Origin of the sequence: Saccharothrix sp. ST-888 (assembly GCF_000955975.1) — a bacterium.
GTDB lineage: Bacteria > Actinomycetota > Actinomycetes > Streptomycetales > Streptomycetaceae > Kitasatospora.
The window spans coordinates 1-46,168 of sequence record NZ_JYJF01000052.1 but is presented as its reverse complement, the minus strand read 5'-3'; the positions used below and the strand labels follow the sequence as shown (position 1 = coordinate 46,168).

The window sequence follows — 46,168 nt, the reverse complement described above, 5'->3', positions numbered from 1 at the left end:
AAGGCCAACCGGACCCTCGGCGGCGGCCGGGCCCGGCAGGCGCTGGAGAAGGACTACCGCGCCTTCGTCACCTCCGCCTCCGCCCGCGCCGCCTACAAGCAGCTGGTGACCGCGCTGGCCCGGCGCGAGGGCGGCCCACTGCTCTTCCACTGCACGGCCGGCAAGGACCGTACCGGGTGGGGTGTCAGCCTGATCCTGCTGCTGCTCGGCGCCGACGAGCCGACCGTCCGGGACGAGTACCTGGCGGTCGGTCCGGCGGTGCGCGCGGCCTTCGCCCCGCAGGTCGCGGCCTTCACCAGTGCGGGCGGCGACCCGGAGATCGCGGACGCCGTGCTGGGCGTCCACCCGTCCTATCTGGCGGCGGCGATCGAGACCATGACCGAGATGTGGGGCGACGCCGAGAGCTACGCTCGCGCCGGCCTCGGCCTCAAGGACGAGACCGTGGACGCGCTGCGCGCCCGGCTCACGGTCTGACCGGCCCGCCGACCGCCGTAGCCCACAGCCCGCTTCCCGTGGCCCGATCCCCCGCTGCGCCCCCGGCCGAGGGGCGGTTCGGGTGGCCCGTTTGGCCGTACTGTCGCTCGGCTTTCGAACTCCCTTGCGGTCAGGGCGGTTTGACCGGCTCGGAATCCCGGGGATACCTGTCCATGACAAACAAATGCGAGGTTCCTGACGGTCCGTCCACCCCACTGGAGGTCCCGTGTCCCTCGGCCCGTACGCGCCCGAATTCCTGCCCCACCAGCGGCACTCGGCGACGTCCGCGCATGCCAGATTCGGCGACCGGCTGCGGCACTGGCGACGCCTGCGCGGGCTGAGCCAGGCAGAACTCGGCCGCCGCCTCGGCTACCACGACTCGCACATCAGCCGGGTCGAGACCACCCGCCGCTGGCCGCCCGTCGGGATGGCCGAGCGTACCGACCGACTCCTCGACACCGGCGGGGAGTTGAGCTTCCTCTGGCCCGCCGTGGACCGTGAGCGACGGGCCCTGCGCAGGCGCCGGAGCACCGACCGGGTCGCGCCGGAGGCGTTGCAGCAACTGCTCGGCGCCGCACGGCTGGCAGGCTGGTCGCCACTCGGCACCAACGAGGCCGCATACGATCAAGTGATCAGCACCGTCATGGAGTTGCTCAATGACGGCGGCCGACCGGGATCACCCGCGTAGCAGCCGCGCCGGGCGAGGGCGAGAGCCGGCCCTGCCGCTCCGGCCCGACGACCGTGCCCCCGGTGCCTCCCGCGATCAGTGGGAGGCACCGGGGGCACAGCAGCGGTACTCAGAGTCGGTGCTCGGAGTTGGTGCTCGGAGTTGGTGCTCGGAGTTGGTGCGCGGAGTCGGTGCGCGGAGTCGGTGCGCGGAGTCGGTGCTCAGAGTCGGGCCGCTGCCGCCGCGATGGCCGAGGCGTACGTGCTCACCTGGGTGTACACGCCGGGGTAGCCCGCTTCGGCGCAGCCCTGACCCCAGCTGGTGATGCCGACCTGGATCCAGGCCCCGGCCGCATCGCGGCGGAACATCGGCCCGCCGGAGTCGCCCTGGCAGGTGTCCACTCCGCCCGTGGCCTGGTACCCGGCGCAGATCGAGGCACCGGCGACCAGGCCGGGGTACGCCGAGCTGCAGGCGGTGTCGTCGACGAACGGTACGGACGCCTTCTGCAGGTACCGCTGCTGGCCCCCGCCCTCCGAAGTGGCACCCCACCCCGCGATGGTGAAGGTCCCGCTGTCGTACGCCGTGCTGCCCGCGATCGGCAGGGTGGTGACCGCGCTACCGGTGACGGGCGAGGCCAGCTTGATCAGCGCCCAGTCGTTGCCGTTCTCCGCCCCCGTGAAGGAGGGCGCCTGGTAGACGTACGACGACCGCACCTTGATCGCGCCGCTGCTCTGCAGATCCACCGCGCCGGCGGTGGCGGTGATGCCGCTGTTGCTGCCGGTGCCGTCGACGCAGTGTGCGGCGGTCAGCACGATCTGCCGGGTGTAGAGCGCGCCGCCGCAGCCCATCGAAAGCCGCACCATGAACGGGAATTCGCCCTGACTCGCCCGCGTGCCACCGACCACGCCCGGCGACGGCGAGGGCGAGGACGCGTGCGCCGGGAGCACCAGCGCACCGACGGCGAACACCGCACTCGCCGCCACCGTGAACCATCGAGCAAGCTGACGTCTCATCTTCTCCTCCACCACAGACCGGGGCCCATCGTCCGGAGGCCCAGCATCGAGTCCGGGCCCGGCCGCCCGACAGGGCCGGGACCCTGCCACCCGCGACTGGCAGAAGTCGAAAGAAAGGTCCGGCCCAGGGGGTGCGTTCGCCCCGGCACAGGCGGAGGATCGGGACGTGACCATGGATGACACCGCCGGCGCCCTGCGCCTGGGCACCGCACAGGGCCGCTGGGTACTGCTCGCGACGGCCCTCGGATCCGGTATGGCGATGCTCGACGGCACGGTGGTGAACGTCGCCCTCCCCCGCATCGGCGCCGACCTCGGCGCCCCGATGGCCGCGCTCCAGTGGACGGTCAACGCCTATCTGCTCACCCTGGCCGGCCTGATCCTGCTCGGCGGCTCGCTCGGCGACCGCTACGGCAGGCGCAAGGTCTTCCTGATCGGGGTCTGCTGGTTCGCCACCGCCTCGGCGGCCTGCGCCATCGCGCCCGGGATCGAGGTCCTGATCATCGCCCGCGCCCTGCAGGGCATCGGCGGCGCCCTGCTGACCCCCGGCTCGCTCGCGATGCTCCAGGCCTCCTTCCGGCCGGACGACCGGTCGGGGGCGGTCGGCGTCTGGTCGGGCCTGGGCGGGGTGTCGGCAGCCGTCGGGCCCTTCCTCGGCGGCTGGCTGGTGGACGGTCCCGGCTGGCGCTGGATCTTCCTGCTGAACGTGCCGCTCGCCGTGGTCGTCAGCTGGGTGGCGATCCGTCATGTCCCGGAGAGCCGCGACGAGCGCGCCGCCGGCCGCTTCGACGTCCAGGGGGCGGTGCTCGCCGCGTTCGCCCTCGGCGGGGTCACCTACGCGCTGACCGAGGGCGGGCGGGGGCTGTCCGCCGTGGCCGGGGTGCTCGGCCTGGTGTTCGCCGTGCTCTTCGTGCTGGTGGAGCGGCGCAGCCCCAACCCGATGCTGCCGCTGGAGCTGTTCTCCTCCCGCCTGTTCACGGCGGTCAACCTGGTGACGCTCTGCGTGTACGGGGCGTTCAGCGGGATCTTCCTGCTGCTGATGGTCCAGTTGCAGACGGTGGCCGGGTTCGCACCGCTGGAGGCGGGCATCTCACTGCTGCCGACCACCCTGCTGATGCTGGCGTTCTCCGGCCAGGCCGGGAAGCTGAGCCGCCGGATCGGCCCCCGGCTACCGCTCTTCGTCGGCCCGCTGCTGTGTGCGGGCGGCGTGCTGCTGATGCTGCGGATCGGCGTCGGCGCCTCGTACTGGCGCGACGTCCTGCCGGGCGTGGTGGTGCTGGGCGCCGGGATGACCACGCTGGTGGCGCCGCTGACGGCGACGGTGCTGGCCGCCGTCGAGGTACGCCGCGCGGGCATCGCCAGCGGCGTCAACAACGCGGCCGCCCGAGCGGCCGGACTGTTCGCGGTCGCCGCCCTGCCCGCGCTCTCCGGCCTGACCGGCGAGGCGTACCGGGTACCGAGCGAGGTCGACAGCGCTTTCCGTACCGCGATGCTGATCTGCGCCGGGCTGCTCACCGCAGGCGGTCTGCTCGCCCTGGCCACCGTACGCGGCGACGCCCTCGCGCCGGACCACCCGACCGCCGAGCCCGACTGCGAGTGGTACTGCGGGCCGACCACTCCCCCGCTCGATCCCGGTCACCAGGCCCGCCCCGAGTGAGGACGGCCGGGCGCACGGGGCGCGGGCGGTCAGCCCTGCTTCTCGCCGGCGATCGCCTTCAGCTGCACCATGCCGAGGCGGGCGAAGAGCACCGACACCGGCACCTCCTTGGCGCCGCTCGGAACGTTCAGGTGCTGGAGCACCACGTGGTAGCCGTCCTGCGTACCGAACGTGGCGGAGCTGCCCGGCGGCAGCAGCACACCCACCGGCGGGACGGTACCGCCGTTGCCGGGCGCCTTGAGCACCGAGCCGCCCATCACGCTGGAGGAGATCATCACCAGGTGCTCGGGAATGGAGCTGTCGTTGTGCACCACCATCGCCAGCTCGCCCTCACCGTCGGCACCCGGCCGGACGGTGGCGCCGGTGATCGTGACGGCGGGCATGTCCTCGGTGCTGCCGACCTTGACGGTCAGCTGCCCGGGAGCGGAGGACTCGCTCACCGCACGGGTCGGCACCGGCGCGGCCTTGTCGCCGTCCGAGCAGCCAGTGGTGACCAGCGCGCCGACCGCCAGCAGGGCAGCCACCCGTACCGTCCTCGCCGACCCGGTCCTTCGTCCCCCCGACTGCTGCCACCAACGTGTGAGCTGCGCCCGCATGAATGCTCTCCCCTTGTGTTCGGTCCAGTGCATCGTAGGTGCCCTTATGCGGCGGCGACTCACCGGAACCACGCGCGAGGGCCCCGCCGGAACGGGGCCCTCGTCACCTCGGATCCGTCGCCGGAGGCGTCAGAGAATGTCGCCCGGCGCGTACTTCGCGGCTGCGGGGTAGGCGGCCGCGACGGCCTCGATCCGACGCGCGATCTCGGCGACCTGCGCACCGGCCGCGCCGGTGAAGGAGAGCCGGTCGGCGAGCAGCGCGTCCAGCTCGGCCCGGTCCAGCGGGATCCGGCCGTCGGTGGCGAGCCGGTCCAGCAGCGCGTTCTCGCGGGCACCCTCGCGCATCGCCAGCGCGGAGGCGACGGCGTGCTCCTTGATGACCTCGTGCGCGGTCTCGCGGCCGACACCGGCCCGCACCGCGCCCATCAGCACCTTGGTGGTGGCCAGGAACGGCAGGTAGCGGTCCAGCTCGGCCTCGACCACGGCCGGGAAGGCGCCGAACTCGTCGAGGACGGTCAGGAAGGTCTCCAGCAGACCGTCGAAGGCGAAGAAGGCGTCCGGCAGCGCGACCCGGCGGACCACCGAGCAGGAGACGTCGCCCTCGTTCCACTGGTCGCCGCCCAGCTCGGCGGTCATCGACGCGTAGCCGCGCAGGATGACGGCCAAGCCGTTGACGCGCTCGCAGGAGCGGGTGTTCATCTTGTGCGGCATGGCCGAGGAGCCGACCTGGCCGGCCTTGAAGCCCTCGGTGACCAGCTCGTGACCGGCCATCAGCCGGATCGTCTTGGCCAGGCTGGACGGCGCGGCGGCGAGCTGGACCAGGGCGGTGACCACCTCGAAGTCCAGCGAGCGCGGGTAGACCTGGCCGACGCTGGTGAGCACGTTGTCGAAGCCGAGGTGGCCCGCCACCCGGCGCTCCAGCTCGGCGAGCTTGTCGGCGTCGCCGCCGAGCAGGTCCAGCATGTCCTGGGCGGTGCCGACCGGGCCCTTGATCCCGCGCAGCGGGTAGCGGGCGATCAGCTCCTCCAGGCGGTGGAAGGCGACCAGCAGCTCGTCCGCGACGGTCGCGAACCGCTTGCCGAGGGTGGTGGCCTGGGCGGCCACGTTGTGCGAACGGCCGGCCATCACGAGCTCGGCGTGCTGGGCGGAGAGGCTGCCGAGGCGGACCAGGACGGCCACCGTACGGTCGCGGACGTGCTCCAGGGACTGCCGGATCTGCAGCTGCTCGACGTTCTCGGTGAGGTCCCGAGAGGTCATGCCCTTGTGGATCTGCTCATGCCCGGCGAGCTCGCTGAACTCCTCGATCCGGGCCTTGACGTCGTGCCGGGTGACCCGCTCACGGGCGGCGATGGAGTCGAGGTCGACCTGGTCGACCACGCGCTCGTAGTCGGCGACGGCGGTGGCCGGCACCTCGATGCCCAGGTCCTGCTGGGCCTTCAGAACGGCGAGCCAGAGGTGGCGCTCAAGAACCACCTTGTGCTCGGGGGACCACAGCTGGGCCAGGGTCGCCGAGGCGTACCGAGAGGCCAGGACATTGGGAATCTGGGGCTTCGCGCTCACGCTTCGCAAGCCTAACAGTCGAGGTCAGCCGGATCGTCGGCGCACTCGGGCCTGCCGGACCGGGCGCGCCTCGGACTACCGGAGCACCTCCACGACGACCCGGCCGGCCAGCTCCGCCCTGCCGTCGGCCACCGCAGCGGGGTCGGTCTCCGCCGGCCGACCGGGGTGAAAGGAGAGCAACCCCGATCTACTCGCGCCGCAAGGCAGTTGACGGGTGCCTCGGCCCGGGGATCCACGCTGCCGGCGGTCCGGGACGCGGGCACCTCCATCGCTGGTGGTGCCCGCGTCCCGGTCCCCGGCCGTATCCGCTACTCCGCAGCCGCCGGGCCGCCCGTGCCCCGACCCCGGCGGCCGAGCACGACACCCGCCAGGCCACCGGCGATGCCGACCACGATGCCCGCGACACCGAGGCCGCGGGCGGTCGCGTCACTGCCGCTCCTCGCCGCCGGGCTCTGCCCGGCCGGGTCGGCCTGGCCGACCGTCCCGCTCACGGCGGCGGTGAGGTGGAGGACCGGTGCCGGGTGCTCCGGCTCCGCCTGTCCGGCCTTGGGCTCTTCGATCCAGCGGACGATGCTGCCGTCGCTGTAGGTCTGCAGGGCCTTGAAGACCACCGCGTCGGTGCCCCCGGGGAGCGCGCCGAAGTCGACGGTGAAGTCCTGGAAGTGGCCGGGGGCGATCCGGCCGCCGGTCCAGACGATCTGGGAGACGACGTCGGTGATGTCACCGTCGTCGGTGTGGATCGGGGTGGCGAGCTTGGTCGTCCGGATCTGGTCGGTCCAGCCGGGCACCGGTGCGACCAGGGCGGAGGGGATCGGGTGGTCGGTGGGGAAGTCAATCTCGACCGTCACCGTGTCGGCCTTCTGCTGTTCATTGGGCACGCGGAACGCGAACGTCTGGTCGGTGGCGTCCTTCGCCACGCTGGACGGCTGCACGGTGACGTGGGCCGACGCGGGCACGGCGGCCAGCAGTACGGTCACGGCGCCCAGGGCGGTCGCGGCGGCCGCCCGGCGGGTACGGGTCTTCAGGGGGATTCGCATGACTGTGTGGACTCCGAACGGGAGTGGGCACGCAGGCACCGGCGCACGGGCGGGCAGCCGGGCGGAACCGGCGGCGGCGCCCGTGGCAGGCGATACGTGCGGATGTGGTCAGGGCCGACGGCGGCTGTCGACGGGCTCGGGTTTCGGGCCGGTCAGACAGCCGGCACGACCGGCGGCCCGCGCCTGACCACGAAGTGCCGCAGCAGGGCCGACGACGGAAGCCGCCATCGGCTGTCGGCGGCCGCCCGGCGCACGGCGGGCAGCCCCCGTCGGCCGCCGGGGCCGTTGTCCAGGGCGGCGATCAGCGCGAGGACCGCACGCAGCGGCACGGCACAGGCGTACGCGGTGGCCGAGGCGGCCCGAGCGGTGCTGCGGACGATCCGCCAGACGGCCCGCTCACCCCGGCGCAGCCACCAGCCCGCCGCGAGGGTCGCGGCGAGGTGGCCGACGAGCATGGCGGGACTCAGTCCGAGGAAGGCCGCGTGACACCAGACGGCAGCGTGCGCGGTGGCCGCGAGCGGGGCGTGCGGACCGAGTACGGCCGGTGCGACCGGTGCGCCGATCCGGGTCGCCGCCGGACCGGCCCGGCCGCCGACGGCTCCCGCCATGCCCGGCATGGCGGCCATCCCCGGCATGGCGGCCATCCCCGGCAGCTGCGCCGTGGCGGGTGTGCCGGGCAGCTGCTGGGACCGTTGCAGCGACTGCGCGGTGTGGAACAGGACATGCAGGCCCAGCTGGCCCACGGCAAGCCCACCGGTGATCGCGGACAGCGAGCGTTCCCGCCGGGCCGCAGCGGTGGCGGCCAGGCAGGTGAGGAGCCAGCCGAGCAGCACCACACCCGGCGGCGGCGCACTGCCGGACGCCACGGTGTGCCCTGCTGCGGCCAGCACGACGCAGACCGTCGCGAAGGGCAGGGCCCGCAGTACGCGAAGGTCGAAAGCGGCGGCACGCACCGACGCGGGCGCGGCCTCGGGTCCGGCAGCAGACATGGCCGGGCCATCATGGCATCCCTGTCCGTGGCACCGGACGCGGTCCCCCGAACCGTGCCCGTCCCGAGACCGGCCGGGGCCGACCGCACGCCGTCCCTACCTCGGACCCACCCGCGGGCCGGTGCCGCTGCCGACCGGACCGCGTACCCGAACTGCCCGGCGGCTACTGGCCGGAGAGCAGCGGAAGCACCTGGCGGCAGAGCGACTCCAGCGCGGCCCGCTGCTCGTCGTCCAGGCTGGCGAAGGCGGCACGGGCGCGGCTCATGTCCTCGCGGATCCGGCCCAGCACCGCACGGCCCTGCTCGGTGATCGCGACGATCTTCACCCGCCGGTCCGCGGCCGCCGCCTCGCGCTGCGCCAGCCCCAGCGCCTCCAGCCGGTCCACGATTCCGGTGACGTTGGAGGCGTCACAGCCGAGCCGTCCGGCCAGCGCGCGCATCGGCACCGGCTCCTGGACCGACTTGAGCGCCTTCGCCTGCGAGGAGTTGAGACCGTGCTTGGCAGCGGCAGCCGCGAAGTCCTGGAAGTACGCGGCGCCGACGGCGGCCACCACCTCCATCAGATCGGCGGTGGTCGGTGCGCTACTGGTCGCTGTGGAGCCCATGGTGGTCAGGTTACGCACACATGCTTCAGTTACTCCAGCTTTGATCACCACAAGCGACTCTCCGCAACCAGATCGTTCCCTTACGCGGTCGGCGGCCCCCGAGGTACGAGGGGCTGCGCAACCGACCGCAGCGCGTCCGCAGGCAGGCTCGCGCAGGGCCCCGAGCCCGCTGTCAGAGCACCAACTGCTCGAACAGCCTCCGCAGTTCCCCCTCCGGGTCGCCGGTCAGCCCGGTGTGCACCGGCCCCGGCTGGATGATCGCGCTGCGCGGCGCGGTCAACCACCGGAACCGCTGCCCGGGACTGTCCGCCGCAGCCGGACCGGCCTCGGGCCCGCCCTCGCAGACCGCCTCGATCCCGCGCAGCGCCCGCCGCACGCCCGCCACGTCCGCCACCGGGTCCAGCGCGAGCAGCCGCCCCTGGTCGAGGTGGGTGCGGGCCGCCAGGTGCGCGGCGCGGCGGCAGTAGAGCAGCACGCCGATGTTGACGCACTCGCCCCGCTCGACCCGGGGGACGGCGCGGATCACCGCGTACTCGTAGTCATGCAACTCGACGCCCTCGTCCCCGCTCGTCGTCCGGTTCACGCTCCGGCCCAGCCCCTCGTTCGTGTTCATCCGGCCGTCTCCGGCAGCCAGTCGCGCGGTCCCGCCAACCGGGCGGTCAGCCGTTCCAGGTACGCCTCCCGGACCGCCAGGGCGTCGTCGAAGCCCGGTTCGTCGGTCAGCCACTCCTCCGGGATCGCCTCGACGGCCGGCGGCAGCGCCGTCTCGGCCAGTGCCGCCAGCTCCTCGTCGACCGCCTTGAGGTCACCGGCGGAGCGCAGCAGCGCGTGGTCCGAGGCGTCGTACGGCTTGCGCGGCCAGTTCGCCGAACCCGCCCAGTGGTGGTGGAAGATCAGGCTGGCACCGTGGTCGATCAGCCGCAGGCCGCCGGTGGCCATCAGCAGGTTGGGGTTGCGCCAGGACCGGTCCACGTTGCCGATCAGGGCGTCGAACCAGAGCACCCGACCGGCCAGCTCAGGGTCGACCTCGAAGCAGAGCGGGTCGAAGTTGAGCGCACCGCTGACGAAGGCCATCCCGAGGTTGACGCCGCCGCTGGCGCGGATCTGCTCCTGGATCTGCTGCTCGGGCTCGCTGCGGGCCAGCACCGGGTCGAGGTCCAGCCGTACCAGCTCGGGCACCGGCAGCCCGAGCCGCCGGCCCAGTTCACCCGCCAGCACCTCGGCGACCAGCGCCTTGCGCCCCTGGGCCGCGCCGGACCACTTGAGCACGTAGAGCCGACGGTCGTCGGCCTCGACCAGGCCCGGCATCGAGCCGCCTTCTCGCAGTGGCGTCACGTAGCGGACCGCCGTCACCTCGGTGAGCATCCCGCCAGCCTACCGACCCGTCAGCCGTACCCCGCCCAGCCCGCTGCGGTGGCAGGGCCCGAACGGTCGTGGGACCGTGGCGAGCAGTTGTCACAGTTGTCCTGGTATCGCACGGACCGGCACGCAAGGGATGGACGATGGAGCGACCTCGGATCCTGATAGTCGGCGGCGGCTTCGCCGGGCTTGAGTGCGCGCGCCGCCTGGAACACAGACTCGCGGCCTCGGAGGCGGAGATCTCCCTGGTCACACCGTTCAGCTACCAGCTCTACCTGCCCCTGCTGCCGCACGTGGCGGCCGGGGTGCTCACCCCGCAGTCGGTGGCGGTCTCGCTGCGCCGCACCCTGCACCGCACCCACATCGTCCCGGGCGGGGCGATCGGGGTGGACCCGGTCGCCAAGGTCTGCGTGGTCCGCAAGGTCACCGACGAGGTGACGGCGCTCAGGTACGACCACCTGGTCCTGGCGCCCGGCAGCATCACCCGGTCCTTCGACATCCCGGGCCTGACCGACTACGCGCGCGGCATGAAGTCGCTGGCCGAGGCGGCCTACGTGCGCGACCACGTGATCGCCCAGCTCGACCTCGCCTCGACCACCCTGGACCAGCGCGAACGGGAGTCCCGGCTGCAGTTCGTGGTGGTCGGCGGCGGCTACGCGGGCACCGAGACGGCCGCCTGCCTCCAGCGGCTGACCACCGCCGCGACCAGGCGCTACCCCCGGCTGGACCCCGGCATGATCAAGTGGCATCTGATCGACATCGCCCCGAAGCTGATGCCCGAGCTGGGCGACAAGCTGGGGACCACCGCGCTCCAGGTGCTGCGGGCCCGGGGCATCGAGGTCTCGCTCGGTGTCTCGGTGGCCGAAGTCGGCGCGGAGACGGTGAAGTTCACCGACGGCCGGGTCCTGCCGTGCCGCACCCTGATCTGGACCGCCGGGGTCACCGCCAGCCCGCTGATCGGGACGCTGGATGCCGAGACGGTCCGCGGCCGGGTCGCGGTCACCGCCGAGATGCGGGTGCCCCAGTTCGAGTCCGTCTTCGCGCTGGGCGACGCCGCCGCCGTGCCCGACCTCGCCAAGGGCGACGGCGCGGTCTGCCCGCCGACCGCCCAGCACGCCGCCCGCCAGGGACGGCTGGTGGCCGACAACCTGGTCGCGGCACTGCACAACGAGCCGTTGCAGCCGTACTTCCACCGGGACCTCGGCCTGGTGGTGGACCTCGGCGGCAAGGACGCGGTCTCCAAGCCACTGGGCGTCGAACTCAAGGGCGTCGCAGCCCAGTTGGTTGCTCGCGGATACCACATCATGGCGATGCGGACCAATGCCGCCAAGTTCCGGGTCGGCGCCAACTGGCTGCTCAACGCGACCGCCGGCGACGACTTCGTCCGGATCGGCTTCCTGGCCCGCCAACCCGCCCGGCTGCGCGACTTCGAGTACACGGACTCGTACCTGACCAGGGACCAGGTCCGCGAGCACGCCCAGTCCCTGCTGGCCAGGGGCTGACCGCGGGCGGCCGGCCCGAGCCGGGCCCGGCCCGAGCCGCCACCCGTACGAGTGAAACCGGCGCGCCACCCTGACACCGGCGCTCCCGTCCTGACCTGCGCGGGAGCGCCGACACGCGGGCCGAGTGCCTGGACGGCCGCAGGCCGCCGGGCCACTAGCGTCCTGCGGCATGCGATCTGCCCCGTTGCCCCGCCGCCGTACCGTTCTCGGTGCCGCCGCCCTGGCCACCGCGACCGCCGCCCTCCCCCGCTCCGCCGGAGCGGCCGGACTGCCGTCCGACGCCGAGGTCGCCAAGGAGGTCCGCACCGAGTACCTGCACAGCTGGGAGGGGTATAAGCGGGCGGCCTGGGGCTACGACGAGGTGCGGCCGGTCTCGGGCGGCCGGAACGACTTCTTCGCCAGGGGGCACAGCTTCGGCCTGTCCATCGTCGAGGCGCTGGACACCCTGTGGCTGATGGAGCAGGACCAGGAGGTGGCACTGGCCGCCGACTGGATCGAGGCGCACTTCGACCCGGCCGTCGACGCCGAGGTCCAGGTCTTCGAGGCGGTGATCCGCCTGGTCGGCGGCCTGCTCGCGGGCTACCTGTGCACCGGGCGGCCCAAACTTCTCGCCCGCTGCCGGGAGTTGGCCGACCGGCTGCTGCCCGCCTTCACCCGCTCCCCCAGCCGGCTCCCCTACCGCTACGTCAACCTGCGCACCGGAGCGGTCTCCGGCTCCACCAGCCCGCTGGCCGAAGTCGGCACCAACCTGCTGGAGTTCGGCCTGCTCAGCCGGCTCACCGACGACGACCGGTACTGGAGCGCGGCGAAGACGGCCGCCCGCGCGGTGGTCGCCAAGCGCTCCTCGCTCGATCTCCTCGGCACCTCGCTGGACATCGAGTCGGGGCGCTGGACGGACGGCACCTCCGAGCTGCCCAACCCGCCGGTGGACTCCTTCTACGAGTACCTCTGGGCCGGCGGCGAGCTCTTCGGCGACGCCGACCTGCGCGGCTGGTACCGGCTGCTGACCGATGCCGCGCTCAAGTACCAGGCCGAGCAGCAGGGCGGCCACCTCTGGTTCCGCCAGGTGGACTTCAGTACCGGGAAGGTCACCGGGCGCGAGCAGTCCGAGCTCGGCTCGTTCTACGCCGGGCTGCTCGGCAAGGGCGGCGACCTGGAGAGCGGCCGCGCCTACTACCGCTCCTGGACCACCCTGCTGGACCGCTACCAGCTGCTGCCCGAGCTGGTGGACTACGCGACCGGCCATGTCCGCAGCCCCCGCAACGACCTGCGGCCGGAGTACGCCAACTCCGCCTTCGACCTGTGGCGGCTGACCGGCGCGGACGAGTACCGGCAGACCGCGTACCGCTACTTCCAGGCGGTGCAGTCCAGGCAGCGCGTCTCGGGCGGGTACACGGTCACCGAGGACGTCACCGCCTCGCCGGTCCGGCTCGGGGATCTGACGCCCGGGTACTGGTTCGCGGAGAACCTCAAGTACCTCTATCTGATCTTCGCGGCGGCGCCGCGCTTCGACTACCGCACCGGCCTGCTGTCGACCGAGGGGAAGCTGCTGCGCGGCGCCGTCCGCTCCTGACGGCGCCGGCTACTCGGCCGTCAGGTACATCCCGGAGGCGTCCCGGCCCGCGGTGTTGCCACAGGCGTAGTTGCCGCCGGACTTGGCGTAGAGCAGGGCGAGGCAGCGGCCCAGGGCGAGCTGGCCGTAGTAGTTCGGGTGCATCGACTCCTGGGTGGTGCCCTGCGAGGCGCTCAGTCCGGCGTCCACGAAGCGGGCCCACTCGCTGGTGGTCGCGGAGGGCTTGACGGACGGCGAGGCGAGGCTGGTCGAGGTGGAGCAGACCTCGCGGCCCTGCAGGGTGTCGCGCAGGTCGAGGAACTGCACGCCCTTGTCCGCCGCGACCTGGGCGAGCGCACTCGACACCTGGGGGGTCATCGAGTCCCTGGCCCAGTCGGCGTCGGTGTCCCAGAACGGGCAGCCGCCGGTGTTCGCGCGGGTCCAGCCGCTCTCCGGGTAGCGCATCTCGCTGCTGCGCGGGATCGGCGACGGATAGGACTGGAGCACCAGCCGGTAGTCCCCCGAGCCGTAGCCCGCCGCCGACATCACCGCGCGGATCTCGTCGATCGACTTCGCCACGCCCGCCATCGCGTCCGGCATCGCCGAGTCGATCGCGGACTGCTCGTCGTCACGGCAGGAGGAGCCCCAGATCAGGTAGTCCTCCGCGCAGCTCTTGATCACGTCGGCGAAGCCCAGGTCGTTGCCGCCGATCGAGAGCGTGATCAGCTTGACGTTGTTCTGCGCGGCGACGGTGGCGAGCTGATCGGCCTGCGGCGCCTCGCCCTTGAGGGACTGGCCGCCGTTGGCGGCGCGGAAGATGTTCGCGGTGGTGGCACCGGAGCAGGCGAGGTTGATCTGGGCCTGGGCGATCTTCGCGGTGCGGATCTCGGCGCTGTCGGAACGGTCGCAGCCGCTCGCGAACGTGCTGCCGTAGACCCGGGTGGCGTCGTAGCCACTGCCGGTCCAGGCCCGGTCGGTGCCGTCCCGGCTGCCGCCGGTGGTGTCGCTGCTGCCCTGCCAGCGACCGGCTTCGCCGGAGATGTAGCTGTCGCCCAGCGAGACGCTCGCGGTGGGGCCGGTGGCGGCCTCGGCCGGCGTGGCCAGGGTCAGCAGCGGCACGGCGAGAGCCGCTGCTGACAGCAGGGTGGCCAGTCGTCTGGCGGTGCGGGAACCTTCGGTCGTACAGAACCTATCGAGCACGGCGAAACTCCTGCGGACGGCCTCGCGTACGTGGGGACGGGAGGCGCGGGTGAGGGTGTGTGCCGCCGGCCGGGGGCGCCCAAAATGTGGCATGCCCACGGTTGTTACCGCTAGGTATCGGAAGTGACTTTCTTCCGACTGTCAGACGTGCACGGCCTTCGGAGGGCGGGTTCCGATTTCTGACGTACCGTCAGATCAGCCGTGAGCGACCGCCCGAGGAGCGCAGGATGCCCGCCAGATCGGCCGCCAGGCGGGGTGCCTCGGCCGGGTCGAGACCTGCGGTGGTGATCCGGATCCCGGGCGGCGACTGCATGCGGTAGCGCGCGCCGGGCGCCACCACCCAGCCCGACTGCACCAGGGCCGCGACCACCCCGGGCTCGTCCGGCACCGGCACCCAGACGTTGAGCCCGCTGGCACCGTGCGCCTCGATCCCGTACGCCGCCAGGGCGGCCAGCAGGGCGTCGCGGCGCGCCCGGTACACGGCGGCCACCCGGGAGGCGGGCGCGGCGTCGGTGCGCCACAGCTCGGCGACGGTGCGCTGGAGCAGCAAGCTGACCCAGCCGGTGTCCAGCCGCTGGCGCCCCAGCACCAGGCCGATCGTCTCCTGGTCGCCGATGGCCAGCGAGACCCGCAGGTCCGGGCCGTACGCCTTGGCGGCCGAGCGCACCACGGCCCAGCGCGTCGCGGCGGGCCCGACGAGCGGCAGATAGGGCTGGTCGACCATGCCGTGGCCGTGGTCGTCCTCGATCAGCAGCGCCCCGGGATGCTCGGCGAGCACGGCCCGCAGCGCGGCGGCGCGGGCGGGGGTGAGCGCGGCGCCCGTCGGGTTCTGCGCCCGGACCGTGACGATCACCGCGCGGGCCCCGGCGGCCAGCGCCTCGGCGAGCGAGTCGGGCAGCGGCCCCTCGTCGTCCAGGCGCACGGGCACCGGGCGCAACCCGAGCGCGGGCAGCAGGTCGAGCAGGCTGCCCCAGCCCGGATCCTCGGCGGCGACCGGGTCGCCGGGGCGCAGCTGGGTGGTGAGGATGCGCTCGATCGCGTCCAACGAGCCGGAGCAGACGGCGAGTCGGCCGTCGGGGACACCGTCGGCGAGGAAGGCGGCGCGGGCCAGGTCGAGCAGTCCCTGGTCGGCAGCGGGGTGCCCGTAGAGGACGGGGTCGCGGTCGGCCCGGGCGGCGGCGACGGCGAGGGCCGGGCCGAGGGCGGGGAGCAGCGCGGGGTCCGGGTTCCCGGCGGAGAGGTCGCTGGCGCCGGGCGGGACGGGGATGCGGATCTGGTCGCGCGGGGTGGTGACGGGCCGGGGCCGGATCCGGCTGCCCTTGCGGCCGGCGGTCTCGATCACGCCCCGGTCGCGCAGCAGCCGGTAGGCGGCGGCGACGGTGTTGGGGTTGACGCCCAGCTCCCCGGCCAGGTCGCGCAGCGGCGGGAGGGCGGCACCCGGCGCCAGTTCGCCGGTGTCGACCGCGTGTTCGATGTCGGCCGCGATGTCATTGGCACGGCGTCCCTTGATCCGATAGTCTCCTAGCACAAACCCGATTATGCACTAGTACATAGGGAGATGTCATGTCCGGCAGCTCTTCCGGCGCCACGTACACCCGCAACGAGCGCACCACGCCGACCCGCTACCGCGACCGGGCCACCTGGGAGCGCGAGGCCATCCACGCGATCCTGGACAGCTCGTACATCTGCCACCTGGGCTTCGTCGCCGACGGCGCGCCGGTGGTGCTGCCGACCATCTACGCCCGGGTCGGCGACCGCCTCTATGTGCACGGCTCGACGGGCAGCCGCCCGATCCGCGGCGCCGGTCCCGACCAGGGGCTGCCGGTCTGCGTCACGGTGACCCTGGTGGACGGCCTGGTGCTGACCAAGTCGGCCTTCAACCACTCCGTCAACTTCCGCTCGGTGGTGGCCCACGGCGTCGCCCACCAGGTGACCGACCCGGACGAGCTGGCGATCGCCCTGGACGCCCTGGTCGACCACGCGGTGCCGGGCCGCTCGGGCGACGTCCGCCGGCCGAACGCCAAGGAGCTGGCCGCGACCGCGGTGGTGCGCCTGGTGCTCGACGAGGTCTCGGCGAAGACCCGCGACGACGGCGCGAACGACGACGAGGAGGACCTCGACCTGCCGTACTGGTCCGGTGTCGTCCCGGTCCGCACGGTGCACGACGCCCCCGAGCCGCACTCCTCGACCGCCGTGCCGCTGCCGGACTACCTGCGCGACTTCCGCTGACGGGAGGGGAATCCGATGCTGATCAGACCCTGGGACCGGGGCACCGAGGCCGAGTGGCGCGCCTGGCTCGCGGCCGGCCGCGACTTCGGCACCCTGGCGGCCAACGGCCCGGCGGGCAGCGGCCCGGTCCTGGTGCCCACCCACTTCCTGCTGGACGCCGACCGGGGCGAGATCGTGCTGCACCTCGCCGCGCCCAACCCGCTGTGGGCCGCCGTCCGCGCCGATCCGCAGGTGACCCTCACGGTCACCGACGACTACGCCTTCGCCCCGGGCCACTGGCGCACCGGCGTGCCGACCAGCTTCTACGCCTCGGTCCAGTTCGCCTGCACGGCGGAGATCGTCGAGGACCCGGCGGGCAAGGCGGAGATCCTGAACCGCCAACTCGCGCACTTCCAGCCGGAGTCCCCCGAGGTCCGGGTGACGCCCGGCCAGGAGCCGTACGGCCCGCAGCTCTCCGGGCTGCGCGGCCTGCGCCTCACCGTGCGCGAGGTCAGGGCGAAGTTCAAGTACGACGACAAGAAGCCGGTCGAGGCGCAGGCCGCCCTCGCCGACCGCCTGGCCGAGCGCGCGCAGGGCCTGGACGCCGCCGTACGGGCGCAGGTGCTGCGGCGCAACGCCCTGCGCACCGGCTGCCCGGTCGAGAGCTGACCCGGGCGGTCTTGGGCGGTTCACCCTGAAAGCCGCACAACGCGCAATCGGTGGGCCCGGCTGATGGAATGAGCGGTGGATCTCTTCCATCCGGCCGAGCGGGCGGGCCGTCGACCCCCGGGAGCCCGTCCTGTCCAGCACCTCTCCCACCCAGCAGGCCGACCAGGCCCATCTCGGGCACGTCATCTTCATCTCGGCGGCCGCCGCGATGGGCGGCTTCCTGTTCGGCTACGACAGCGCCGTCATCAACGGCGCGGTGACGGGCATCCAGAAGCACTTCGGGGTCGGAAACGCCGAGACCGCCTTCGTGGTCGCGATCGCCCTGCTCGGCTCGGCCGTCGGCGCGGTGATCGCCGGACGGCTGGCCGACCACCTCGGCCGGGTCAGGACCATGCTGCTGGCCGCCGTGCTCTTCGCGGTCAGCGGCGTCGGTTCGATGTTCCCGCCCTCGATCGAACTGCTGGCCTTCTGGCGGGTGGTCGGCGGCATCGCGATCGGCATCGCCTCGGTGATCGCCCCCACCTACATCGCCGAGGTCGCCCCGACCGCCTACCGGGGGCGCCTGGCCTCCTTCCAGCAGCTGGCCATCGTGCTCGGCATCACCATCTCCCAGCTGGCCAACTGGGCCCTGAACCAGGCCGCCGGCGGCGAGTCCACCGGCCACCTGGGCGGGATCCAGGCCTGGCAGTGGATGCTCGGGGTGGAGGCCATCCCGGCGATCGTCTACGGGCTGATGGCGCTCGCCATCCCCGAGTCCCCGCGCTACCTGATCGCCGACCAGCGGGAGGACCGGGCCCGCGAGGTACTGGCCGAGGTGGAGGGCCCGAACGTCGACCTGGACACCCGGGTGGCGGAGATCCGCGCGGTGCTCGCCTCCGCCCACAAGCCCCGGGCCAAGGACCTGACGGGCGGCCGGTTCGGCCTGCTGCCGATCGTCTGGGTCGGTATCGGCGCCTCGGTGTTCCAGCAGTTCGTCGGCATCAACGTGATCTTCTACTACTCGTCGTTCCTGTGGCAGTCGGTCGGCATCAACGAGAGCAACTCCCTGCTGATCAGCCTCTCCACCTCGATCATCAACGTGATCGGCACGCTGATCGCGATGGTCCTGGTGGACCGGATCGGCCGCAAGCCGCTGGCGCTGGCCGGTTCGACGGGCATGGCGCTCGCGCTCGGCACCGCAGCCTGGGCCTTCTCGCACCGGGTCGGCACGGGCTCCACCGCGACCTTGGCGAACGCCTACGCGACGACGGCGCTGATCGCCGCACACGTCTTCGTGCTCTGCTTCGCCTTCTCCTGGGGCGTGGTGGTCTGGGTCCTGCTGGGCGAGATGTTCCCCAACCGGATCCGGGCGCTGGCCCTGTCGGTCGCCGCCTCGGCCCAGTGGATCGCCAACTGGGCCATCACCGTGAGCTTCCCGAGCCTCTCCGACTGGAACCTGTCGGCGACGTACGTGATCTACGCCTGCTTCGCGCTGCTCTCCATCCCCTTCGTGGCCTACTGCATCAGGGAGACCAAGGGCCGTCCGCTGGAGGAGATGGGCTGACCCGGCCCCCGGTTCCTTCGGACACCGGGCCGCCGACGGCGCAGGACCCGCCGTGCCGCTCACCCGATCGGCCCGGCGCCGGTACCTGGCCAAGCCGTACCCCTGCAATGCATCATGCTGCCCTCGGGCCCGACCCGAGCGCGCTGCCCGCCGCTCACGCGGCCCACCCGACGGAGAGAGGCCATGGGCGGTTCCCGCCAGAACGTCACCTTCCCCAGCAACGGGCGGACGGCACACGGGTACCTCGCCCTGCCGCCCCAGGGGCTCGGCCCGGGGCTGGTGGTCGTCCAGGAGTGGTGGGGCATCACCTCCCAACTGGCCGACACCGTGGACAGGTTCGCCGCCGAGGGGTTCGTCGCCCTCGCCCCGGACCTGTACGGCGGCGAGACCACCCACGACAAGGACGAGGCCGCCCGGCTGCTGCGGCAGCTGCCGGTCGAGCAGGCCGCCCGGGACCTCCGGGGCGCAGTGGACTTCCTGTTCGGCCACCCGCAGGTGGTCGGCGACGCACTGGGCGCGGTCGGCTTCTGCATGGGCGGCGGCTTCGCACTGCTCCTGGCCGCCCAGGAGGGCGACCGGATCGCGGCCGTGGTGCCGTTCTACGGGCTGCCGGGAGATCCGGACTACGACTACCGGGGCCTGACGGCCCATGTGCTCGGCCACTACGGCGAGCGGGACCGCTCGATCCCGGTGGCCGCCGTGGACGAGGCCGCGATCCGGATCGGCGAGGCCACCGACCGCCGCCCCGAAATCCACTTCTACCCGGCCGGCCACGCCTTCATGAACGAGGAGAACCTGCTGGGCACCTACGACGCGCTCCAGGCCCGGGTCGCCTGGCGGCGCACACTCAGCTTCCTCTGGGGCCACCTCGGGTGACCCGGCCGGCCGGGCCCTGCCCGCACCGGCCCGGCCACCGGTAATCGGATGGACACTGCCGGACCGCGGCCACCATAGTCTCGAAGGTGAGCAGCCAGCAGGAGCAGGAACCCCGCGGCCCGTTCGGCTGGGCCGACCGCAACTACCGGATCCAGACCGCCGCGACGGTGGTCAGCGGCCTCGGCAACGCGGGCGCCCCGATCGCCACCGCCTTCGCGGTCCTGGAGAGCGGCGGGAACACCACCAACGTCGGGTACGTCACAGCCGCCCGGCTGGTCCCGCTGGTGCTCCTGCTGCTGGTCGGCGGCACCCTCGCCGACCGGCTGCCGCGGCACCGGGTCATGGTCGCCGCCAACCTGTTCAACGCGCTCTCCCAACTGACGCTGGCCACGCTGGTGCTGACCGGCGGTGTCCGGCTCTGGCAGCTGGCCCTGCTCGCGGCCGCCGGCGGCGCGGGCCAGGCGTTCTACGGCCCCGCCGCCGAGGGGCTGCTGATGCAGACCGTACCCAAGGAGAGCGCCGCCACGGCCTTCTCGGTCTTCCGGATGGCGCAGAACGGCGCCCAGATCGGCGGTGCCGCCCTCGGCGGGGCCCTGGTCGCCGCGGTCGGACCGGGCTGGGTACTGGGCATCGACGCGCTCGCCTACGCGGCCGCCGCCGGACTGCGGTTCCTCCTGCGGGTCCCGGCGGCCCAGGCCGGGCCGGACCGCTCCAGCCTGGTGCACGAACTGCGCGAGGGCTGGCGGGAGTTCGTCGGCCGACGCTGGCTGTGGGCCGTGGTGCTCCAGTTCTCGGTGGTGATGACCTGCATCACCGCGGTCGAGGCGGTGTACGGCCCGGTGATCGCCCAGCAGCGGCTGGGCGGTGCGCGCAGCTGGGGTGTCGCGATGGCCGCCTTCGGCGTCGGGCTGCTCTCCACCGGCCTCCTGATGGCCCGCTGGCAGCCGCGCCGGCTCCTGCTGGTCGGCAACTACGGCGTCTTCCTGTTCGCCCTGCCCGGCCTGGCCCTGGCGCTGCACGCCCCGCTGGCCCCGGTCTGCGGCGCGATGTTCGCCAGCGGAGCCGGGGTCACCGTCTTCGGGGTGAACTGGATGATCGCCCTCCAGCAGGAGATCCCCACCGAGCTGATGTCCCGGGTGTCCGCGTACGACGCGCTCGGCTCGCTCGCGCTCACCCCGGTCGGCACCGCACTGGCCGGGCCCGCCGCCGACGCGCTCGGCCTCGACGGCGCGACCTGGACCTGCGCCGCCGTCACCCTGCTGCTCGCCGCGGCGGCCCCGGTGGTCCCCGAGGTCCGCCGGCTCTCCCGCACCGCCGCCGCCCCGAGCCCTGTCCGGGAGACGGTCGCCGCCGGGTGACCGTCCGGCGGCAACCTAAACCGGACTCCGTTCGTCCCCCAGGTGACAGAGTCGCCACCCGGGGAGAGCCGTATGCCCGCACCACTGCTGTTCCTGGACGTCGACGGCGTGCTCAACCCGGTCTGCCCGGACCCCGAGGCCGGCTTCGAGACCCACACCCTGCTCGGCTACCGCGTCCTGCTCTCCCCCCGCCACGGCGACTGGCTGCGCGAGCTCGCCGAGCACTACCAGCTCTGCTGGGCCACCACCTGGGAGGACCAGGCCAACGTCCACATCTCGCCCCTGCTCGGCCTCCCCGAGCTGCCCGTGGTGCACTTCGCGGGGTACGTCCCGCAGCCGGACGACCCGAGGGTGCCGCTGATGGACCTCTTCCGGGCGTTCAAGTGGGCACCGCTGCTGCGCTTCGCCGACGGGCGGCCGTTCGCCTGGGTCGACGACCTGATCCCGGGCCGGCTGGTCCGCAACTCCCGGCTGCGCCGGGACCGGCTGCTGCTCCCCGTCGACCCCGGCGAGGGACTCCAGCGCCACCACGTGGACCGGCTGCTGAAGCGCCCGCCGGCCGCCCGGCGGCGGCCGCGCACGGACTGAGCCCGGCCGCAGCGATCTCAGTCCACTTGCCGTCAATTGGCCTTGGTCGAAGCCGTCCGCAGCCCGTACGGTTGGCAGCATGCGGATCAGAGTCGTCGACGCCTTCACCGACCGGCCCTTCGCCGGAAACCCCGCCGCCGTCTGCCTGCTGGACGGCCCCGACTGGCCCGACGAGGGCTGGATGCAGCAGGTCGCCGTCGAGATGAACCTCTCGGAGACCGTCTTCGCCCTGCCCCTCCCCGCGGGCGGCGAAGCGGACTGGTGGCTGCGCTGGTTCACCCCCGCCCACGAGGTCGACCTCTGCGGGCACGCCACCCTGGCCACCCTGCACGCCCTGCACTCCGACGGCCTGCTCGGCCCGGACTGGGTCAGGTTCGGCAGCCGCAGCGGCGTCCTGCCGGCCCGCCCCGAGCAGGACGGCAGCTACACCCTGGACTTCCCGGCCAACCCGCACATGCCGATCCCCGACCCGGACGGGCTCGCCGAGGCCCTCGGCACCCCGGTGCTCGGCAGCTTCGACACCGGAGCGCTGGCCGATCTGCTGGTGTTGCTCCCGGACGAGAAGACCGTCCGTTCACTCTCCCCCGACCTCGCCGCCGTCGCCGCGCTGCCCACCCGGGGCGTGCTGGTCACCGCCCTGGCCGACGACCCCTCGGGGGCATACCAGTTCGTCTCCCGCTTCTTCGGCCCGGCCTCCGGCATCCCGGAGGACCCGGTCACCGGCAGCGCCCACACCGCACTGGCCCCCTACTGGGCCGAGCGGCTCGGCCGCACCCGGCTGACGGGGTACCAGGCCTCCCGCCGAGGCGGTCTGGTGGTCTGCGAACTCGCGGGCGACCGGGTCCGGCTCTCCGGCCGGGCAGTCACCGTCCTGGACGGCACCCTGCTCAGCCGTCCCGAGCCGCCGCAGAACTGATCGCACCCGGACCCGGTCGCACTCCGGCCTGCTCCGGCACCGAGCCAGTCGGTGCCGGAGCAGATCGGCGGCCGGACGAATCCGGATCGGAGCCGATCGGCCTCAGAGCCGGTTGCGCTCCAGTCGCAGACCCTCCGCGTCCAGCGCGCCGAACGACGGAGCCTGGTGCCCCTGGGTCAGCGACGGCCCGGCCGGCGCCCCCGCCCAGGCGAGCAGCTTCGCCGTCGCCGCCGCGGACTCGTCCGCCGTCAGACCGGCGATCTTCGAACCGTGGTTGCCGCCGGGCACGGTGTAGACATAGCTGTCCCGGCTGCCCCGCCCGAGCGTGAAGCGTTCGGCACCCCAGGGGTCGTTCGCCCCGTAGACGAAGAGAATCCGCCGCGCGGACTGCCGCACCCAGTGGTCGATGTCGCGCATCGCCCCCGGGTCGAAGTGCATCGGGATGGAGCGCGGCACGTAGCTGCGCGGTGCGTACAGCTGCTTGTAGTCGTAGTGCAGCAGGCCCTTCAGGTAGGAGACGTCGAAGCTCGGCGCACCGAGTTCGGTGCCCGCCTGGTAGTAGTACGCGGTGTACTGGGCCAGCGAGCCGTCGGAGTTCGAGGTGATGCCCGAGTGGGCGTCGAACCAGGTGTAGAGCTGATCGTCGGTGGCGGTCACCGGCGGCACGGTGGCGCAGTCGGCCTCGGTGGCGTACTGCCAGAAGCTCCAGACCACGTCCAGCACCCCGGCCTCGTAGCCCCGGTCGGCGCTGCCCATGACCTCGAAGGTGTTGCCCTTGGCCGCGTTGTCGGCGGCGTAGCGCGGCTCCAGGGTGTTCCGGCGGACGAGCAGCTCGCGCTGCGCGGTGCGCAGCGCCGTGCGGCACTCGGGGGTGCCGACCTGCTGGAAGAAGGCGGTGTAGGCGGAGTCGTCGCGGTCGTTCACCTCATTGGGCGCGACGTACGCGACCGTGCCGTCCACGTCGTTCGGGTAGAAACGGCGGTGGTAGACCGAGGACATGCCGCCCTTGCTGGCTCCGGTGGAGATCCACTTCTGCCCGTAGACCCGCTTGAGGGCGGCGATGATCGCGTGTGCGTCGGCCGCGCCCTGCCGGATCCCGGCCTTGGTCCAGTCGGTGGGCACCGGGCGGGAGGGGGTGAAGTAGCGGTACTCGATGGAGACCTGGTTGCCGTCGAGCAGCCGGGTCGGTTCCGTCCGGGACGGGGTGGTGCCCAGGGTGTACCCGTTGGTGTAGAAGACCGTCGGCCGGTCCTCACCCCGGTGCAGCACGCTGAACCGCTGCTGAAAGGTGCCCAGCCAGGGCTTGAAGTGGTCGACCGGCTGGGTGTACGTCAGCAGGAAGTACCGGTATCCGGGGGCCGGCTTCTCCTCGGTGACGGTCACCCCGGGGAGGGCGGCCAGCCGGTCCCGGATGTCGACACCGGCCGTCGTGGCGGCGCCGACGGACGTACGGGTCTGCGCGGTGGCCGGCAGCACCGACCCCAGACCCAGCGCCGGTATGAGCAGGGCTGCCGCCAGCAGCCCGCGGAGCAGATTGCGCATCAACTCTCCATGCCTGGTGGGTCGTCGGAGGGATCACACGGTCCCGGTCGAGCCCCACCACGCTGGCGTGAGCATGGCGCCTTGTCAATAACAGGTAAAGCAAACGGCCCACGGCCGGACACCACCCGACCGGCCCATCGCCCGGCCCCCCGGACGGCCCTACGCGCTGGGCAGCCAGCTCACGTGGCCGGCCAGCAGCGCATACCCGACGAAGGCGACGGTGTCGATCAGCGCGTGCGCCACCACCAGGGGCATCACCCGGCCCCAACGGCGGTACAGCAGGCAGAAGACCAGACCCATCACCATGTTGCCGACCAGCCCGCCGACGCCCTGGTAGAGGTGGTACGAACCGCGCAGCACCGCACTGGTGGCGATCATCGCGGGCAGCCCCCAGCCGAGTTGGCCGAGCCTGCGCAGCAGGTACCCGACCACGATCACCTCCTCCAGGACGGCGTTCTGCCAGGCGGAGGCGGTCAGCACGGGGATCCGCCACCAGACCTCCGGCAGCCCGGAGGGCGCGACCGTCAGGTTGGCGCCGACCGCCTGCGAGCCCAGGTAGAGCAGCAGCCCAGAACCGCCGATCGCGGCGGCCACCGCCGCGCCGCGCCCGAGGTCGCCGAGCTTGCGGCTGAGGTCGAAACCGAGCTGCCGCAGTGAGCTGCCCTCGCGGACCAGCAGGTAGCCGACCAGGGCCACCGGCATCAGCCCACGCAGGATGTAGTACACCTGCCAGGCGAGGTCCAGCCAGGGCCGGCCGGGCGCATGCGAGCCGTTGAGCGTCGCGACCTGCTGACCGAGGGCGATCGGCTGGGTGAGCGACCCGAGGAAACTGATCAGCGCGCTGACCCCGCTGGCGCCGAGCGAGAGACCGAGCACGATCAGGACTTCGGCGACGAGCAGGCGGCGGGAGGGCGCCGCGGTCCCGGGTTCGGGCTCGGTCGAAACGGTGGTCACCAGGTCTCTCCAGCACGCAGCTTCGGTCCGGCGACCGCTCTGCCGCCGGGCCGATCATCCTCCCATATCAACCTTTGAACGCCCGGCCGTCCGAGCGGTGCGCCAGGAGCGAGCGGAGCCGGGCCCGGCGGCACGGGCCCGGCGGGCAGCGATCGGCCGGCGGCTAGCCGACCGGCCAGGTGTGCACCGGCTCCCCGGTGCGCGAGTACTCCATGTACCGCCGCGTCATGGCCGCGAGCGCCGCCGCCCGGTCCATCCCGTACTGCTCGCGCAGCCGGTGCACGGTGGCGCTCTGCCACGCGGCACCGTTCGTCCGGCGGAGGCAGCGCTGCTCGATGATGCCGAGGTAGCGGTCCCGGTCGCCCGCAGCCACACCCCACTCGTTGAGCCCCTGGTACGCCAGCGGGAGCAGCTCGGTCAGCACCAGCTCGGTGGCCGCGACCGGCACGGTACCGCGCGCACCCCGCCCGCTCCTCGGCCACTGGAGCACGGACTCGATGCCGTACCGGGCGGCGTTGTGGAAGTTCTCGTCCGCCTGGGCGAACGCGAGCCGGGTCCAGATCGGCCTCGGCTGTTCGGCGAGCACCCGGACCAGGCCGTAGAAGAAGGCGGCGTTCGCCAGGGTGTCGGCCACCGTCGGACCGGCCGGCAGGCAGCGGTTCTCCACCCGCAGGTGCGGTACGCCGTCGGCGACGTCGTACACCGGCCGGTTCCAGCGGTAGATGGTGCCGTTGTGCAGCCGCATCTCGCCGAGCCTGGGCACGCCGCCGGAGGCGAGCACCTTGACCGGGTCCTCGTCGTCGCAGATCGGGAGCAGCGCGGGGAAGTACCGCAGGTTCTCGGCGAAGAGGTCCAGCGCGGAGTCGACCCAGCGCTCCCCGAACCAGGTGATCGGGCGCACCCCCTGGGCCTTGAGTTCGGCCGAACGGGTGTCGCAGGCCTGCTGGAAGAGCACCGGCCGGGTCTCCCGCCACAGCTCCCGGCCGAACAGGAACGGCGAGTTGGCGCCGAGGGCGACCTGGACGGAGCAGAACGCCTGGGCGGCGTTCCAGACCGAGGCGAAGCGCTCGGGAGTGACCTGGAGGTGCAGCTGGAGCGAGGTGGCGGCGGCCTCGGCGACCATCGAGACCGACTCGATCGCCAGCTGTTCGACGCCCTGGATGTCGAGCGCGATGTCCTCTCCCCTGGCGGCCAGGATCTGGTCGCTGAGCAGGGTGTAGCGGTCGTTGTGCGACATGGCGTCCAGGCCGGTGTGGTCCAGGTCGAGGGTCGGCAGGATGCCGACCATCACGATCCGGGCGCCGACCTCGGCGGCCTTGCGGTCGGCGTACCGCAGGCAGGTGTCGAGCTCCTCCCGCAGGTCCTCCAGGACATGGCCGCTCAGCCGGTGCGGCGTGATGTTGACCTCGATGTTGAACTGGCCGAGCTCGGTCTGGAAGTCGCTGGAGGCGATCGAGCCGAGCACCTCCTCGTTGTACATCAGCGGGCCGCCCTGCTCGTCGGCCAGGTTGAGCTCGATCTCCAGGCCCATCATGGCCTTGGGCCGGTCGAAGCGTTCCTCCCGCAGCATCCGCTCCAGCGCGTCCAGACAGGACTGCAGCTTCCGGCGGTACAGCTGCCGGTCGGCCAGCTCCGCCCGAGTCGCCACGACCTTCTCGCCCATGGGTGCCCCTTCACCTTTGGTCGATCGTCCCTGCATCATGCCCCGCCGGAAGATCGATAGCCGCTCACCCGAACAGGTTGGCGGGGCATGATTCCTGACGGATCGTCAGCCATCTCCCAGCTTGCCATGGGCCACGGAACGTGATAAGAAGGTCACCCTGCGCACCTGTTCGAGTAGAATTCGCACTGCGCTCCTACCCGGTGCCATGCCGCTCCGAATTCCATCGTCGGCAGGTTCCGCGCCCGCACCGCGATCATGCCCAACCGGACACGGCCAGGTCCCGTCACACCAACGCCACGCCGGTATGCCGCACTCGCACGCCGATCTAGCACGGAGAGGCGACCCGCCATGACTATGCAGACGCCCCAGCCCCCGCCCAGTGCCCTGCGCGCGGTCCTTGCCGCGCTCGACTCCGAGGCCGCACTGTGCCAGCCCGCCGCCAGCGCCCTGCGCGGTGCCGTCGGCCCGCTGCTGCCCTCCCATCCGCTCGCGGTGCACGTCCTGGAGGGGCCGGGCGGCGGGCTGGCCACCGCCCGGCGCACCGGGTGGCGTTTCCTGATCAAGCGCGGATCGGCGACGGTCTCGGCGGAGCCCGCGGCCGCGGCCGAGGTGGCGGCAGCGGCCGAAGTGATCGAGACGGCGGACGGCCACGCCTTCTCGCACTTCACCGCGGGGCCCTACCTGGACTCCACGGTCCGGGCGCTGCGGCAGGCCTGGCAGCTCGCCCAGCCCTCGCGTTCCCGGCACCAGCCGCGGCTGCTGTCGATGCCCGGGCACTACGCCACCGCACTCTGGCTGCACCACCCCGAGCCGGGCCCGACCACCGATCTGCTGATCCCGCTGGCACCGGCGCCGTGCGGCGTGACCGCACACCGGGTCTACCCGGCCGTCGAGCTGCTGGCGATGCTGGAGCGCGCGGCGGTCCCCGCGCGGCTGACGGCCGGGATCTCCTGAGTCGTATCACCCGAACGGGCCATCTGGACCTGACTCGACCGAGTCAGTATCCGGATGGCCCGTCGAGCTGTCCGGAGCCGGCTTCTCCGCCTGAACGGGTGATGTAGAGCAGCCAGTTGTGGCGCATGTCACCAAACTGCTGCGCAATGGCCTCAGGATGCCGACACTGGGAACCAGAGTGGGGAGGACACCAGTCCTACCCACCGAAGCGCCGGTTCACACTTGAGCCGGGACCGGCAGGAGATCCGACCGGCGGGGCGGACGCCCAAGGGGGGTGGCCGTGCGGCGGGCCCGGATCGTCGTGAGCGAAGCGAGGGTACGAGTCATGTGCCAGCACCGTCCTGAGTGCCCGTCAGCGGAGTCCGCCGACCGTGAGGCGGCCGTCCCGGTGGCCTGCCACCCCGAGCAGGGCTGGAGCCTGCTCTGCAACGGCGTCCTGGTCTTCGAGGACACCGGTGAGCTGCTGCCCGACGGGCAGGTGATCGCGCCGCACCGGGCCCTGGCCGCGGCCTGAGCAGTCCCCCGAGCACCGTCCCGGAACAGGGCGAGGGCCCTTGGGAGGAACGTTCCTCCCAAGGGCCCTCGTCGGTGTCCGGGCTCAGGCGCCGTACTCGTCCAGCGGCGGGCAGGAGCAGACCAGGTTGCGGTCGCCGTACGCGCCGTCGATCCGGCTCACCGGCGGCCAGTACTTGTCGGCCGGGTTGACGCCTGCCGGGAAGACCGCCTCCTGGCGGGAGTACGGGTGCGCCCAGTCACCGGCCAGGTTGGCGGCGGTGTGCGGGGCGTTCCGCAGCGGGTTGTCCTCGGCCGACCACTCGCCCGAGCCGACCTTGTCGACCTCCGCGCGGATCTCGATCATCGCCTCGCAGAAGCGGTCGATCTCGTGCAGGTCCTCGGACTCGGTGGGCTCGATCATCAGCGTGCCGGCCACCGGGAAGGACATGGTCGGGGCGTGGAAGCCGTAGTCGATCAGGCGCTTGGCGATGTCGTCCACCGTCACGCCCGTCTCCTTGCTGAGCGGCCGCAGGTCGATGATGCACTCGTGCGCGACCAGCCCGCCGGGACCGGTGTAGAGCACCGGGAAGTGCGGGGCCAGGCGCTTGGCGATGTAGTTGGCGTTCAGCACCGCGACCTGGGTGGCGCGCTTGAGGCCCTCGCCGCCCATCAGCCGCACGTACGACCAGGAGATCGGCAGGATCGCCGCCGAGCCCCAGGGCGCGGCCGAGATCGGGCCGACACCGGTGGCCGGGCCGGCCTCCGCCTGCAGCGGGTGGTTCGGCAGGTACGGCGCGAGGTGCGCGCGCACCGCGACCGGGCCGACGCCCGGACCGCCGCCGCCGTGCGGGATGCAGAAGGTCTTGTGCAGGTTCAGGTGCGAGACGTCCGCGCCGAACTTGCCCGGCTTGGCGAGGCCGACCAGCGCGTTCAGGTTGGCGCCGTCGACGTACACCTGGCCGCCGGCCTCGTGTACCAGGGCGCAGATGTCGGTGATCTGGGTCTCGTACACGCCGTGGGTGGACGGGTAGGTGACCATCAGCACCGAGAGCTGGTCGCGGTGCTGCTCGATCTTGGCCTTCAGGTCGTCGACGTCCACGTCGCCGTCGACCAGGGTCTTGACCACGACCACGCGCATCCCGGCCATCACGGCCGAGGCCGCGTTGGTGCCGTGCGCGGAGGACGGGATCAGGCAGACGTCGCGCTGGGTGTCACCGTTGGCGTGGTGGTAGGCGCGCACCGCCAGCAGACCGGCCAGCTCGCCCTGGGATCCGGCGTTCGGCTGGATGGAGACGGCGTCGTAGCCGGTCACCTCGACCAGCTGCTGCTCCAGCTGGCGGATCAGGGTGAGGAAGCCCTCCGCCTGGTCGATCGGCGCGAAGGGGTGCAGCTGGCCGAACTCCGGCCAGGTCACCGGCTCCATCTCGGTGGTGGCGTTGAGCTTCATGGTGCAGGAGCCCAGCGGGATCATGCCGCGGTCCAGCGCGTAGTCCCGGTCCGAGAGCCGGCGCAGGTAGCGCAGCATCGCGGTCTCCGAGCGGTGGCTGTGGAAGACCGGGTGGGTGAGGTACTCGTCCTCGCGCAGCAGCGCGTCGGGCAGCGCGTCGGCGCTCTCGGCCAGCTCGACGCCCTCGACGCCGAAGGCGGCGAGGACCGCGGCCAGGTGCTCGCGGGTGGTGGTCTCGTCACAGGAGATCGAGACGGTGTCGGCGTCGACCTGGAACAGGTTGATGCCGTTGACGCGGGCGGCGTCGACCACCGCGGTGGCCCGGCCCGGGACCCGGGCGGTCACGGTGTCGAAGAACTCGGCGTGCGCCAGCTCGACGCCACCGGCCTTCAGGCCCTCGGCCAGGGCGGCGGCGCAGCGGTGGGTGCGGCGGGCGATGTCGGCCAGGCCGTCGGGACCGTGGTACACGGCGTACATCGAGGCCATCACGGCCAGCAGCACCTGGGCGGTGCAGATGTTGCTGGTCGCCTTCTCCCGGCGGATGTGCTGCTCGCGGGTCTGCAGCGCCAGGCGGTACGCCCGGTTGCCGTCGGCGTCCACCGAGACACCGACCAGGCGGCCGGGCAGGTTGCGGGCGTACTCGGCGCGCACGGCCAGGTAGCCGGCGTGCGGACCGCCGAAGCCCATCGGCACACCGAAGCGCTGCGAGGTGCCGCAGGCGATGTCGGCGCCCAGCGAGCCCGGGGACTTCAGCAGGGTGAGCGCGAGCAGGTCGGCGGCGACCGCGACGATCGCACCCAGGCCGTGCGCCTGCTCGATCACCGGGGTGAGGTCGCGGACGACACCGGAGGCACCGGGGTACTGGAGCAGCACACCGAAGACGCCGCGCTCGGCGATCTCGGCCGGGATGCCCTCGGACAGGTCGGCGACGACCACCTCGACACCGGTCGGCACCGCGCGGGTGTTGATCACCGCGCTGGTCTGCGGCAGGGTCTCGGCGTCGACCAGGAAGACGCCGCCCTTGACCTTGGTGACCCGGCGGGCCAGCGCCATCGCCTCGGCGGCGGCGGTGCCCTCGTCGAGCAGCGAGGAGCCGGAGGTGGCCAGCCCGGTCAGGTCGGAGACCAGGGTCTGGAAGTTGAGCAGCGCCTCCAGGCGGCCCTGGGAGATCTCCGGCTGGTACGGGGTGTAGGCGGTGTACCAGGCCGGGTTCTCCAGCACGTTGCGCAGGATCACCGGCGGGGTGAAGGTGCCGTAGTAGCCGAGGCCGATCATCGGCTGCAGCACCTGGTTGCGCGAGGCGAGTTCGCGGAGCTCGGCGAGCACCTGGGCCTCGCTGCGGCCGGTCGGCAGACCGAGCGCGGTGAGGCTGCGGATGGCGTCCGGTACGGCGGCATCGGACAGCTCGTCCAGCGAGCCGTAGCCGACCTGCGCCAGCATCTTCTCCTGGGCGGCGGCGTCGGGGCCGATGTGGCGGGTCTCGAAGGGGCTGGCCTGCTCAAGCTCGGCGAGCGTCGGCTGGGCGTTCATGGGGGTCGAGGCCTCCTGGTCACGGACCGGCGGGGGTACACACGCCGCAGGGCTCCGCCGCTGTGGGAGCGGTGGGCCGAGTGCGCGCGGACCCGACAGGCCTCCCCCTCTGTCATCGGGACCTGAGAGCTTCGCCGCGCAGGAGGCCCGGGGGCGTCCATCGGCTTGCACCGTCGGTGAGGGTGGTGCCGCCGGCTCCCGCGCCAACAGCCCTGCCCTGCTTTCCAGAGTGACCTAGCCCACACGGTACGGATGCCTGAGAGATTCCGGGGAGGGTTTGCTCCTTCGGCGCCCCTTTTCCCGCAGTTCACGGTGGGTTGGGGACTCTCCCGAGCAGGCTCGGCGGTCGCGCCCAGGGTACCAGCGGAAGTCCTCCGGATCACTGGCCGGACCGGAGCGATCCGAACGGATACGAACGGCCCCGCACGGCCCGCCACGCTCCCGTACGGGTGCGTCCGGGTAGCCGCTGCCCGATTGATGGCTTTTTGTGTGAAGTGGCGGATGGATAGCTCCTCCGACCGCCCCTGACGGAACTTCCCAGGAGCACGTGTACTGGAGGACAGCGTGCAGACCGATATCGATCCGCGAGACCTGATCGGGCACAAGGCGGTCGACCGGAACGGTGACAAGATCGGCACGGTCGACGAGGTCTATCTCGACGACGCGACCGGCGAGCCCGAGTGGGCCGCGGTGCGGACCGGGATCTTCGGCCGGGACGCCTTCGTCCCGCTGACCACCAGCGAGTTCTCGGGCGAGGAACTCAAGGTCCCGTACGACAAGTCACTGATCAAGGACTCGCCCGACTTCGGCGTCGGGCAGCACCTCTCGCCCGCTCAGGAACTCCAGCTGTACCGCTACTACGGCCTGGACGCGGCGGACGCTCCCCCGGCGGCGGCAACCACCAACGGCACCTCCAAGGGTGCCGATCTGGACTTCGGCGCCGTCCCGGCGACCGGCCCACGCCCTGTGTCCACCCCGGCCACCCCGGCCGCCCCGGCCGCCCCGGCCGCCCCGGCCGCACACCCCGCCCCGGAGAGCACGCCGGCCGCGTTCGCCGCGCCACTGGCCGGCCCGAACCCGCCGCTCACCGATCGCAGCAAGAGCCCCACGGCGCTGGACAAGCCCGCCCCCCGGGCTACCGAGGCCAACGGGCGGACCGTCAACCCGCCCACCGTGGACCGGACGGCCGCACAGACCGCAGCCGACAGCGCTCCGACCGGACCGCTCGAGATCACCTGCCGTGAGGAGCGCCTCGACGTCGGCACCGAGTGGCACGTCCTCGGCACCGCGCGGCTGCGCAAGTACGTGACCACCGAGTCGGTCGAGCGCCGGGTGCCGGTGGTCCGCGAGCGGGTGCGGGTCGAGCGGATCCCGGTCACGGAGTCCGAGCGGGCCGTGCTGAGCGACCAGGAGATCGCCGAGGCGGTCGAGGAGGTGACGCTGCGCGAGGAGCGGCCGGTGGTGCGCAAGTACCTGGTCCCGATCGAGCGGGTGCGCCTGGTGGTCGAGCGGTACACCGAGGAGGAGGTGGTCCGCGAGGAGCTGCGCCGGGAGCAGGTCGAGGTCCATGACAGCACCGGCAAGGACTCCCCGGCCGCCCAGGCCGCCGCCCCGTCGGCACCGCCGCCCGCCCGCCCCGAGCCGCTGCGCCAGGCGTGAGCCCGGCCGGTTCGGGTACGCAGCTGCCCCCGGTTCCGCCCCGAGTCGGCGCCAGGGGCACCGCTTTGCCTAATTTTCACCGATAGATATTTGACATAGTGAAGTATCTACCGGCATCGTTACTTCAGTTCGTTGACTTTCGCCCCTCGCAACAGCTTGCCCGGGGCACCTGAACTGGAGGAAGAACCGTGAGTGAGGCACCACAGCCCAGCTCCGCGGCCGAGAAGCCGAGCAGCGCACGGGTGCTACCCGCTCTGATCCTGGCGATGCTGGCGTTCAGCGTGGTGCAGACCGCGGTCGTCCCGATCCTGCCGTCGCTGGCCAAGGAGCTGCACGTCGCAGGCTCCAACATCACCTGGCTGATGACGGCCAACCTGCTCTCCGCCGCCGTCCTGACCCCGCTGCTGGGCCGCTTCGGCGACCTGCGCGGTCGCAAGCCGATGCTGCTGATCTCGCTGGCCGGCCTGGTCGCGGGCTCCGCCCTCGCGGTCGGCACCCACTCCTTCGGCTGGCTGGTCGTCGCCCGCGTCCTGCAGGGCGCCGGCGGTGGCGTGCTCCCACTGGCGATCAGCATCGTCCGTGACGAGCTCCCCAAGGAGAAGGTCACCGGCGGCGTCGCCGCGATCTCCGCCTCGATGGGCGTCGGCTCGGGCCTCGGCCTGGTCGCCACCGGCCTGCTGCTGGAGCACTGGAGCTACAAGTCCATCTTCTGGATGGGCCTGATCTTCGGTCTCATCGCGGTCGCCCTGGTCGCCCTGCGCGTCCCCAAGGACCCGGTCGTGGACAAGGAGGGCGGCGCCGACCCGCTCGGCGCGATCACCCTGGCCGGCTGGCTCTCCGCCCTGCTGATCGCCGTCAGCCAGGGCAACCACTGGGGCTGGACCTCCACCAAGACGCTCGGCCTGTTCGCCGTCGCCGCCGTGGTCGCCCTGATCTGGGGCGTCATCGAGGCCAAGGTCACTCACCCGCTGGTGGACATGAAGATGATGGCCCGCCCGGCCGTCGCCTTCACCAACATCTCCGGCCTGCTCATCGGCTTCGGGATGTACGGCTCCTTCATGGTGATCAGCAACTTCGCCCAGACTCCCGAGAAGTACGCCCACTACGGCTTCACCGCCACCGTGCTGCACGCCGGTGTGATGCTGCTGCCGTCCGCCCTCGGCTCGATGGTCGCCGCCCCGGTCGGCGCCCTGCTGATCGCCCGCAGCGGCCCGCGTCTGCCGCTGGTGCTCGGTGGCCTGCTCGGCGCCGTCTCGATGGCCTACCTGGCCGTCCGCCACAGCGCGGAGGGTGACATCTACCTCGCCTCGGCTGTCTTCGGCCTCGGCGTCGGCCTCGCCTACGCGGCGATGCCTGCCTACATCAACGGCGCCGTCCCGGCCGAGCAGAGCGGTATCGCCAACGGCATGAACGCCGTGCTGCGCACCGTCGGTGGCGCCATCGGCACCGCCGTGATGGGCGCGATCCTGACCGGCGACACCATCAAGTTCCCGGTCCCGATGCCGATCCAGCTGCCCACCCTGGACGCCTACAAGCACGCCTACTGGGTCGCCGCCGCGATGTGCCTGGTGGCCGCCGTGGTGCCGTTCGCGATCCGTCGCGTCAAGCCCGCCACCGCCGTTCCGGTGGCGAACAGCTCCGACTCGGAGCTGGCCAAGACCGGCGCCTGACGAGGCGCCTGTCCTCGCGCTCAGGGACAGGGCGCGAGGGGACTGGGCCCCGGCGGGCGGTGAGGGCATCGCGACCCGCCCGAGGCCCAGCTCGACAAGTGGCCCTGTACCCGGACAAGATCCGGGTACAGGGCCACAACGTTTTTCCACCCGACGACACAGGCCGCCGCTACGCCCGCAACGGCAGCGGATCGGCCGGTTCCAGCTCCGGGTCGTCGATCGCGAAAGTCCGGACCCGGCCCGGCAGGCTGTACGGAGTCTCGAACCGCACGGTGACCCGGCCCACGCCGCTGCCCTGCACCCAGCCCGGACCGTACTGGGCGTGCGTCACATCCTGCCCGGGCCGCCAGTGCCGGATGGCCGGCGGCTCGACGTCCTCCCCGCGCACCGCGGTCGGCTCGGGCTCCGGCGGCCCCTCGCTCCCGGTGGCGGTCTCCCCCTCCTCGACGGCCGCCTCGGCCCTGGCTGCCGCCTGCGCCTGCGCTTCCGCCTCTGCTTCCGCCTGCGCCTCCGCCGCAGCCTGGGCGAAGAGGTCCTCCTGGGTGTAGTCGGCCAGCTGGGAGACTCCGACGCCGAGCAGCCGCACCCCGCCCGTGGTGTCCACCTGCGCCGCCAGCCGCCGCGCCGTCTCGGCGATCACGGCCTCGTCGTCGGTCGGCGCCCGCAGGGTCTCGGACCTGGTGAGGGTCGAGAAGTCGAAGCGGCGCACCTTCAACACGATCGTCCGGCCGGAGCGGCCCGCCGTGTGCAGGCGCTGCACACACCGCGCCGCCAGCACGTCGACCTGGTGCAGAATGTGGTCCCGATCCGCCAGGTCCACCTCGAAGGTGTCCTCCACCGAGACCGACTTGGCGTCCCGGTCCGGCACCACCGGTCGCTCGTCCAGACCTATGGACGTCGCGTACAGCCCCGCCCCGTGCGCGCGGCCGAGCAGCTGGACCAGCTCGCCCTCCCCCGCAGCCGCCAGATCCGCCACCGTGAGCAGCCCGGCCCGCCGCAGCACCTGCTCGGTGGCCGGGCCGACACCGGGCAGCGCCCGGACCGGCAGCGGGCTCAGCACCGCCCGCTCGGACCCGATCCCGATCAGCACCAGACCGTCCGGCTTGGCCTGCTCGGAGGCGATCTTCGCCATCAGCTTCGACCCGGCCGCGCCGACCGAACCGGTCAGCGCCGTCCGCGCCTCGATGTCCGCGCGCAGGTCCTCCGCGATCGCCAGCACCAGCTGCGCCCCCTCCTGCGGGCCCGCAGCCGCCAGCGCGGGCCCGTACGGCCCCGCCTCCAGGTCCACGAACGCCTCGTCCAGGCTGAGCGGCTCCACCAACGGCGACAGCTCCCGCAGCAGGCCCATGACGATGTCGCTCACCTCGCGGTAGGCGGGGAAGCGACCGGCCAGGAAGGCGGCGTTCGGACAGAGCCGCCGGGCCTGGGCCATCGGCATCGCCGAGTGCACCCCGAACCGCCGCGCCTCGTACGAGGCGGTGGACACCACCCCGCGACCGCCCAGACCGCCGACCACCACGGGTTTGCCGCGCAGGCTGGGCTTGGCCGCCTGCTCCACCGCGGCGAAGAAGGCGTCCATGTCGAGGTGGATGATGCTCGGCACTGTCCGCACCTGCTGATCATCTCGCAGGGGTCTGACAATTCCGGTTCAGCAACCCGTCCCACCCGGGCGGCCGACGCCCCCGGCCGACCGCACGGTCAGTGGCCGCCCGCATCCGCCAGCGCACGGGCGATCCCGGTCTCCCGGGCCCCCAGGAACTGCGGGTCGGGCCGCAACCACGCGTTCAGCGCCGCCTTGCCCGCGCCGGGGATCTCCCGCAGACCTCCGTAGTACCAGGTCGCATCGGCCGGTTCGGGCACCCCGACGGCGTACGACTCGATGCCCGCGGCCTGGCAGAGCGCCAGCGCACGGCGCACATGGAAGCCCTGGCTGACCAGTACCGCCCGGTCCACCCCGAAGATCCGCCTGGCCCGGGTACAGGAGGCCCAGGTGTCGAAGCCCGCATAGTCCTCCACCACCCGGATGTCGGGCACCCCGTGGCCGACCAGGTAGCGGCGCATCGCATCGGGCTCGTTGTAGGAGTTCCGGCTGTTGTCACCGGTCACCAGGATCGCCTCCACCTTGCGGTCCTGATAGAGCGCCAGCGCCGCGTCCAGCCGGTGCGCGAGGTACGGCGACGGCTCACCGTCGAACAGCCCGGCCCCGAACACCACGGCGACGGGCGCGCTCGGCGCACTCTGGACGGTGCCGACCCGGCCCTCCTCACTCAGCCAGAGCCAGCCGCTCGGCGCCAGCGCCAGCGCGCTCAGCAGCGTGACCGCCTGGAAGGTACGCCGCTGCGCCCGTCTCGTCCGGAGCAGACGCACCCGGAGCCGCGACTTCCATCCCACGAATCCCCCTCTTGATCGTTCCACCTGCCCGGACGACACCGAGGGCCCGGACGGTTCCTCCCGTCCGGGCCCTCGTTCGATTCCGTCCGCCGGTCACCCGGCGCGGTTGCGGCGCTGGGCCAGCTCGTCCCCCGGGTCGTGCCCGATCAGCGTCTCACCGGTGTCCGCCCGCTCGGCGTGCAACCGCCCGAGCGTCGCCTCCAGATCGTGCCAGACCGCCCCGACCGCGATGCCGAAGACCCCCTGACCACCCTTCAGCAGGTCCACCACCTGCTGCGGCGACGTGCACTCGTACACCGTGGCACCGTCGCACATCAGGGTCAGCCCGGCCAGGTCGGTGACCTCGGCGCTCTGCAGATGGGTGACGGCGACCCGGATGTTCTGGAGCGAGACGCCGGCGTCCAGCAGACGCTTGACGATCTTGAGCAGCAGAACGTCGCGGAAGCTGTAGAGCCGGTGCGCACTGGCCGCGTAGGTACTGCGCACGCTGGGCTCCAGCAACCCGGTACGGGCCCAGTAGTCCAGCTGCCGGTAGGTGATCCCGGCCGCGGCACAGGCCGTCGGCCCACGGTAGCCCACCAGCTCGGAGGTCGGCGCCAGCCGTTCGATCGCGGGCTGCCCGGGCTGCACGGCCGGGAAGCGTCCGACCCTCGGCAGCTCGCGCTCCTGCTGATCGACGCCCGCGGCCTCCCAGGCCCGCTCCAGCAGCAGTTTCCGCCCGGAGCGCGGGACGTGCACGGAGCACGGGCCTCCAACGGCTGCTTCGTCGCCCAAGCCGCTCATGCCAACCTCCGTCCGCTCGTCCTGTGGGCCGTCCGGCCCCGGCTGGAGTAACTCACCGGAGCCACTTCTGACGGTAGGCAGTCGCCAGTGACCCGTCAACGATCGCCACGCCGACCCTCACCACCAATGTCACTCGGTGGAGTGGTTTTTCGTGCCCTAAGTGTGGGTAGGTGGACGCGCTTTGGCAAAGCGCGACTTGCGGCCGACGCCCGGTGGTTCCACCGAGCTGCGGCGGAGCCGCGGCGGAGCGCTACTACTGCTGGCCGCCGCCGAAGTCCTCCGGCGAGACCTGGTCGAGGAACTCGCGGAACTTCTCCACCTCGTCCTCCTGCTCGTCCGGGATCGCGATACCCGCCTCGGCGAGCACCTCCTCGCTCCCGTAGATCGGCGTACCGGTCCGCAGCGCGAGGGCTATCGCGTCCGACGGGCGCGCACTGACCTCGACACCGCCGGAGAACACCAGCTCGGCGTAGAACACGCCCTCCCTGAGGTCACTGATCCGCACCTCGGTGAGCTGCTGGCCGAGCGCATCCAGCACGTCCTTGAACAGGTCATGAGTCAGCGGCCGCACCGGTGTCATGCCCTGCTGGGCGAAAGCGATCGCGGTCGCCTCGCCAGGACCGATCCAGATCGGCAGGTACCGATCTCCCCCTACCTCCCGAAGCAGCACGATCGGCTGGTTGGAAGGCATCTCAACCCGGACACCCACGACGTCGAGCTCATTCACAGTGGCAACCCTATGACCCCTGCCCCGGATATGAAAGCGCAGCCGGTCGGGGCTCTCCCGGGCGGGCGCCTGCACGCCCCCGAGCGGCGGGTTTCGGTGCCGCCGCAGCGGCGTCGACCCACCAGCGGCTCACTGGCCCGGCCGCGCCTTCAGTCCCGCCTGCACCATCGCGGCGTGCAGCCGCACCGACAGGGTGGCCAGCTCGCGCGCGGTGGCCTCGGCATGGGCCCGGGTCTGCGGGTTTCGGTGCCGCCGCAGCGGCGCGACCACCTGATCGACCAGGGCCACCTCCCGGTCCGCCGCCGCCTTCATGGCACGCAGATGGCGCGGCTCCAGACCGTACCGGCCGAGCTCCGCGACCAGCCGGGCGACCTGCAGGGCCTCCCCGTCGTACCCGCCGTCCGGCCCCGGGGCTACCAGCCCGTACGACTCCCACTCCGTCAGCTCGGGCTCGCCCGCCTCGGCCGCCGCCAGCAGCTCGGCCCGGCCGAGCCGGACCCCGGGCGCGGCGCCGGAGGCCGCCACCAGCTCCCGGTCCGCCTCCTCCAGCGGACCTGGCCTGGCCTCCGGAGCCGGCAGGGCCGGGGGCGCCTCGCCGCGCTCCATCGCGTCGAGGTGCTCCCGGATCACCCGCAGCGGCAGGTAGTGGTCCCGCTGCATCCGCAGCACGTACGCCAACCGCTCGACGTCGGACGGACTGAACTTGCGGTAGCCCGAGGGCGTCCGCTGCGGCTCCACCAGCCCCTCCGCCTCCAGGAAGCGGATCTTGGAGATGGTGACCTCCGGGAAGTCGTCCCGAAGGAAGGTCAGCACCGCACCGATACTCAGCAGTTCGTCACAGCGCCGCCGTACCCCGACCGCTCGACGCGAACCGGGCACGGAGACGGCCTCGACGGATGAAGGGGTATGCGCGGTCACTCGGGGCTCCTGCCGACGTCGTGTTCAGTACCCCCGGTGTGTTCAGTACCCCCGCTGCGGGCTGGCGAAGAACACCAGCCGGTACTTCCCGATCTGCACCTCGTCGCCGTTGTTGAGCGACACCTCGTCGATCCGCTCCCGGTTGACGTAGGTGCCGTTGAGGCTGCCTACATCGGCCACCGCGAACCCGCCCTGGGTCCGGCGGAACTCGACGTGCCGGCGGGAGACGGTGACGTCGTCCAGGAAGATGTCACCCTCGGGGTGGCGGCCCGCCGTGGTGACATCGGAGTCGAGCAGGAAGCGGCTCCCGGAGTTCGGGCCGCGCTGCACGATCAGCAGGGCCGAGCCCGGCGGCAGCGCGTCGATCGCGGAGAGCACCTCGACCGAGAGCGCCGGCGTGGCGCCCGTCCCGGTGGCGGTGGGGTCGTAGGACTCCAGGCCGGAGATCGAGATGGTCGACGTGGTCTCCGCCGCACCCTCGGGCAGCATCCCGCCGCGCAGCGCCGTACCGCAGTTGTTGCAGAAGCGGGCCGCCGCCGGATTCTGGTTCCCGCACCGGGGACAGGGAAGAGCACCGGCAGTCATGTTCACAGCCTCCTGGCTCGGCACGCCCGACGGGGCGTGCCCGGCGTACGGATCCGGAGCAAACCCTCCATCAGAGGTTGAGGGTCCCGACTGGAAACCTATGCGCGCGGCGCCCGAGGAATCAAACGACGCGCCGTAGCCCTTCTGATTGCCGCCACCGTCGCGGAACAGCGGACGCTCGGCGTACTGGTCCTGCCCGGGCACGGGCCGCATCCCGGGGACCCCGGTGTCGTCGTCGGACATCCGGTGACGCGCCGTGGGCGCCTCAGCGGCCGCAGCCCGGTGCTTGTTACGACCGAACAGCTTCGAGAACAGACTCACGGGCGAATCTCCTTGCGTGTGACAGACCCGCCCGCGGGGCAGGGTGAGAGGCTCGGACAGGCAGCTGACCCGGCACCTGGTCGGTGCTGATCGAGTGGTGCGTCCCATTGTCGCCGACGGTCGCCGTGCACCCGCTGCCCGGGGCGCAGAACAGCTGACGGACCGTACGGCAGTCGTGCCGTCACTTCGCCGCCGGCGTGGCGTACTGGGAGGTCTTCGGGGTGACGAGCGCGTCCACGGTCACCGACTGCTGCGCGGCGATCGTGGCCTGCGCCTGCTGCTTCTCCAGGGTGCGCACCACGCCACCCGGGATGTTGAGGGCAGGCGTCAGATCCTGCGGGTTCCCGATCACGGTGAAACGGAACGGCTGCGACACCTTCCTACCGTCGATCTGCACCCCACCCGCCGACGCATCGGTGAAGTAGGTGCCGGCCACCACGCGCACATCGTTGATCTGAATCGCCTCCGCCCCTGCCGCTCGAAGTTCCTGCAGGGTGTCCAGCAGCATATCCGCCTTCACCTGCCCTTGGGGATCATCGACCGTCAGTACGATGCCCGGACCTGTGGCTTTGACGGTGCCGGCGAGCACTCCGAGCTCCGTCGCCTTCTTCCTGGTCTGCTCCTGAGCCTCCTTCGCCTGGTTGGAACTGCTCTCCAACTGGGTGAGGGACTGCTCAAGCTGCGTCTTCTCCTGCTGGAGACGTTGCTGACGGCTGTCCAGTTCGTCGAGGATACGGACCAAATCCTCCTGACGGGCACCGCGGAGCTGGCTGTGGTCGCTGGTCGAGCGCACCTGGATCGCCAGCGCCAGGCCGAGCGAGAACAGCAGCACCGCCACCACCAGCTGCCCCCGCGAGAGGCGTGGCGGCCACAGCGCCGCATTGAGCCGTCTTCTGGCGTCCGCGGGCGGAGTGCCCGGGCGAGCCGGCGCCTCGTCCGGGCCGGTCTCCTGGGCCTCGTCCCCCGCCGATGGCAGGCCGGCACCCGAGAGGGCCTCGGACGCGCGCTCGGGCTGCTCCGGCTCTGCCTTCGGCTCCGGCTCCGCCTTCGGCTGAGGCTGGGGCGGCGCCACCGCAGCCTCCGGCTCCTGCTTCCCGTCCTCGCTCATCCCTCCCCCTCTCAGGCCCGGAAGACGTGCCGTCGGATCGCGGCGGCATTGGAGAAGATCCGGATGCCGAGCACGACCACCACACCCGTGGAGAGCTGCGAACCGACCCCGAGCTTGTCACCGAGGAAGACGATCAGCGCCGCGACCACGACGTTCGACAGGAAGGAGACCACGAAGACCTTGTCGTCGAAGATCCCGTCCAGCATCGCCCGCACGCCGCCGAACACCGCGTCCAGGGCCGCCACCACCGCGATCGGCAGATAGGGCACGACGGCGTCCGGCACCTCGGGCTGTACGAAGAGGCCGACGACCACCCCGATCACGAGACCAAGTACGGCAATCACGGTGTAGCTGCTCCTGTCCCTGTGGGGGTGGACGGACTCTTGCTGGACTTGGACGACCCGCTCGGCTTCAGTGAGGCGCTCGGCCTGGGCGAACCGGACGACGACGGCGAGGCGGTGGCGGAGGAGGACGCCGAGGGCGACGGCGCGGGAGTCGTGGTGAGCGGCTGCGCATACCGCAGCGTGATGCCCAGCGCCCCCGGCAGCGTCACCGTCTTCTGGGCGGAGAGGTTGGACTTGATCCCGTAGCTGTCCTGGATCAGCCGGAGGTAGTGCCCGGCCTCCGCGTTCTGGAAGGCCGTGGCGAAGCCCTGCCCGTCCCCGATCGCCAGCACCGTGTAGGGCGGCACCAGCGGCCGGTTGTCCACCAGGACGGCGTCGCCCGCCGCCCGGATCGCCGAAAGGACGGTGAGCCGCTGCCCGTTGATCGCGATGCCCTCCGCACCGGCGCTCCAGAGCCCGTTGACGACCAGCTGGAGGTCACGGTCCTTCAGGCGCCCGCTGTTCTGGAAGCCGTCTGCCTGGCGCGGGTTGTTGACCGAGCCGCCGACTCCGGTGCCCGCGGCGTCCTCGATCACCAGCTTCACTCCGGGACCGGACACCTCGCCCGTGCCCGCCTGCCCGGCGATCGCGGCGAGTCCGCCGTCGCCCTGCGACCTCAGGGCATGGTCCTGAGCCTGCTCGACCTTGTCCCGCAGGCTCTCGATCTGCTTCTGCAGCTTGTCGGCCCCGCCGGTCGCGTCGTTCACCCGGTGGACCAGCGCGTCCCGCTCCTTGGCCAGGGTCGGCGCCGCCTCCTCGTTGTTGACCGCACCCACCGTGACCACGGTCGCGGCAAGGGCAAGGCCCAGCGCCAGCGTCAGGCGTCCGCGCACGGAGGCGGGCAGCCTGCTGGAGCCCTCGGCACCCCGCGCCCTGGCCGCCTCGGCGTAGCCGTCGTCCAGGCTGTGGTCCATCACATTGGTCAGCAGGGACATCGAGGCGTCGGGACGCGCATAGCGTCTGTCCCGGTCACTCGGCGTCGTCGGTGCTGGCATGCGGTACATCGTCCCACGCCGTGGATCCGACGAATGCACAGCCCCTGCTACTGCCCGGCATCCACCCGGCGGCCCACAGGCACCTGCCAGAGCGCTCCAGTGCTCCTTGAACGGCCTGCCGGGGCCTCGGGGACCTTCCGGACCCCTCGACCCCGGCAACCGGCTGCTGCGCTAGCGTCCAGCGCCGTCCACCACGGCGGCCCACTCCTCCAGCAGCTGCTCGGTGGCCGCATCGTCCGGGCCCTCCGCCCAGAGGTGGGTGACCGCCTCGGCCGGATCCGGCAGCACCAGGGTCCAGCGGCCGTCGGGCTCCACCACCCGGACCCCGTCCGTGGTGTCCAGCCTGCGGTTGCCGGCAGCCTCCACCACCGAACGCATCACCATGCCCTTGGCCGCCCACGGCGTGGCGATGTCCCGCCGCTGGATGTGCGCCTGCGGAATCCGCGCGTCGATCTGGCTGAGCGTCAGCTGGGTACGGGCCACCAGACCCACCAGCCGGACGAAGGCCGCCGCACCGTCCAGCACACCGCTGAACTCCGGGACCACGAAGCCGCCCCGACCGTCGCCGCCGAAGACCGTGCCCTCGGCCGCGGCCGCCTTGGCCAGGTCGTCCGGCGAGGTGGTCGTCCAGCAGACCTGGGTGCCGTGGTACGCCGCCACCTGCTCGGCGATCCGGGTCGTGGTCACCGGGAGCGCCACCTGGCCACTCCGCCGCTCGGCCGCGACCAGGTCCAGCAGCACCAGCAGCGCCCGGTCGTCCTCGATCACCCGGCCGAGCTCGTCCACGAAGGCCACCCGCTCGCCGACCGGATCGAAGCGCACCCCGAAGGCCGCCTTCGAGGAGGACACCAGCTCACCGAGCCTGGCCAGGCCCGCCCGCCGTTCCTCCGCGTCCTCGGTCGGCCTGGCCTCGTCCAGACCGGTACTGACTGTCAGTGCCTCGACGCCGAGCCGGCCGAGAATGCTGGGCAGCACCAGCGCCGCACTGCCGTGCGCGGCGTCGACCACCACCTTCAGCCCCGCCTCCCGCACACCGGTGGTGTCCACAGCCCTGAGCAGGTTCCCCGCGTAGGAGTCGAACACGCTGGACGGGAAGGTCAGATCACCGATCTCGCCCGGGAAGGCCCGTCGGTACTCCTGCCGCGCGTACACCCGGTCGAGCTTGCGCTGCCCGGCCTGGGACAGGTCCGCCCCGCGCTCGTCGAAGAAGAGGATGTCCAGCGAGTCCGGCACCCCGGGCGTGGTCCGCAGGAAGATCCCGCCCGCGCCGCCGCGCGCGGTGTGCTGGCGGGCCACCGGCATCGGCACGTTCTCGAGATCACGGACGTCGATCGCACTGGTCTGCAGCGCCGAGATCATCGCCCGTTTGAGCGCACGTGCACCACGCGAGTGGTCACGCGCAATGGTGACGGTGGCCCCCTTCTTGAGCGTCGTCGCGTACGCCCCGGCCAGCCGTACGGCCAGCTCCGGGGTGATCTCGACGTTGAGGATGCCGGAGACGCCGCGCACCCCGAACAGGTGCTCCTGGCCGCGTGACTCCCAGATCACCGAAGTGTTGACGAAGGCTCCGGCCTCGATCGTCTTGAACGGGTACACCCGGACGTTGCCCGAGATGATCGACTCCTCGCCGATCAGGCACTCGTCGCCGATCACCGCCCCGTCCTCGATCCGGGCCGCCCGCATCACATCGGTGTTCTTGCCCACCACACAGCCGCGCAGGTTGCACTGCGGCCCGATGTAGACGTTGTCGTGGATGACCGCCTTGTGCAGGAACGCCCCGCGCTTCACGACCACATTGCTGCCCAGCACGGTGTGTTCACGCAGCTCGACGCCGGCCTCCACCTTGGCGTAGTCGCCGATGTACAGCGGCCCGCGCAGGACGGCCTCCGGGTCCACCTCGGCACCCTCGGCCACCCACACACCGGGCGAGATCTCGAAGCCGTCCAGCTCGACGTCGACCTTGCCCTCCAGGACGTCCGCCTGGGCCTTGCCGTAGCTGTCGTGCGTGCCCACGTCCTCCCAGTAGCCCTCGGCGACGTAGCCGTATACCGGCTTCCCCTCCTTGAGCAGTTGCGGGAAGACGTCACTGGACCAGTCCACCGACTCGCCGGCCGCGACGTAGTCGAAGACCTCCGGCTCCATCACGTAGATGCCGGTGTTCACGGTGTCGGAGAAGACCTGCCCCCAGGTCGGCTTCTCCAGGAAACGCTCGACCCGACCGCTCTCGTCGGTGATGGTGATCCCGAACTCGAGGGGATTGGGCACCCTGGTCAGACAGACGGTGACCATCGCCCCCTTGCTGCGGTGGAAGTCGATCAGCTCGGAGAGGTCGAAGTCGGTGAGCGCATCACCGGAGATCACCAGGAACGAATCGTCCCGGAGTGCGTCCTCGGCGTTCTTGACACTTCCTGCCGTACCGAGCGGGACCTCCTCGTTGGCATAGGTGAGGTGCATACCCAACTCTTCACCATCACCGAAATAGTTCTTCACCAACGAGGCCAAGAACTGCACAGTCACAACGGTGTCGGTAAGGCCGTGCCGCTTCAGCAGCCGCAACACGTGTTCCATGATCGGCCTGTTGACGACCGGCAGCAGCGGCTTTGGCATGCTCGACGTCATCGGCCGGAGGCGGGTGCCTTCGCCCCCTGCCATCACAACGGCTTTCATTACGGGTGCGTCCTCCTTCGCGGTGGTGGACCCTGGGATCCATCAAACCGTTTCAGAGCATGTCTACCCGGATGATTACGTCCGACTCACCGCGATGGCGTGTGCCTGGTCTCAACTGCACGGCGTGCCTCACACGTATGTCCCGGCTCGCATACATCCCGGCTGGGCAAGTCCACCACACCGTCAGTATGCGCCGACGCAGCGGACTCAGCTCGTCGCCGCAGCATCGGCTTTGACGATCTGCCTGACCTGCACCGCGTACATGATGGCCGCCCACCAGTAGAGCGTCGTACCCCACCAGATAAATGCCCAGCTGACGATCTCGGCCGGCGTCGCGAGCCAGGTCGTGCCGTCACCGAGCAGCAGCAGCGGGAACGCGTACATCAGATTGAAGGTCGCGGCTTTCCCGAGAAAGCTCGTCTGCAGCGGGCCGTAACCATGCCGGTTGAGAATCGGCAGCAGCGAAGCGATGAACAGCTCACGAGCCGCCAGAATTGCCGTCACCCACCAGGGCAGGATCTCGCGCCAGGTCAACCCGACCAGCGTCGAGACCACATACAATCGGTCCGCCGCCGGGTCCAGAATCTGCCCGAGCCGGCTGATCTGCCCCCACCGCCGAGCCAACTTCCCGTCAAGATAGTCGCTGATCCCGCTCAGCATCAGCACGACGATCGCCCAACCGTCGTTCCTCGGCCCCCCGAACACCGGCCAGAGAATCAGCCACAGGAAGATCGGCACCCCGACCAACCGCCCCATGCTGAGCAGGTTGGGAATGGTGAGGACGCGGTCGGTCTGAACGCGCGTCTCCTGGACCTCCACCTGGGGGCCTCCTGACGGTACGACAACTGTGCGGCATTGACCCTACAACAGAGAAGCCCCCTCCCGAACCCGGGAGGGGGCTTCTTCAGAAAGTTTGTTCGGCGGCGTCCTACTCTCCCACAGGGTCCCCCCTGCAGTACCATCGGCGCTTTGAGGCTTAGCTTCCGGGTTCGGAATGTAACCGGGCGTTTC

The 46,168-nt window shown here is 71.8% G+C and carries 41 protein-coding genes, 1 rRNA gene and 2 riboswitches; of the genes, 16 read left to right on the top strand and 26 right to left on the bottom strand.

Features of this window, described 5'->3' with window-relative positions:
• Together UK12_RS18040 and UK12_RS18035 are read left to right on the top strand one after the other, a co-directional pair.
• Positions 1-474, top strand: a 474-nt coding sequence (locus tag UK12_RS18040; protein WP_045304039.1) for a tyrosine-protein phosphatase, incomplete at its 5' end; no start/stop codon positions are given.
• A 226-nt stretch (positions 475-700) separates the two neighbouring features.
• On the top strand, positions 701-1,162 hold the full coding sequence (locus tag UK12_RS18035) for a helix-turn-helix domain-containing protein (protein WP_045304038.1): 462 nt from the start codon (positions 701-703) through the stop codon (positions 1,160-1,162).
• 200 nt (positions 1,163-1,362) lie between these two features.
• On the opposite strand, the gene UK12_RS18030 is transcribed toward UK12_RS18035, so the two are convergent.
• Entirely contained in the window at positions 1,363-2,154 is a 792-nt protein-coding gene (locus UK12_RS18030) for a S1 family peptidase (RefSeq protein ID WP_045304048.1), read from the bottom strand.
• A 172-nt stretch (positions 2,155-2,326) separates the two neighbouring features.
• Between UK12_RS18030 and UK12_RS18025 the strand changes: the two genes are divergently transcribed.
• Positions 2,327-3,808, top strand: a complete 1,482-nt coding sequence (locus tag UK12_RS18025; protein WP_045304047.1) for an MFS transporter — start codon at positions 2,327-2,329, stop codon at positions 3,806-3,808.
• Positions 3,809-3,837: 29 nt separating this feature from the next.
• On the opposite strand, the gene UK12_RS18020 is transcribed toward UK12_RS18025, so the two are convergent.
• The 7 genes from UK12_RS18020 to UK12_RS17990 all read right to left on the bottom strand — a co-directional run bounded on the left by UK12_RS18020 (position 3,838) and on the right by UK12_RS17990 (position 9,959).
• Positions 3,838-4,332 (bottom strand): hypothetical protein, encoded by a 495-nt coding sequence (locus UK12_RS18020; protein ID WP_045304037.1) that lies wholly within the window; start codon positions 4,330-4,332, stop codon positions 3,838-3,840.
• A 201-nt stretch (positions 4,333-4,533) separates the two neighbouring features.
• Complete coding sequence (gene purB / locus UK12_RS18015; RefSeq protein ID WP_045304036.1) at positions 4,534-5,964, bottom strand: adenylosuccinate lyase; 1,431 nt, start codon at positions 5,962-5,964, stop codon at positions 4,534-4,536.
• 308 nt (positions 5,965-6,272) lie between these two features.
• Positions 6,273-7,001 (bottom strand): YcnI family copper-binding membrane protein, encoded by a 729-nt coding sequence (locus UK12_RS18010; RefSeq protein ID WP_045304035.1) that lies wholly within the window; start codon positions 6,999-7,001, stop codon positions 6,273-6,275.
• A 152-nt stretch (positions 7,002-7,153) separates the two neighbouring features.
• A complete protein-coding gene (locus UK12_RS18005; RefSeq protein ID WP_045304034.1) occupies positions 7,154-7,990 on the bottom strand; it encodes a hypothetical protein in 837 nt (278 codons plus the stop codon).
• 163 nt (positions 7,991-8,153) lie between these two features.
• Positions 8,154-8,594: a MarR family winged helix-turn-helix transcriptional regulator gene (locus UK12_RS18000; RefSeq protein WP_045304033.1), complete on the bottom strand. Its 441-nt coding sequence runs from the start codon at positions 8,592-8,594 to the stop codon at positions 8,154-8,156.
• Positions 8,595-8,766: 172 nt separating this feature from the next.
• Positions 8,767-9,207 carry a DUF3037 domain-containing protein gene (locus tag UK12_RS17995; protein ID WP_082119721.1) on the bottom strand — a complete coding sequence of 147 codons (441 nt, stop codon included), beginning with the start codon at positions 9,205-9,207 and terminating at the stop codon, positions 8,767-8,769.
• Entirely contained in the window at positions 9,204-9,959 is a 756-nt protein-coding gene (locus tag UK12_RS17990) for a HipA family kinase (RefSeq protein WP_045304032.1), read from the bottom strand. Before UK12_RS17990 ends, UK12_RS17995 begins: the two co-directional genes overlap by 4 nt.
• A 137-nt stretch (positions 9,960-10,096) precedes the next feature.
• Here UK12_RS17990 and UK12_RS17985 point away from each other — a divergent pair, with 137 nt between their 5' ends.
• The gene (locus UK12_RS17985) at positions 10,097-11,455 is read left to right on the top strand and encodes an NAD(P)/FAD-dependent oxidoreductase (RefSeq protein WP_045304031.1); all 1,359 of its coding nucleotides are present in this window, start codon (positions 10,097-10,099) and stop codon (positions 11,453-11,455) included.
• 169 nt (positions 11,456-11,624) lie between these two features.
• Positions 11,625-13,028 (top strand): glycoside hydrolase family 47 protein, encoded by a 1,404-nt coding sequence (locus UK12_RS17980; protein ID WP_045304030.1) that lies wholly within the window; start codon positions 11,625-11,627, stop codon positions 13,026-13,028.
• A 9-nt stretch (positions 13,029-13,037) separates the two neighbouring features.
• On the opposite strand, the gene UK12_RS17975 is transcribed toward UK12_RS17980, so the two are convergent.
• Positions 13,038-14,207: a GDSL-type esterase/lipase family protein gene (locus UK12_RS17975; RefSeq protein WP_197084962.1), complete on the bottom strand. Its 1,170-nt coding sequence runs from the start codon at positions 14,205-14,207 to the stop codon at positions 13,038-13,040.
• A gap of 190 nt (positions 14,208-14,397) precedes the next feature.
• Positions 14,398-15,735 (bottom strand): aminotransferase class I/II-fold pyridoxal phosphate-dependent enzyme, encoded by a 1,338-nt coding sequence (locus tag UK12_RS17970; protein WP_045304029.1) that lies wholly within the window; start codon positions 15,733-15,735, stop codon positions 14,398-14,400.
• A gap of 35 nt (positions 15,736-15,770) precedes the next feature.
• Between UK12_RS17970 and UK12_RS17965 the strand changes: the two genes are divergently transcribed.
• The 7 genes from UK12_RS17965 to UK12_RS17935 all read left to right on the top strand — a co-directional run bounded on the left by UK12_RS17965 (position 15,771) and on the right by UK12_RS17935 (position 22,365).
• Positions 15,771-16,436 (top strand): pyridoxamine 5'-phosphate oxidase family protein, encoded by a 666-nt coding sequence (locus UK12_RS17965; protein ID WP_045304028.1) that lies wholly within the window; start codon positions 15,771-15,773, stop codon positions 16,434-16,436.
• A gap of 15 nt (positions 16,437-16,451) precedes the next feature.
• Positions 16,452-17,084 (top strand): FMN-binding negative transcriptional regulator, encoded by a 633-nt coding sequence (locus UK12_RS17960; protein ID WP_045304027.1) that lies wholly within the window; start codon positions 16,452-16,454, stop codon positions 17,082-17,084.
• A gap of 79 nt (positions 17,085-17,163) precedes the next feature.
• Positions 17,164-18,627 carry a sugar porter family MFS transporter gene (locus UK12_RS17955; RefSeq protein WP_442973816.1) on the top strand — a complete coding sequence of 488 codons (1,464 nt, stop codon included), beginning with the start codon at positions 17,164-17,166 and terminating at the stop codon, positions 18,625-18,627.
• A 183-nt stretch (positions 18,628-18,810) separates the two neighbouring features.
• Complete coding sequence (locus tag UK12_RS17950) at positions 18,811-19,503, top strand: dienelactone hydrolase family protein (RefSeq protein ID WP_045304025.1); 693 nt, start codon at positions 18,811-18,813, stop codon at positions 19,501-19,503.
• Positions 19,504-19,589: 86 nt separating this feature from the next.
• On the top strand, positions 19,590-20,861 hold the full coding sequence (locus tag UK12_RS17945) for an MFS transporter (protein WP_156178786.1): 1,272 nt from the start codon (positions 19,590-19,592) through the stop codon (positions 20,859-20,861).
• Positions 20,862-20,933: 72 nt separating this feature from the next.
• Positions 20,934-21,449, top strand: a complete 516-nt coding sequence (locus UK12_RS17940) for an HAD domain-containing protein (protein WP_045304023.1) — start codon at positions 20,934-20,936, stop codon at positions 21,447-21,449.
• Between the two features lie 79 nt (positions 21,450-21,528).
• Positions 21,529-22,365 carry a PhzF family phenazine biosynthesis protein gene (locus tag UK12_RS17935; protein ID WP_045304022.1) on the top strand — a complete coding sequence of 279 codons (837 nt, stop codon included), beginning with the start codon at positions 21,529-21,531 and terminating at the stop codon, positions 22,363-22,365.
• Between the two features lie 102 nt (positions 22,366-22,467).
• Here the strand turns inward: UK12_RS17935 and UK12_RS17930 are convergent, their stop codons facing one another.
• From UK12_RS17930 to UK12_RS17920, 3 genes are all read right to left on the bottom strand, one after another.
• Positions 22,468-23,907 (bottom strand): S28 family serine protease, encoded by a 1,440-nt coding sequence (locus tag UK12_RS17930; protein ID WP_063838280.1) that lies wholly within the window; start codon positions 23,905-23,907, stop codon positions 22,468-22,470.
• 159 nt (positions 23,908-24,066) lie between these two features.
• Entirely contained in the window at positions 24,067-24,861 is a 795-nt protein-coding gene (locus UK12_RS17925) for a CPBP family intramembrane glutamic endopeptidase (protein ID WP_082119718.1), read from the bottom strand.
• A gap of 163 nt (positions 24,862-25,024) precedes the next feature.
• Entirely contained in the window at positions 25,025-26,524 is a 1,500-nt protein-coding gene (locus UK12_RS17920; RefSeq protein WP_045304020.1) for a glutamate-cysteine ligase family protein, read from the bottom strand.
• 348 nt (positions 26,525-26,872) lie between these two features.
• Between UK12_RS17920 and UK12_RS17915 the strand changes: the two genes are divergently transcribed.
• Entirely contained in the window at positions 26,873-27,478 is a 606-nt protein-coding gene (locus UK12_RS17915) for a hypothetical protein (RefSeq protein WP_045304019.1), read from the top strand.
• A gap of 325 nt (positions 27,479-27,803) precedes the next feature.
• Entirely contained in the window at positions 27,804-27,992 is a 189-nt protein-coding gene (locus tag UK12_RS17910) for a DUF5999 family protein (protein ID WP_045304018.1), read from the top strand.
• An 84-nt stretch (positions 27,993-28,076) separates the two neighbouring features.
• On the opposite strand, the gene gcvP is transcribed toward UK12_RS17910, so the two are convergent.
• Complete coding sequence (gene gcvP / locus UK12_RS17905) at positions 28,077-30,950, bottom strand: aminomethyl-transferring glycine dehydrogenase (RefSeq protein WP_045304017.1); 2,874 nt, start codon at positions 30,948-30,950, stop codon at positions 28,077-28,079.
• Positions 30,951-31,052: 102 nt separating this feature from the next.
• Positions 31,053-31,183, bottom strand: a riboswitch (glycine riboswitch).
• 1 nt (position 31,184) lies between these two features.
• A riboswitch (glycine riboswitch) is annotated at positions 31,185-31,292 on the bottom strand.
• Positions 31,293-31,514: 222 nt separating this feature from the next.
• Here gcvP and UK12_RS44465 point away from each other — a divergent pair.
• Positions 31,515-32,609: a PRC and DUF2382 domain-containing protein gene (locus tag UK12_RS44465; protein ID WP_063838279.1), complete on the top strand. Its 1,095-nt coding sequence runs from the start codon at positions 31,515-31,517 to the stop codon at positions 32,607-32,609.
• A 188-nt stretch (positions 32,610-32,797) separates the two neighbouring features.
• The gene (locus UK12_RS17895; RefSeq protein ID WP_045304016.1) at positions 32,798-34,279 is read left to right on the top strand and encodes an MFS transporter; all 1,482 of its coding nucleotides are present in this window, start codon (positions 32,798-32,800) and stop codon (positions 34,277-34,279) included.
• Between the two features lie 169 nt (positions 34,280-34,448).
• Here UK12_RS17895 and UK12_RS17890 read toward each other — a convergent pair whose 3' ends face one another.
• The 12 genes from UK12_RS17890 to rrf form a co-directional block, all read right to left on the bottom strand.
• Positions 34,449-35,882, bottom strand: coding sequence for a DNA polymerase IV (locus UK12_RS17890; RefSeq protein ID WP_231591269.1), 1,434 nt, complete (start codon positions 35,880-35,882; stop codon positions 34,449-34,451).
• Between the two features lie 95 nt (positions 35,883-35,977).
• Positions 35,978-36,670: a SanA/YdcF family protein gene (locus tag UK12_RS17885; RefSeq protein WP_231591268.1), complete on the bottom strand. Its 693-nt coding sequence runs from the start codon at positions 36,668-36,670 to the stop codon at positions 35,978-35,980.
• A 93-nt stretch (positions 36,671-36,763) separates the two neighbouring features.
• Positions 36,764-37,453, bottom strand: a complete 690-nt coding sequence (locus UK12_RS17880) for a MerR family transcriptional regulator (RefSeq protein WP_197084961.1) — start codon at positions 37,451-37,453, stop codon at positions 36,764-36,766.
• Positions 37,454-37,706: 253 nt separating this feature from the next.
• A complete protein-coding gene (locus UK12_RS17875; protein ID WP_045304014.1) occupies positions 37,707-38,180 on the bottom strand; it encodes a bifunctional nuclease family protein in 474 nt (157 codons plus the stop codon).
• Between the two features lie 129 nt (positions 38,181-38,309).
• The gene (ftsR, locus tag UK12_RS17870) at positions 38,310-39,098 is read right to left on the bottom strand and encodes a transcriptional regulator FtsR (protein ID WP_331386655.1); all 789 of its coding nucleotides are present in this window, start codon (positions 39,096-39,098) and stop codon (positions 38,310-38,312) included.
• A gap of 42 nt (positions 39,099-39,140) precedes the next feature.
• A complete protein-coding gene (locus UK12_RS44460; RefSeq protein WP_045304013.1) occupies positions 39,141-39,683 on the bottom strand; it encodes an FHA domain-containing protein in 543 nt (180 codons plus the stop codon).
• A gap of 502 nt (positions 39,684-40,185) precedes the next feature.
• Positions 40,186-41,112, bottom strand: coding sequence for a DUF881 domain-containing protein (locus UK12_RS17860; RefSeq protein WP_045304012.1), 927 nt, complete (start codon positions 41,110-41,112; stop codon positions 40,186-40,188).
• A gap of 11 nt (positions 41,113-41,123) precedes the next feature.
• Complete coding sequence (locus UK12_RS17855; protein WP_045304011.1) at positions 41,124-41,456, bottom strand: small basic family protein; 333 nt, start codon at positions 41,454-41,456, stop codon at positions 41,124-41,126.
• A complete protein-coding gene (locus tag UK12_RS17850) occupies positions 41,453-42,490 on the bottom strand; it encodes a DUF881 domain-containing protein (RefSeq protein ID WP_231591267.1) in 1,038 nt (345 codons plus the stop codon). The genes UK12_RS17855 and UK12_RS17850 overlap by 4 nt, the downstream gene beginning before the upstream one ends.
• A gap of 171 nt (positions 42,491-42,661) precedes the next feature.
• On the bottom strand, positions 42,662-45,142 hold the full coding sequence (locus UK12_RS17845; protein ID WP_269432030.1) for a mannose-1-phosphate guanyltransferase: 2,481 nt from the start codon (positions 45,140-45,142) through the stop codon (positions 42,662-42,664).
• A 222-nt stretch (positions 45,143-45,364) separates the two neighbouring features.
• Complete coding sequence (locus UK12_RS17840; RefSeq protein ID WP_045304008.1) at positions 45,365-45,976, bottom strand: CDP-alcohol phosphatidyltransferase family protein; 612 nt, start codon at positions 45,974-45,976, stop codon at positions 45,365-45,367.
• Between the two features lie 96 nt (positions 45,977-46,072).
• A 5S ribosomal RNA gene (gene rrf, locus UK12_RS36690) occupies positions 46,073-46,168 on the bottom strand; the annotation flags it as partial.

What these genes read in the sequence shown, in the direction of transcription:
- UK12_RS18030 (WP_045304048.1), bottom strand. Translation starts at nt 2,154, where the DNA reads ATGAGACGTCAGCTTGCTCGATGGTTCACGGTGGCGGCGAGTGCGGTG.
- UK12_RS18025 (WP_045304047.1), top strand. Translation starts at nt 2,327, where the DNA reads ATGGATGACACCGCCGGCGCCCTGCGCCTGGGCACCGCACAGGGCCGC.
- UK12_RS18010 (WP_045304035.1), bottom strand. Translation starts at nt 7,001, where the DNA reads ATGCGAATCCCCCTGAAGACCCGTACCCGCCGGGCGGCCGCCGCGACC.
- UK12_RS18005 (WP_045304034.1), bottom strand. Translation starts at nt 7,990, where the DNA reads ATGTCTGCTGCCGGACCCGAGGCCGCGCCCGCGTCGGTGCGTGCCGCC.
- UK12_RS18000 (WP_045304033.1), bottom strand. Translation starts at nt 8,594, where the DNA reads ATGGGCTCCACAGCGACCAGTAGCGCACCGACCACCGCCGATCTGATG.
- UK12_RS17995 (WP_082119721.1), bottom strand. Translation starts at nt 9,207, where the DNA reads ATGAACACGAACGAGGGGCTGGGCCGGAGCGTGAACCGGACGACGAGC.
- UK12_RS17990 (WP_045304032.1), bottom strand. Translation starts at nt 9,959, where the DNA reads ATGCTCACCGAGGTGACGGCGGTCCGCTACGTGACGCCACTGCGAGAA.
- UK12_RS17985 (WP_045304031.1), top strand. Translation starts at nt 10,097, where the DNA reads ATGGAGCGACCTCGGATCCTGATAGTCGGCGGCGGCTTCGCCGGGCTT.
- UK12_RS17980 (WP_045304030.1), top strand. Translation starts at nt 11,625, where the DNA reads ATGCGATCTGCCCCGTTGCCCCGCCGCCGTACCGTTCTCGGTGCCGCC.
- UK12_RS17965 (WP_045304028.1), top strand. Translation starts at nt 15,771, where the DNA reads ATGTCCGGCAGCTCTTCCGGCGCCACGTACACCCGCAACGAGCGCACC.
- UK12_RS17960 (WP_045304027.1), top strand. Translation starts at nt 16,452, where the DNA reads ATGCTGATCAGACCCTGGGACCGGGGCACCGAGGCCGAGTGGCGCGCC.
- UK12_RS17950 (WP_045304025.1), top strand. Translation starts at nt 18,811, where the DNA reads ATGGGCGGTTCCCGCCAGAACGTCACCTTCCCCAGCAACGGGCGGACG.
- UK12_RS17940 (WP_045304023.1), top strand. Translation starts at nt 20,934, where the DNA reads ATGCCCGCACCACTGCTGTTCCTGGACGTCGACGGCGTGCTCAACCCG.
- UK12_RS17935 (WP_045304022.1), top strand. Translation starts at nt 21,529, where the DNA reads ATGCGGATCAGAGTCGTCGACGCCTTCACCGACCGGCCCTTCGCCGGA.
- UK12_RS17930 (WP_063838280.1), bottom strand. Translation starts at nt 23,907, where the DNA reads ATGCGCAATCTGCTCCGCGGGCTGCTGGCGGCAGCCCTGCTCATACCG.
- UK12_RS17920 (WP_045304020.1), bottom strand. Translation starts at nt 26,524, where the DNA reads ATGGGCGAGAAGGTCGTGGCGACTCGGGCGGAGCTGGCCGACCGGCAG.
- UK12_RS17915 (WP_045304019.1), top strand. Translation starts at nt 26,873, where the DNA reads ATGACTATGCAGACGCCCCAGCCCCCGCCCAGTGCCCTGCGCGCGGTC.
- UK12_RS17910 (WP_045304018.1), top strand. Translation starts at nt 27,804, where the DNA reads ATGTGCCAGCACCGTCCTGAGTGCCCGTCAGCGGAGTCCGCCGACCGT.
- gcvP (WP_045304017.1), bottom strand. Translation starts at nt 30,950, where the DNA reads ATGAACGCCCAGCCGACGCTCGCCGAGCTTGAGCAGGCCAGCCCCTTC.
- UK12_RS17880 (WP_197084961.1), bottom strand. Translation starts at nt 37,453, where the DNA reads ATGAGCGGCTTGGGCGACGAAGCAGCCGTTGGAGGCCCGTGCTCCGTG.
- UK12_RS44460 (WP_045304013.1), bottom strand. Translation starts at nt 39,683, where the DNA reads ATGACTGCCGGTGCTCTTCCCTGTCCCCGGTGCGGGAACCAGAATCCG.
- UK12_RS17860 (WP_045304012.1), bottom strand. Translation starts at nt 41,112, where the DNA reads ATGAGCGAGGACGGGAAGCAGGAGCCGGAGGCTGCGGTGGCGCCGCCC.
- UK12_RS17850 (WP_231591267.1), bottom strand. Translation starts at nt 42,490, where the DNA reads ATGCCAGCACCGACGACGCCGAGTGACCGGGACAGACGCTATGCGCGT.
- UK12_RS17845 (WP_269432030.1), bottom strand. Translation starts at nt 45,142, where the DNA reads ATGGCAGGGGGCGAAGGCACCCGCCTCCGGCCGATGACGTCGAGCATG.